This is a genomic window from Micromonospora sp. WMMA1923 (assembly GCF_049179195.1).
GTDB lineage: Bacteria > Actinomycetota > Actinomycetes > Mycobacteriales > Micromonosporaceae > Micromonospora > Micromonospora yangpuensis.
On sequence record NZ_JBMHLZ010000001.1, the window covers coordinates 3,946,345 to 4,003,559 of the forward strand.

Genomic DNA, 57,215 nt, shown 5'->3' on the forward strand with positions numbered 1-57,215 from the left:
GTCCTCGTAGCCGTGGGTGATGCGGAGCAGGGTCGACGGGTGGATGTCGAACGCGCCCAGATCGTCGCGGGCCACCCACCGGACGTCGCTTGATTCGTCGCTCGGGGTCAGAGTGCCGCCGACGGGCACGGCCCGCAGACACAGGGAGAACTGCTGCCGCACCTCGCCGTCGGAGTAGGCGATGACGTGGCCGGGGTCGGAGTAGACGCCGACCATCCCGGTGACCTCGACCCGTACGCCGGTCTCCTCCCGGGTCTCCCGGACGGCCGTCCCCGCGACCGACTCGCCGATCTCCTGGCCGCCGCCGGGAAGTGACCACAGGCCGTTGTCGGTGCGTTGGATGAGCAGCACCCGACCGCCCTCGTCTCGGACGAAGACGGAGACGGCCACGACGATGCTGTTGGCCTTCGGCGCGTTCGGATCGTGGTAGTGCTCGGTTCTCGCCATGGTCCTAGGTTGCCACCTCGCCGCCCGGCTGCGGCTTCGCGCCCAACAGGACCCGGTCGAAGCTGTCGGAGTAGGTGCCGAACAGGTCGCCGCCGTTGAGCCTGCGAAGGTGCATCACGGGCGCGTGTGGTGCCGGGAACCCGAGCACGTGCATGTTGACCAGCATCTCGTCATCGAATCGATAGATCGAGTTGTACAGCGTCGTGTCGTGGTAGAGCACCGTCACCCCGGGTGCACCCTCAAGCCGGCTGTAGTAGTGCTGAACCTGCCGGATCTTCGCGGCCATCACGCCAGGCGCACCTTCCTCGACGCTCTTACGTTCAATCGCCTCGCTGGTCGGGTCGCCGAGAAGGATCGTCACCTTGACGCCGTCAACGGCCTTTTGACGCAGGACGTCGACAAGCCTCGGGTCTTGCTCCACGAGGAAAAGACCGGCGTAGGCCAGGATGTCGATTCGCTTCTGCGCCCGCTCGATCAGTCGGCCCCACAGGTCGTACGGGACGGAGGAACGCCGGGAGTAGAGCCGAATCAGTTCGCTCTGCCCAATCTTCGATGCCTTCTCCGGGGTCACCGCGTCCGGCCACAGATAGGGCTCGTCTTCGCGCACGATCGCGGCGATTGCGTGCCTGTGACGGGGGTACGGAATCCGGTCCTGCGTGATCCACCGTTCCACCGTCTTCGGGTCGACGCCGATCTTTTCGGCCACTGCGCCGGGGGTGAGGCCGTTGCGCAGGATGGCATCGCGTAGCCGGTCGTTCGCCATTCGACCCTCCTCAAGGGACGACTAGGGACGAGTAGACGATAACCTAGACGTCCCCTAGTCGTCCAGCTCACCGGATGGGGTGTCCTCGGCTTTCCAGGAGTCTTATCCGCAGAGGCCACGAGCAAGAAGTCCACCGGGGACAAGCTCACCATCTGGCCCGAGACACAGGAGGTTCGAAAGTGAAGCTGTACGTGGACACCAAGGCGAAGCAGGTGACGGTGTCGAGGGACCCCGAGCCGAAGAACGACCAGAACGGCAACCAGCGATCCGAGAAGGGAACGGGCCGGCTCATGTGGTCCACCCAGGTCTTCGTTCTCGACGAGACCGGCGGTGAGGTCATCTCCATTACCACGGCGGGTGAGAAGCCGAGCGTGATGGTGGGACAGCTCATCGACGTCGAGCAGTTGGAGGCCATCCCGTGGGCGACCAACGGGCGTAACGGCGTCGCGTTCCGTGCGATCTCGCTGAAGCCGAAGGCTGGTTCGGCGGCAAAGTAGTCCTTCGCACATCGTGCTGTGTGAAGCCTACGGTGTCTCCTGAAGCGGCCTACGGTCCGCTCTCCTGATCCACCTTGAGTCCGGGAGCGTTACTGGCTCCTACTCTCCCGGCCTCGGCAACCCGTGGTTGCCCTCATCAAGTTGTGGCGCGGGGTCGGTACTGGCTCCTACACCTGCCGACCCCGTCTGCCCTTTCCAACCCGTCTGCCCACTGTCGTTGGGAGTGGTTGTCATGCTCATTTCCGCCATCGTGTTCGCCGTCGTCGCGGCGACCTTCTCCGCCGGCCACCAGGTGGCCGACCACGTCTTCGGCCAGTCCGACAAGCAAGCCGCCCACAAGGCCGCTCCCGGCTGGGACGGCTGGCGTCACCTGCTGGGCCACGTCCTGGCCTATCACCTCGTCGTGGCGGGCATGCTGGCCGTCGCCATCGTCGCACTCGACCTGCCCGTGACCGTCGTCGGGCTCGTCGCCGGCATCGGCTTCTCCGCCGTCTCCCACGCCATCCTCGACCGGCGCTGGCCGGTTCGGTGGCTGCTCATCCACACCGGCAGCCCGGACTTCGCCGACCGTCAGGCCCCGATCTGCGGCATGTACCTGGCGGATCAGTCCCTGCACGCGGCCTGCCTGTGGGTGTCCGCGCTGCTGGTCGCCTGCTTGTAGGCGTGAAGGTCGCTGCGCGGCCTGAGTGATTTCGAGCGCGGGGCCGGTACTGGCTCCTACACCTGCCGGCCCCGGGCTCTCCAACCCATCCAGCCCAATCGCTTGGGAGGACGTGTCATGTCCAAGTCTAGCCCTCGCCGCTCGTTCGGGCGGAAGTCAACCGGAACCGTGACAGTCATCGAGGCCAAGGTCCACCGGTCCTCGGCCCGGAACGCCCGGATGGCGTTCATCCTCGCTGCGGTCATCATCGGCATCTTGACGGCCGTGGTGGCCGCTTCCTACGTACACCCGATCATCGGGCTGTTCGTCGGCGTGGCCGTCGGCGTCCCGTGCGGCTTCCTGGCGTGGCTCCTGGTCCGTGTCTGGCCGGTGCTGCGGCTGCTGTGGTGGTGGACCCCCGAAATCGTCCTGTCCACTCTGCTGCTCGCGGGTTGGGTGCAGCTCGCCACCCACACCTCGACCCTGGTCACCCTGGCCGTCGTCGCCGTCGTCCTCGGCGTTCCGGCCGCTGTCCCCGTTTCCCGCCGCCAGGTCGTCGCCTGGGTGTGGTGCCTGATCGTGCGCCACCGGCTGCGGGTGTGCTTCGCACAGTTCATCGTCGCCAACCAGTCCGGGTCCCTCCCGCTGATCCTGTGGGCCCGACCGACGCCGGTCGGCGAGCGGGTCTGGGTCTACCTGCGACCCGGCCTGTCCCTGGCGGACCTGGAAGGCCGCCTCGACAAGATCGCCGTCACCTGCCACGCCTCGTCCGTCCTGGTCGAGCGGGCCGCCGACGGCAACGCCGCATACCTGCGGTTCGACGTCAAGCGCCGTGAGGTGCTCACGGCAACCGTCACGTCCCCGTTGGCCGACGTCATCACCTCCGACGCCCCGGCCACCGACCGGCCGACGCCGGTCGTCCCCACCGCCCTGGACCTGTCCGACGTCCAGGCCCCCACGATCGCGCTGCCCGTCCAGCAGCCCAGGAAGCCGGCCGCCACGTCGGCCAACGGCAGCAAGCCGGCCGCTACGCCGTCGCCCGAGGGCGGCGACGACCTCTCCGACTGGATCTGACCCCACCAACCCCCGGACGCGGGGAGCCCGACGGGCTCTTTCGTGTGGCTTCCCGCGCCCACCAACGCCCAAGGAGGGCACCCATGACCACGGCAACCGCCCCGACCGCCGGCATTCCGGTGGGGCCCGGCCTGTCGATGTTCGACCCGATCTTTCTCGGCATCGACGAGTTCGGCCAGCCCGTCTACGTCACCCTCGCCTACCGCAACCTCCTCGCCGGCGGTGAGCCCGGTGGAGGCAAGTCCGGCCTGCTCAACGCCATTGCCGCCCACGCGGCGCTGTCGGCGGACTCCCGGCTCGTGCTGCTGGACGGCAAGCTCGTCGAGCTGGGCCAGTGGGAAGACTGCGCCGACGCCTTCATCGGCCCCGACATCACCGCCGCTCTCGACGTCCTGCGACGCCTTCAGCAGGTGATGAACAACCGGTACGCCTGGCTGCGTGCCCACGGGCGGCGCAAGGTCACCGCCGCCGACGGTCTGTCCGTCATCACCGTCCTCGTCGACGAGATCGCCTTCTACTCCGCCACGATCGGCGGCAAGCAGGAACAGGAAGAGTTCGTCGCCCTGCTGCGGGACCTGGTCGCCCGGGGCCGGGCCGCCGGCATCCCCGTCGTCGCCGCCACCCAGCGGCCGTCCTTCGACATCATCCCCACCAGCCTGCGGGACCTGTTCGGCTACCGCGCCGCGTTCCGCTGCACCACCCCGAACAGCTCCAACATCGTCCTCGGCCACGGCTGGGCCGAGCAGGGCTACTCCGCCACCGACATCGCCCCTACCAACCAGGGCGCGGCCTACCTCATCGCCGAGGGCGGCGTCCCCCGCCGCATCAAGGTCGCCTACCTGTCCGACGCCCAGATCGCCGGCATTGCCGACTACGCGGCCTGGGTCCGGCGTCCCAGCGGGATCAGCACCCCGACCGGCTCCTCTTCTGACTGGGGGATCGCGGCATGACCACCACCCGAGAGCGCGCCGTCATTCGCATCAACAACCAGCGGGCCGCCCAGTACACCGAAATGTGGGTCATCGGCACCCCGCAGGACCTGGCCCTGATGTTCGAGGCCGCCAACCGCACCGGGCGGCTCGTCTTCGTCTCCGCGCCCATCCCGATGGGCGGCGACGACACCCGTTTCCGCCGCTACGTGCGGCTCCGCAACCAGTAGCAGTCGACAGGACCGGACCACGCCTGGCAGCAACGCCGGTCCTGCCGACCTCCACCGACGCCCGCGAAAGGACGTGGTTGCCATGAAGGCTACCCAAATCCCGCCCCACGCCGGAACGGTCACTCCCGCTGACCTGCTCCGGATGGCTGCCCTCTACCTGCGCCGGCACGGCTGGCACCAGGGCGCCTACTACGCCGACCCCGACCACCTGACCCCGCCGGCCTGCGCCGCCGGGGCGATCGGCATGGCCAGCACCGGGCACCAGGTCGAGAACTTCTTGCAGCTCGACCAGCTCGACGACGACCACCACGCCGACACCCTGGCCGCCCTCGGCGCTTTCGTCGACTACCTCGACACGCACGAGCCGATCTTCTACGTCGACGAAGACGGCTTCCTCGTCGACGAGTACGGCTGGCCCTTCTCGTGGAACGACGACCCCGCCCGCACCGCCGAGCAGGTCGTCACCGCCCTGGAGGCCGCCGCCGACGAGTGGGACTCCCTCCACACCACCGGAGGCGAGAACCGATGAGCACCGTCAAGAAGTCCTTGACGCCCCACCTCCCCCGGCCCAAGCGCCGGGAGGTCGTCGAGAACGACGAGTTCGCCGCCTTCGCCCGGCGCATCATCCGCGCCCACGGCCGCCGCGTCGCCACCGGAGACGTCGAAGCCCTCCGCGACCTGCTCGCCCTGTCCGACGCCATCGATCACGCCGTCGCCGAAGCCGTCATCGGGCTGCGGGCCTTCGGCTACTCCTGGGCCGAGATCGGCTCCCGCCTCGGCATCTCCCGCCAGGCCGCCCAACAGCGCTGGGGAGACCGGTGATGACCACCTACTACGACCCGAACGGCACCCGCTTCGGGTTCCCCACCTTCCCGTACCGGATGGCACCCGACGGGTTGGCCACCCGCCGCCAACTGCGCGCCGCCGGCCTGCGCCCCGGCGGACACGACCCCGTCGCCCAGATCCTCTGGCGTCGCGGTAAGCGCGTCGCCTACCTCTACCGCCTCGACTGCGCCAAGCCCAAGCGAGTCGCCACCCCCGCCCAGCGGGAGGCCATCGGCAAGGCACTGCGCGCCCGGCGTACCTGCGCCGTCTGCGGGCTGCTCCAGCCCTACTACATCCCCCGCCGCTACGGCTGCTGCCTCGACTGCCACGGAGGCCACTGATCATGTCCGCCAAGACTTCGGCCAGCGCCGGCCCTCGACTGGAGGGCGTCGTCCTGGTCCTCATCCTCATCGCCGTCGCCGGCTTCGCCGGGGCCGCCTCCTTCACCCACGTCAAAGACTGGACCCTCGCCAACTCCCCGACCGGCACGGGGCAGTGGTTCGGCTGGGCCAACGCCGTCATCTCCGAACTCGTCCCCATCGCCTGCCTGCTCACCATCCGCCGACGTCGCCGGGTCGGCGCTCCCATCGGCTACCCGCTGTTCCTGCTCATCGCCGCCGCCGGGCTCTCCCTCGCCGCGCAACTCGCGGTCGCCAAGCCGGGCATCTCCGGGTGGCTCCTGTCCGCCGTGCCCGCACTGGCGTTCATGGCCCTGGTGAAACTCGTCCTCGCCCCCGCCGGAGGCGACAACCACACCCCGCCGGCCGCCAAGCCGGCCGCACCCATTCACCTCCAGGTAGCCGAGCAGGTCACCACCGAACCGGCCCCACCGGCCGCCATCACCCCGACTCCCGCCCCGGTTCCCGAGCCGACCCCGGCCGCCACGTTGGAACCCGTCACCGCGCCGGCACCGGAGCCGGTCGACGTCCCCACCCACCTGCTGCCCATGGCCCGCTTCGCGGCCGTTCAGCACGAGCAGAACACCGGGTCCCCGATCACCCCGGCCGAACTCGCCGACCGGCTCGACGTCACCCCGGCCGTCGCCGGGCAGCTCCTCACCACCCTGACCGGTGGTGGTGCCCGATGACCTTCGTCATCGTCGACGTCGAACACGTCGTCCACACCTGCCCCGTCCACCCGGACGGGCACCCGTACGACATTCGGCGCACCGTCGTCGACGTCATCCCCGGTGGTCCCTGCCGGGCCCCGGTCACCGTCCGCTGCGGCGGGCAGACCGTCCAGATTCCCTGTCACCGGCACGAGCCGGCCAAGCGCCAGTGTGGCGCCTGCCGGGTCATCGTCACCGAACGCTCCATCACCACCCGCACCCCGAACGGGGCTGCGGCCTGATGGCCTCGACGCTGGACCTCACCCCCCGCGCTTCGGCCCGGGGGGTGGGCTCGAACGCCGACACCATCCCGCCCGTCTACGACTACACCGCCGCCGGGGCCGCGTTCATCCGCGCCACCCGCCCCGACTACTTCGGCTGGATCGAACACGTCCGCGCCGCCGCCGGCTGCACCCGACCGATCCGCCTCGCCGGGCAGCTCCTCACCGTCGACGCCGCCACCGGCCGTGTCGTCGACCAGCGGCACACCGACGGCATGCCCGACGCGGTCATCTACACCCCCTGCGGCAACCGCCGGGCCACCGTCTGCCCCGCCTGCGCCCACACCTACCAACGCGACGCGTACCAGCTCCTGCGCGCCGGCCTCGTCGGCGGCAAGGGCGTCCCCGACACCGTCACCCGGCACCCCGCCGTCTTCCCCACCTTCACCGCACCCTCCTTCGGGCCCGTCCACGTCCGGGCTGTCCGGAAGCACACCTGCGCCGACCGCAAGCGCTGCGACTGCCGGCCCGACCCCTGCCACGCCCGACGCGCCACCGACCCGGCCGCCGGCCGCTGCCCCCACGGCCGCCCCGCCGCCTGCTGGGCCCGCCACGAACCCGCAGACGCCGTCCTCGGCCAACCGCTGTGCCTCGACTGCTACGACCACGATCACCAGGTCGTCTGGAACCTCTACTCCGGCGAACTGTGGCACCGCACCAAGCAGGCCGCGGAACGGCACCTCGCCAAGCTCGCCCGCCGCCGCGGCATCCCCCGCGTCCAGGTCGTCACCGCCTCCGGCAACACCCGCACCGTCCCACCCGTCCGGCTGTCCCACGGCAAGGCCGCCGAGTTCCAGGCACGCGGCGCGGTCCACTTCCACGCCCTCGTACGCCTCGACGGCGTCGACCCCACCGACCCCGCCGCCGTCGTCCCGCCACCGGCCGCGTTCACCGTCGCCGACCTCGTCGACGCGCTCCGGCACGCCGCCGCACAGGTCGCCTTCGCCACCCCCGCCCACCCCGACCGGCCCGACGGCTGGCCGATCGCCTGGGGCGAGCAGCTCGACATCCGACCCATCACGCTGACCGGGCACGGCGAGGTCACCGACAGCATGGTCGCCGGCTACCTTGCCAAGTACGCCACCAAGAGCACCGAGGTAACCGGGCACCGCTCCGTCAGGCTCACCGCCGACACCATCGGCGACCATGCCGACCCCGACGGCGACCACACCGCCCGCCTCATCGACGCCTGCTGGCGACTCGGCCGCCCCACCGGCACCCCGGTCCCCCTCTCGCAGCGGCCCCGCGCCCCCCGGCCCCGACCGGGCTTCGTCGACCGCTGGGAGTGCCCCGACTGCGGCACCCACACCCGCTACGCCGCCTGCCCCGTCTGCGTCGCCCACCGTCAAGCCGCCCTTGACACCGAACCGACGCGACCGGCCAACCCCAACCCGTACGCCCGACTGCGCCGCTGGGCGCACATGCTCGGCTTCGGCGGTCACTTCCTCACCAAGGCCCGGCGCTACTCCGTCACCTTCCAGACCCTGCGCGACGCCCGCCGCGACCACCGGCAACGCGAGGACCAGGACCACGCGCACCCCGCCACCGGCGGCCAGCTCGTCGACGACCACGACGACACCACCCTGATCGTCGGCACCCTCGCCTTCGCCGGGGTCGGCTGGCACACCACCGGAGACGCCCTCCTCGCCAACTCCGCCGCCGCCATGGCCCGGGAACGACAAGCCACCGGCCGCGAAGAACTCGCCCACGAACTCAGCACCACCCCGGCCGGCACGGCACCTGCCGCCGCATGAGCCCCTCTCAGACGCACGAGAAAGGCAGACGTTGGACACCCCCACCCCGATCACTCCCCGCGTGCTGCGCGTCGAGGAAGCCGCTCGGGCGCTCGGCATCGGGCGCTCGCTGGTCTACGAACTGATCCGCTCCGGCCGGCTCCGCTCGTTCAAGGTCGGAAGTCGCCGGCTCATCCCCGCTTCGGCGATCGACGAGGCGATCACGAATCTCCTGGAGGAAGCAGCCTGATGCACCGGCAACCCAAGAAGCGCCAAGCCGCCAGCGGTCGCAACCCGAACGGCGAGGGTTCGATCTACCAGCGATCCAGCGACGGCCGCTGGGTCGGACAGGCTTACGTCCTCACCACCGAGGGCACCCGGAAGCGGAAGTTCGTCTACGGAGCCACCTGGGATGAGGCACACACCAAGCTCGTCGAGCTGAAGTCACGCTCCCAGCGGGGCATTCCCACCCCCGACCGGGCCTGGAAGATCGCCGACTACCTGCCGTACTGGCTGTCCGCGTACGTGACCGACCTCAAGCCCACCACGGCCCGTGGCTACGAGAGCGCTGTCCGGCTGCACCTGGTGCCAGCCCTCGGCACCAAGCGGCTCGACACCTTGCAGGTCCAGCACGTGAAGACGTTCATGAACGACTTCCGCGTCAAGTGCCTCTGCTGCACGGCCGGACTCGACAGGACCCGCCGGCCGGCCCGGCAGTGCTGCTCGGCTGGTCGTTGCTGCAAGCGCTATCCCAGCTCCCGACAGATCCAGTTCGTTCACGCGGTGCTACGCAACGCGCTGCAACACGCCATGCGGGAAGAGCTGGTCGCGCGCAACGTCGCCAAGCTGGTCCGTGTCCCCGCACCGCGTTACCGGGTCGGCAAGGGCCTGACCGTCGAGCAGGTCCGCAAGCTGCTCGCCGCGACCGAGGGCCACCGGTTGCACCCGCTCTACGTCGTGGCGGCCACGCTCGGGCTCCGGCGCGGGGAACTGCTCGGGCTGCGCTGGTCGGACCTGGACCTCGACGCCGGCACCGCCGCGATCGGTCAGACCGTCCAGCGGACTGCCGCCGGGCTGCACCTGCAAGACACCAAGACCGAGGAGTCGGAGAGCGTCCTTCCGCTGCCCGACTGGACCTGGCTGGTGCTGCTCGACCACCAGGAGCGCCAGCGCCGGGAACGCGCCCGGCTGGCCGAGGTGTGGCAGGAACACGGCCTTGTCTTCCCCTCCGAGGTCGGCACCCCGATGGAGCCCCGCAATTTGAACCGCCACTTCGCGGCGCTGCGGGAGCGGGCCGGTTGTCCGGACGTCCGGCTACACGACCTGCGGCACACCGTCGTGTCCCTGCTGATGGAGCTGGGCGTCCCGCCGCACGTCGTCCAGGCCATCGCCCGGCACGCGGACGTGAAACTGACCCTCAAGGTGTACTCACACGCCAACCTCGACGCCATGCGTCAGGCGCTCGGCAAGCTCGACGGGCGGCTGTCGTGACCGGCGTTGCTGTCACCGTTGCTGTCAGCCGCCGGGTTGTCGATCTTCGGAAGCGCTCCCGCGCTGGTGGTGATGGGTGGGCGCGGCAGGTTTCGAACCTGCGACCCCTCGCTTGTAAGGCGAGTGCTCTCCCACTGAGCTACGCGCCCGGTACGCCCCGTACGGCGGGCCGGTGGCTGGTCAGCTTACCTGCCGGCCACCGGCCCGGTCGAACGGGATCAGGCGGCGGTGGCCTCCGCCAGGGCCTTGCGCCAGCCCTGCTGGTCACGGGCCTCACCGGGCATGTTCATCTCGGCGAACCGGACCACGCCTGCCTTGTCGATCACGAAGGTGCCCCGGTTGGCGATCCCGGCGACCTCGTTGAAGACCTGGTACGCCTGGGCGACCGCCCCGTGCGGCCAGAAGTCGGCGAGCAGCGGGAACTGGTAGCCCTCCTTCTCGGCCCAGACCTTGTGGGTGTAGACCGAGTCGACGCTGACGGTGAGCACCTGGACATCGTCGTTGACGTACTCGTTGAGGTTGTCCCGCACCTCGCAGAGCTCACCCGAGCAGACGCCGGTGAAGGCGAGGGGGTAGAAGACGAGCAGAACGGTCCGCTTGCCCCGGAAGTCCGACAGCCGGACCTCCTGGTTGTTCTGGTCCTTCAGCACGAAGTCCGGCGCCTCGGCGCCCACCTCGATCGGCATGCCATCTCCCTGGGGGTTGTTCACGGTGAACCACGCCCGCCACCGATGGTGGCGGCCGGGGGTCCTACTTCTTGGCCTTGGCGCCGCGACGCAGCACGAGGCGGGCGCCGCTCCAGTCGCGGCCGGCGCTGATGGTCGAGGTCTGCTGCAGGCCGGCGGTCTGCGCGGACTCGGCCACCTCGCTGGGCTCGACGTGCCCGTCCCGGCCGGCCTTGGGCGTCAACAGCCACACCACGCCGTTGTCGGCCAGCGGGCCGAGGGCGTCGACGAGCAGTTCGAAGAGGTCACCGTCGCCGTCGCGATACCACACCAGTACGGCGTCGACCACCTCGTCGGTGTCCTCGTCGACCAGTTCTCCACAGCGGTCGGTAAGGACGTCGCGGAGATCCTGGTCGACGTCATCGTCGTACCCCATCTCCATGACGACCATCCCCGGTTCGATCCCGAACCGGTCCGCCAGGCTGCGTACCCCGTCGGCGGCCTGACCAGCGGTCGCGCTCACTGTCGCGTGCCTCCTCATCTCGTGCTGGGCGGCGTCGCTCATGACGCCGTCAGGGCAAGTCCACACACTTGTGCCGCCGCGCGCAAGTGGCGCACCGGGTGGAACGGAATTTACCGCGCCAGCAGCGTACGGGCACCCTGGGTGATGGCATCCTCGGACACCAACACCCGGCCAGCCGCCGGACCTAGCGGGACAAAAGAGTCAACTGCTGCTACTCTTCGCGCGGCACCCACATATCCGGCATCGACCAGGGCGGCGATCACCCCCTCACCGACCCCACCGGAGCGCCTGGTCTCGTCCACGACCAGCACCCGACCGGTCGCCGAGGCCTCCCGGATGAGATCGGCCACCGGCAGCGGAGCCAGCCACCGCAGGTCCACCACGCGGGTGCCGATCCCCTCGTCGGCCAGTGCCGACGCCGCCCGCAGCGACATCCACACTCCGTTACCGAACGTGATGATGGTGACATCCTCGGCGGAGCCGACCCCGTACACCCGGGCCCGCCCGACCGGGACGTGCCCGCCGGCCCACCGGCCCGGCTCGGCGTACTCCCCGAGCCACTCGCCGTCGCCCTCGGCGTACAGGTCGCGGGCGTGGTACAGCGCGGCCGGCTCCAGGAACACGCAGACGCTGCCGTCCACCGCCGCGCTGGCCAGGCACGTCCGCAGCATGGGCGCGGCATCGTCCGGCCGTGCCGGCACCGCGATCACCAGACCCGGCACATCCCGGAGTACGGCCACCGAGTTGTCGTCGTGCACCGGGCCACCGAGCCCGTCCGGCGTCGCCAGCCCGGCCACCCGCACCACCATCGGATTGCGAAACGCGCCGGAGGAGAGGAACTGCAGGCCGGCCGCCTCGCCCCGCAACTGGTCCTCGGCGTGGTGCAGGTACGCCAGATACCGGATCTCCGGCACCGGCAGCATCCCGGCCAGGCCGGCACCGAGGGCCAGGCCGAGGATCGAGGTCTCGTCGAGCAACGTGTCGAAGACCCGGGCCGGACCGAACCGGTCCCGCAGCCCCTCGGTCACCCCGTTCACCCCGCCCCGCGCCGCCACGTCGACCCCGAAGACCGCCGCGCCGGAATGGTCCAGCAGCCCGTCGGTGAGCGCCGCGTTGATGCTCTGCGCCAGGGTGAGCGGGCCGGCCAGCTCGGGCGGCTTGCCCCCGAACGCCTCCGCCCGGACCGCCGCCGCCGGACCGGCCGCCCGCGCCGCCGCGTCGGCCACCGCCCGGGCGACCCGGGCCGGCCGACGGGGGGCCAGCGCCGCGAGCACCTCGACCGGCTCGGCCAGCTTCGGTTCGCCGATGGCCTCCTCGGCCAGCCGACGCACCTGCCAGCCCGCCTCGTCGTACCGGGACAGCAGCTCCTCACCGGTGACGAAGCCGGCCGACACCAGCGACTGAGCGGTGGCCAGCACCGGATCGCGCTCGCCGGCCACGGTGTCGTGCTCGTTGCGGGCCTCCTGGCGGTCCCACAGCCGTACCGTGCTCAGGTGCAGCACGGCGGGCCGCCGGTGGCGTCGTACCCAGGCCTGCGCCTCGGCCGCCACCCGGTACGTCCCCACCAGGTCACCACCGTCGGCGGCGAAGTACCGGATGCCGGGGCGCGACCGCAACGCCTGCGTCACCCAGCCCTCGGGTGAACCGAGGCCGTTGTCCTCACAGACGAAGAGCACCGGGATCCGCAGCCCGGTGTGGTCACACCAACCGGCCGCGTTGAACGCCGCGGTGGCATTGGCATGGTTCACCGAGGCGTCGCCGAACGAGCAGACCACGATGGCGTCGGCCGGCCAACCCGACCGCTGCGCCCGGTCGGCGTCCTCGGCGGTGTCGGGGACGTCGAGGCGGCGCAGCCGTTCCAGGGCCAGCCCCAGCCCGACCGCCCGGGGCAGGTACGAGCCGGCCGTGCTCGTCGTCGGCACGACGGCCAGATCGGCCCGGCCGAACACCTTGTGCCGCCCCCCGGCGAGCGGCTCCCGCGCCGAGGCCACCATGCCCCGCAGGACGTCCCGCGCCGCGTCGAGGTACCCGTCCCCGATCGGCCGAGCCCGCACCGAGGCTGCCCCACCCGGCTCCCCCACCGCCGCCGCGTCGGTACCGGCGAACCCATCCACCGGACCACCACCGGCCGCCGCATGGGTGCCGGTGGCCGCATGGGTCCCGGTCGGCGCACCCGTGCCGATCGGCGCATGGGTGCCGGTCGGCGCATGCATGCCGGTGGGCGCATGGGTGCCGGTCGTCCCACCCGTGCCGGTCGGCGCATGGGTGCCGGTCGGCGCACCCTCGGGCGTACCCGGATTCTGGTCCGGCCTCGGGCCGCCGCGGGCGTCGGGACGTTGGTCGGTCCTCTGGCCACCGGGGGCGCCCGGAAGTTGGTCCGCGACCGGGTCGCCGGAGGTGGCCGTAGGTTGGTCGGTGAACGGTCCGGCCCGGTTGGTGAACGGTTGGCCGGCAGCCAGGCCTTTGCCCGAACCCGGGCCGGCAGCCAGGTCGTTGCTCGAACCCGAATCCGGGACAGCGGTCGCCGGGGGGATCGCGCCCGAGGTGGCGTGCGGGGTCGCGGTGGCGTGCGGGGTCGCGGTGGCGTGGCCGGCGGGGTCGTCCGCAGCCCGGGTGACGCGGTCGTCGTCGTCCGCAGCCCGGGTGACGCGGTCGTCCGCGGCCCGGTTGACGCGGTCGTCCGCAGCCCGGGTGACGCGGTCGTCCGCAGCCCGGGTGACGCGGTCGTCCGCAGCCGGCAGGGCGGGGGCGTTCGCGGCCGGCCGGGTGGAGGCGTTCGCGGTCGGCCGGGTGGAGGCGTTCGCGGTCGGCCGGGTGGAGGCGTTCGCGGTCGGCCGGGTGGAGGCGTTCGTGGTCTGGGCCGCGCGGACGCAGTAGAACGCGCCGGAGCGGTGGTGCAGCAGCGCGGGGTCGGTGGGGCGCAGCGCGGCGGCCACCGCGGCGTTGCCCTCGTGCCCGGCCGAGGCGATCGTGTAGAAGCCCTCCCCGAAGCCGTGCAGCCACCGGCCGGCAAGATCCAGTTGCCGGCTGACGACCTGCGCGTCGAACAGGTCGAGTGCCCAGGCTCCGGTCAGTACCGCCTCGGTCTGTCCGTCGGCGGAGGCCGGTTCGGGGACGGTCTGCCCGTCAACGGAGGCCGGATCGGGGACGGTCCGCCCGTCAACGCAGGCCGGATCCGGCGCGGGCCGCCCGTCGGCGGAGGCCGGGTCGGGGGTCGGTGGGGTTTGTCCGTTGACGGGCGCCACGTCAGGGGCAGGTGCCGGAGCGGGCCGCCGGTCGGCCGGCTCCGGATCGGTCCCGGTACCCGGTCCCGTGGCCTTTCGGAGCGGCTCACCCAGGTCACGTCGTTGCTGCGGGGCGGTGAGCGCGGCCAACGCCTCCCGGAACCGCTCGTCGAGATCTTGCGGGATGGTCACGTCGGACAGCATTACCGATACTGACCCGCCCCGCCCACTCAGACACGTTCCCCCCTACCGCTTTGGGGAGGTCTGTGGTCGCCATGGCGACCACAGACCTCCCCAAAGTGCAGCCACCCTCGTCGATGGGTGGATCAGGGGGTGAGAGGGGTCCCCTGTTCGACAAAAAGCGATAAGAGGGGGCCCTTCCTTTCACCTTGGGTTCATGGGGGGCGCGGAGGGTGGGGGGAGGTTTGAAGGGGACTTTGGGGAGGAAATGTGGCACTTTCTCGACGTACCATTCTGCTCTCCGGCGCGACGGTCGGCGCGGTCGGCGCGGTGACCGGCGGGGCGAGCACGGCTGGCGCGACCGGCACCGTGGTCCGGAATCGACGGGCGGTGGGCCGGCCGCTGCGGCAGGATCCGTTCACCCTGGGCGTCGCCTCCGGCGACCCGGCGCCGGACGGGTTCGTGCTCTGGACCCGACTCGCCCCGCAGCCGCTGGCCGAGGACGGACTCGGCGGCATGCCCGACCGGGTGGTGAGCGTGCAGTGGGAAATCGCCGCGGACGAGGCCTTCCGCCACCGGGTACGGCAGGGGGTCGTACCGGCCCGGCCGCAGTCGGCGCACAGCGTGCACGTGGAGGTGGCCGGGTTGCTGCCCGGCCGGGAGTACTTCTACCGGTTCCGCGCCGAGGGGTACCTGTCGCCGGTGGGACGCACCCGCACCGCGCCCGCGCCGTCGACCATGCCGGCCGCCCTGGCCATGGCCTTCGCGTCCTGCTCGCAGTACGAGCACGGCTGGTTCACCGCGTACCGGCGGCTGGCCGAGAGCGAACCGGAACTGGTCCTGCACCTGGGCGACTACCAGTACGAGTACGCCAAGGACACGTACACGGTGCCGGGTGGCAACCCGCGTGACCACGAGGGGCCGGAGACCCGCACGCTTGCCAACTACCGGCAGCGGCACGCCCAGTACAAGACCGACGCCGACCTGCAGGCGGCCCACGCGGTGGCCCCCTGGCTGGTGGTCTTCGACGACCACGAGGTCGACAACAACTGGGCCGACGAGATTCCCGAGGCCCCCGATCCGGACTTCCTGGCCCGGCGGGCGGCGGCCTTCCAGGCGTACTACGAGAACATGCCGCTGCGCCGGACCTCGATCCCGCGCGGCATCGACCTGCAGCTCTACCGTCGGGTGCGCTGGGGTCGGCTGGCCACCTTCCACCTGCTCGACACCCGGCAGTACCGCGACGACCAGGCGTGCGGCGACGGGTACCGGGACTGCGCGGCGGCGGCCGAGGAGAACCGGTCGATCACCGGCGCCGAGCAGGAGGCGTGGCTGCTGGACGGCTTCCGCCGAGCCGACGCCCGCTGGGACATCCTCGGCCAGCAGGTCTTCTTCGCCCAACGCGACAACAATGCCGGGCCGCTCACCGTCACCAGCATGGACGCCTGGGACGGCTACGTCGCGTCCCGGGACCGGATCACCCGGGGCTGGGTGGCCGCCGGGGTACGCAACCCGGTGGTGCTCACCGGCGACGTACACGCCCACTGGGCCAGCGACCTGAAGCTGGACTACGCCGACCCGACCTCCCGTACCGTCGGTTCGGAGCTGGTCTGCTCCTCGGTCACCTCCGGCGGCGACGGCGCCGACTCGGCCAGCGACTCCCACCCGTTCCTGCGGATCAACCCGCACCTGCGCTTCCAGAACAACCTGCGGGGGTACGTCCGCACCACGATCACCCCGGCGCAGCTGGCCGCCGACTTCGAGGTGCTGCCGTACGTCAGCCGGCCGGGCGCGCCGGTGCACACCCGTGCCTCGTTCGTCGTCGAGGACCGAGTGCCCGGCCTGCACCAGACGTACGACCGACCGGTGGACCCGTCGGCGGCGGCCCGCCGGGTCGACCCCGCCGAGGCCGCCCGCCAGACCGTCCAGTCCGAAACCCTCCGCCCCTGAGGGGTAAGGAAGGGCCCCTTGTTAACGCTTCCGGTAGAGAAGGGCACCCCTCTCACCACCGGGCCGTCGCCGGTAACAAGGGGCCCTTCCAAACGGCGCGGTCAGGCGGGGAGGAAGGAGAAGCGGACCTGGCGGGTGGGGTTGTCGCCGTTGGTGTCGACCAGGCAGATCGACTGCCAGGTGCCCAGCGCGAGCCGCCCGTCGAGCACCGGCACCGTCGCGTACGGCGGAACGAGGGCGGGCAGTACGTGGTCGCGCCCGTGCCCCCGTGACCCGTGCCGGTGCCGCCAGCGGTCGTCGGTGGGTAGCAGCTCGTCCAGGGCGGTGAGCAGGTCGTCGTCGCTGCCGGCCCCGGTCTCGATGATCGCCAGCCCGGCGGTGGCGTGCGGCACGAAGACGTGCAGGAGCCCGTCGCCCTGCCCGGCGACGAAACTCTCCGCCTCGCCCGTGATGTCCCGAACGGTGGGTCGGGAACCGGTCGATACGGTGATCACCTCACTGCGCATACGGCGCATTCTGCCGCAACCGCCGACGCCCTGCCCGGCTACGGCCGACCGGGCCGGCCCGGCCACGGACGTCTCGGCCGGTCGGCGTCAGCTACCTGACGGACGGCGCGGCCCGCCCCGCCGGGACGCTTACCAACCGCCGCCGCCGGAGTCGCCTGACGAGCCGCCGCTGTCGCCGGACCAGCCCGCGCCGCCGTCGCCGGACCAGCCCGCGCCGCCGTCGCCGGACCAGCCGCCCGGGTCACCGTGGTACGTCGGATACGTGCCGGGCGTCACGCTCGAATCGGCGTACCCGGGGCCCGGCCGGCGGTAGCCGGTGCCGGAGAGCATCCGCAGCCCGACGGCCAGCAGCACCAGCCCGATCAGCCCCGCCGCCACGAAGAGCGACAGATGCAGGTCGCCGCCGGCCAACCCGAGCACCGCCAACAGCAGGGTGAGCCCACCCACCAGCACCAGCGCGCTCGCCGCCGCCCGCCGCATCGTCATGCCGCTCACGGTAGAACCTCCCGGCAAGACCCCGTGGTACGCCCACAGCCCGCCCCCGCCCGAGTCGGTACGCCGGGCACCGCGCACGGGCATCGTTCTCCCAGAACACCGTAATCCGCCCTCATGGCGCGTCAACGGTGACAATTCACTCCGGCGCACCGGTCGAGGCGCCCTCCGTCCGGTCATCCGTCGACCCGACCGGCCGGCCCCGCCCCGTGCGGCTCCCCTCCTCTGCCGGGTGCGACGCGCCGGGACGTGCGGTGAGCAGGGCACCCCGCTCTACCGAAAGCGTTAACAGGGGGCCCTTCCTTGCAGGTGGGGTGGGGGGTGATGGGGGAAGTTACCGGTGGGTACGTGTGTCGAGGGTCGCGTCTGTGCCGGGCAGAGGTGACGCGGGGTGCCCGCAAAGGGCAGGATGGCGCTAGAGACCTGTCCCACACACAACCGAGGGAACGCCTGTGGCTACGGAACGCAAGCGCCCGGTGATCACCGCTGGTCTGCCGAGCCAGCTTCCGGACATCGACCCAGAAGAGACCGGCGAATGGGTCGAGTCGCTCGACGGGGTCATCGACGAGCGCGGAACCAAACGCGCCCGGTACGTCATGCTCAGCCTGCTGGAGCGGGCCCGTGAGCGCCATGTCGGGGTGCCGTCGCTGACGACCACCGACTACCTGAACACGATCCCGCCCGAGAGCGAACCGTGGTTCCCCGGTGACGAGCACGTCGAGCGGCGGCTGCGGGCCTACGTCCGGTGGAACGCCGCGATGCTGGTGCACCGGGCCCAGCGGCCGGAGATCGGCGTGGGCGGGCACATCTCGACCTTCGCCAGCTCGGCGTCGCTGTACGAGGTGGGCTTCAACCACTTCTTCCGGGGCAAGGAGCATCCCGGCGGCGGTGACCACATCTTCTACCAGGGGCACGCCTCGCCGGGCATGTACGCGCGGGCGTTCCTGGAGGGGCGGCTGACCGAGCACCAGCTCGACGGGTTCCGGCAGGAGCTGTCCCACCCGGGCGGCGGGCTGCCGTCGTACCCGCACCCGAGGCTGATGCCGGACTTCTGGGAGTTCCCCACGGTCTCCATGGGGCTGGGCCCGCTGAACGCCATCTACCAGGCCCGGTTCAACCGGTACCTGCAGCACCGGGGCATCAAGGACACCTCCGACCAGCACGTCTGGGCGTTCCTCGGTGACGGCGAGATGGACGAGGTGGAGTCGCTCGGCGCGATCGGCGTGGCCGCCCGCGAGGAGCTGGACAACCTCACCTTCGTGATCAACTGCAACCTGCAGCGGCTGGACGGCCCGGTCCGGGGCAACGGCAAGATCATGCAGGAGCTGGAGGCGTTCTTCCGGGGTGCCGGGTGGAACGTCATCAAGGTGGTCTGGGGCCGGGAGTGGGACCCGCTGCTCGCGGCGGACACCGACGGTGCGCTGGTCAACCTGATGAACACCACGCCCGACGGTGACTACCAGACCTACAAGGCGGAGTCCGGGGCGTACGTGCGGGAGCACTTCTTCGGTCGTGACCCGCGGACCCGCAAGATGGTCGAGGGCCTCAGCGACGACGAGATCTGGAACCTCAAGCGGGGTGGCCACGACTACCGCAAGCTCTACGCGGCCTACAAGGCGGCGATGGAGCACACCGGGCAACCGACGGTGATCCTGGCCAAGACGATCAAGGGTTGGACGCTCGGCTCGCACTTCGAGGGCCGCAACGCCACGCACCAGATGAAGAAGCTGACCCTGGACGACCTCAAGCTGTTCCGGGACCGCCTCTACCTGGACATCCCGGACTCGGCGCTGGAGGAGAACCCGTACCTCCCGCCGTACTTCCACCCGGGCGAGAAGTCCGACGAGCTGGCGTACCTGAAGGAGCGGCGGCAGCAGCTCGGCGGCTACCTCCCCTCCCGGCGGACCGCCGGCAAGGCGCTGGCCATTCCCGGCAGCGAGCGGTTCTCCGACGTCAAGCGCGGCTCGGGCAAGCAGAAGGTCGCCACCACGATGGCCTTCGTCCGGCTGCTCAAGGACATCATGAAGGACAAGGAGTTCGGCAAGCGCTGGGTGCCGATCATCCCGGACGAGGCCCGTACCTTCGGGATGGACTCGCTCTTCCCCACCCAGAAGATCTACTCGCCGCACGGCCAGCGCTACACCTCTGTCGACCGGGAGCTGTTCCTGTCGTACAAGGAGGCCACGACGGGGCAGATCCTGCACGAGGGGATCAACGAGGCAGGTTCGGTGGCCTCGTTCACCGCCGCCGGCAGCGCGTACGCCACCCACGGCGAGCCGATGATCCCGCTGTACATCTTCTACTCGATGTTCGGCTTCCAGCGCACCGGCGACGGGTTCTGGGCGGCGGCCGACCAGATGGCCCGGGGCTTCGTGCTCGGCGCCACCGCCGGGCGGACCACGCTCAACGGTGAGGGCCTGCAGCACGAGGACGGGCACTCGCTGCTGCTGGCGGCGACCAACCCGGCGGTGGTCTCCTACGACGCGGCGTTCGCCTTCGAGCTGGCGCACATCGTGGAGAACGGTCTGCACCGGATGTACGGCGAGGACCCGGAGAACATCTTCTACTACCTCACCATCTACAACGAGCCGATCCACCAGCCGGCCGAGCCCGAGGGGGTGGACGTCGAGGGCCTGCTCAAGGGGATCTACCGGTACGCCCCGGCCCCGGCCGTCGACGGACCGAAGGCGCAGATCCTGGCCTCCGGCACCGGCATGCAGTGGGCGCTCAAGGCCCAGCAGCTGCTCGCCCAGGACTGGCAGGTCGCCGCCGACGTCTGGTCGGTGACCTCCTGGACCGAGCTGCGCCGCGACGCGGTGCGGTGCGAGGAGCACAACCTGCTCAACCCCGGTGGCGAGGCGAAGGTGCCGTACCTGCAGGAGAAGCTGGCCGACGCCGAGGGGCCGAAGGTCGCGGTCAGCGACTGGATGCGCGCGGTGCCGGACCTGATCTCCCGCTGGGTGCCCGGTGACTACACCTCGCTGGGCACCGACGGGTTCGGCATGTCCGACACCCGGCACGCGCTGCGCCGGCACTTCCACGTCGACGCCGAGTCGGTGACCGTCGCCACGCTGCGGCAGCTCGCGCTGCGCGGCGCGGTGCCGGCCAACGTCCCGGCCGAGGCGGCCAAGAAGTACGCCATCGACGACGTGAACGCCGCACCGGTCGGCGAGACCGGCGGCGACAGCTAGCCAGGGGTACGCCCCGCAGGGGCCCGGCCCGGTGTGACCACACCGCGCCGGGCCCCTCGCGTGTGCGCCCACCGAGCGGGTCGCGGCCGCCGCACCGGCGACGGTCAGGGGCGCCCGCCGCACCGGCGACGGTCGGGGTCGGCGGTATGACGCGAACGGTATCGACGATCGCCTTCTCACCGAAACACTCGACATCCAGAATCCTCGATAGGGGATCAGCGTGTTCGGGGTCCCGCGACGGTAGGGAGGCCGCATGCGAGTCGTCCGGATCGGTATCGCCCTGGCGCTCGGCACCCTCGTGGTGTCGATGCTGGGTTCGGGCTCGCCCTCGGTGGCGCACGATCCCGCCACGCCCGCCGGACGGGCGTCGGCACAGGAGTTCATGGCCCAGCGCGAACCGAGCCAGCGGTTGGCCGCCGTGGCGGCGGCGACCTGCACCAACGGGCAGGCGGCCGGCTACCCGTGCCGCAACGTGGACCTGCTGTCGTTCCTGCCGCTGGCCGACATCGGCGGCAGCCAGGCCAACGACATCTGGGGGTGGCGCGACAGCACCACCGGCAAGGAGTACGCGCTGGTCGGGCGGCGCAACGGCACGTCGTTCGTGGACATCTCCACCCCCACCGCGCCGGTGTACCTGGGCAACCTGCCCGCCCACCAGAACCGCACCGCGATCTGGCGCGACATCAAGGTCTACCGCGACCACGCGTACGTGGTGGCCGACGTCTCCGGGCACGGCATGCAGGTCTTCGACCTGACCCGGCTGCGCGGGGTGACCACCCCGCAGACCTGGACGGCGAACGTGCACTACGCCGGGTTCGGCAACGCGCACAACATCGCCGTCAACGAGGAGACCGGGTACGCGTACGCGGTCGGCACGAACACCTGCAGCGGCGGACTGCACATGGTCGACATCCGGACACCGAAGTCGCCGGTGGCGGCCGGCTGCGTCAGCAACGACGGGTACACCCACGACACCCAGTGCGTGGTGTACCGGGGTCCGGACACCGCGTACACCGGGCGGGAGATCTGCGTCAGCTCCAACGAGGACACCGTGACCGTGGTCGACGTGACCAGCAAGTCCGCCCCCCGGCAGCTGTCCCGGATCGGGTACACCGGGCGGGCGTACACCCACCAGGGCTGGTTCACCGAGAACCAGCGGTACTTCCTGCTCGACGACGAGTTGGACGAGACCCGGCGCGGGGTACGCACCCAGACCTACATCTGGGACCTGGCCGACCTGGACAGCCCCCGGCACATCGGCACCTACAGCGCGCCCAGCGGGGTGCAGGCCACCGACCACAACCAGTACGTCAAGGGCAACCACAGCTACCAGGCCAACTACCGAGCCGGCCTGCGCATCCTGGACCTGCGCAACGTGGCGGCCGGGCAGGCCACCGAGGCGGGCTTCTTCGACGTCTACCCGTCCAGCGACAGCGCCTCGATGAACGGGGCGTGGAGCGTGTACCCGTACCTGCCCAGCGGTGTGGTGGTGGTCAGTGGGATCGAACAGGGGCTCTTCGTCCTGCGGCCCCGGTTGTCGTGACCGCGACCAGCGACCGGCCGGTGGTGGTGGCGCGGACCGCCACCACCGGCGAGCCGGCGGGGCGGGAGGCCGGTCGGGGCTCCCGGTACGCCGCCGCGGTGCTGGTGCTCGGGCTGACCCTGGCGGTCGGCTTCGCCGCCGGCCGGGCCGGCGGGTCCGACGGCGTCCCAGCCGGGCGGGCGGCACCGGCCGCCGCCGCGCACCTGAATCACGGTCCGGGCGGGCTGGAGGTCTCCCGGGACGGGTACACACTCGCTCTGGAGACCGCGCGCCTGACCGTCGGTCGCGCCGGTGAGCTGGTCTTCCGGATCACCGATCCGACCGGCCAGCCGGTGACCGCCTTCCAGGTCGTCCACGAGCGGACGCTGCACCTGATCGTGGTGGGCCGGGACCTGACCGGGTACCGGCACCTGCACCCGGAGATGGCACCGGACGGCACCTGGCGGACCACCCTCACCCCGGGCGCGGCCGGGCCGCTGCGGGTGATCGCCGACTTCTGGCCGGTCGGCGCGCCGGCGCAGGTCACCCTCGGCGCGGACCTGCCGGTCCCCGGTCGGTACGTGCCCCGGCCACCGCAGGAGCAGCAGGAGACCGTCGTGGTGGACGGCTACACGGTGACCCTCGACGGTGGACTGCGGCCGGGCGAGTCGAACCAGCTCCTGGTCTGGCTGGGCCGCGACGGGCAGCCGGTGAACGACCTGCAACCGCACCTGGGCGCGTACGGGCACCTGGTCGCCCTGCGCCACGGCGACCTGGCCTACCTGCACGTGCACCCGGCCGCGGCCAGCCAGCCCAGTTCGGTGGTGGCCTTCGCGGTGCAGGTGCCGGCGGCCGGCACGTACCGGCTGTTCTTCGAGTTCCGGCACCGCGACGAGGTCCGGACGGTCGGGTTCACGCTCACCGCCTGAGCGCGACCGGCCCGGTCGAGCGGGCAGCGACGGTGGGGCGACGATGGTCCGGCGTCCCTGGCGGGGACGCCGGACCATCACCATCGCGGGTGACGCCCGGGGACGGGCCCGGTCAACCGACGGCGGCCAGATCGGTGAGTCGGGCCAACGAGTCCTCCAGGTCGGCGCCGACCCGACGCAGACCGAGCCGGAGCAGGGCCGCCTTGACCGGGCCGGCCGGCCAGCGTACGACGATGAGGCGCACGATCGTGCCGCCCTCCTCCTCGTCGGCGGTGAGCTGCACGTAGATCTCGGTCCGTGCCTCGGCGCGGGCCCCCGCGCCCTTGGCGCGTTCGCGCCAGCCGATCAGGTTCGGTTCCTGGAAGGCGATCACTTCGGCCTCGTGCGCCGCGCCGCGCCCGGCCTGGACCAGTTGTCGTCGGCCGAAGCCCTCTCCGGAGAGCACCTCGGCGGCACGTACCCCCGCCAGCCAGGCCGGCAACTGCTCGGCCCGCTGGACGACGTCCCAGACCACTTCCACCGGTGCCACCACGTGCGCACTGCGTTCCACGAGGATCATTTCGTCTTTCCCCCATTGAGGACATCCGCGATATTCGGCACTCTATGCGTCAAATCGGACGTAAGTGGACGTGTTCGGAAAAGACACGCCGAAAGCCCTTGCGCAACCCATCGCGGTACGCCTATGGCGCATCCCGGGTCGTACGCCCTAGAGTGCGAACACTGTTCGCGTTCTGGTCGCGTCCCCGGAGGGTGCCCGATGACCGCGCCGATGCCCACCTTCCCCGCCGGCTTCCGCTGGGGGGTGTCCACCTCGGCGTACCAGATCGAGGGGGCCGCCACCGCCGACGGACGCGGCCGGTCCATCTGGGACACCTTCGCCCACACCCCCGGGCGGATCGCCGACGGCAGCACCGGCGACGTGGCCTGCGACCACTACCACCGGCACCGCGAGGACGTCGCGCTGCTGGCCGGGCTGGGCGTCTCGGCGTACCGGTTCTCCGTGGCCTGGCCCCGGGTGCTGCCCACCGGCTCCGGCGCGGTCGTCCCGGCCGGGCTGGACTTCTACGAACGCCTCGTCGACGACCTGCTCGCCGCCGGGATCGACCCGGTGGCCACCCTCTTCCACTGGGACCTGCCGCAGCCACTCCAGGACCGCGGCGGCTGGCTGGCCCGCGACACCGCCAGCCACTTCGCCGAGTACGCCGACGCCGTCGCCGCCCGCCTCGGCGACCGGGTGAAACTCTGGATCACGCTGAACGAGCCGTTCATCCACCTGAGCCTCGGGCACGGCACCGGCGCGCACGCCCCCGGCCAGGCCCTGCTCCTGGACGCGCTGCCGGTCGCCCACCACCAGCTGCTCGGCCACGGCCTGGCCGTCGCCGCGCTGCGCGCCCGCAGCACCGCACCGGTCGCCATCGCCAACAACTACTCCCCCGTGGTGCCCGCCGGGCGGACCGACGCCGACCGGGCCGCCGCAGCCGCGTACCACGCGCTGCACAACCGGCTCTGCACCGATCCGCTGCTCGGTCGGGGCTACCCGCCCGGCTTCGACCCGACGGAGGTGCCCACCGGCACCCCGGCCGTCGTGCGCGACGGTGACCTCGACGTGATCGCCGCGCCGCTGGACGTGCTCGGCGTGAACTACTACCACCCGAGCGCGGTACGCGCCGGCGCACCGGACGACCCGCTGCCGTTCGAGCTGGTGCCGCTGACCGGGTATCCCCGCACCGCCTTCGACTGGCCGGTGGTCCCGGACGGGCTACGTGACCTGCTCGTCGGGTTGCGCACCGAGTACGGCGACGCGCTGCCGCCGATCCAGGTAACCGAGAACGGCTGCGCGTACGACGACGTACCCGACGCCCGGGGCCGGGTCCACGACCCGGAGCGGATCGCGTACCTCAACGGCCACCTGCGGGCGGTGCACGCGGCGATCACCGCCGGCGTCGAGGTGACCGGGTACTTCGTCTGGTCGCTGTTGGACAACTGGGAGTGGGCCGAGGGTTTCACCAAACGCTTCGGGTTGACGCACGTGGACTTCGCCACCCAGCGGCGGACCCCCAAGTCGTCGTACACCTGGTTCCGCGACGTCGTCACCCGGCCCGTACCCGACCAGCCGGCGTAGCCCGGTGGCCACCATCGACCCACCGCCCGGGTCCCTGCCTGGGCCGCTGCCCGGGTCCCTGCCCGGGACGCCGCCAGGGTCGCTGCCCGCCGCGCTCGCCGAGCCGAGGGTGCCGGTCCGGCGGAGCTGGATCGCGCTGATCTTCGCGGCGAACCTCGGCGTGTGGATGGCCTTCTTCACCCCGATCCAGGTGCTGCTGCCGCAGCAGATCGAGCGGATCGCCCCGGGCGACAAGGAGGCGGTGTTCGCCGTGGTCACCGGCCTCGGCGCGCTGGCGGCGGTGCTGGCCAACCCGCTCGCCGGGGCGCTGTCGGACCGGACCCGCCTGCGGGTGGCCGGCCGGGACCTGGGCCGGCGACACGTCTGGACCGCCGGGGGCGCCGTCGGCGGCGCGCTCGCCCTGCTGCTGCTGGCCCGGCAGGACACCGTCGTCGGGGTGGCGCTCGGCTGGCTGGCCGCGCAGGTCTGCTTCAACGCCATGCTGGCCAGCCTGACCGCCGGCATCCCGGACCGGGTGCCGGTGCGCCAGCGCGGCGGCGTCTCCGGCTGGGTGGGCATCCCGCAGTCGCTCGGCCTGGTGCTCGGCGCGGTGCTGGTGACCGCCGTGGTCACCGGCAACACCGCCGGGTACGCCACGATCGCGCTGGCCGTACTGCTGCTCTCGCTGCCGTTCGCGCTGCTCACCGCCGACGACCCGCTGCCCCGTCGGCACCTGCCGGCACTGCGGGCGCGGACCCTGCTGGCCTCGATGTGGATCGACCCCCGCCGGCACCCGGACTTCGCCTGGGCCTGGCTGACCCGGTTCCTGGTCCAGCTCGGCAACGCGTTGGGCACCCTGTACCTGCTGTACTTCCTCACCGACGGGCTGCGCCACCCCGACCCTGCCGGCGGACTGCTGACGCTGATCCTGCTCTACACGCTCGGCATGATCCTCACCGCCGTGCTCTCCGGTCGGCTCTCCGACCGCTCCGGCCGGCGCAAGATCTACGTGATCACCTCCGGGCTGGTGATGGCGGTGGCCGCGCTGCTGCTGGCGGTCGCGCCGGTCTGGCCGGTGGCGATGGCCGCCGCGCTGCTGCTCGGCGCGGGCTACGGGGTCTACCTGTCGGTCGACGCCGCGTTGATCACGCAGGTCCTGCCGATGGCCACCGACCGGGGCAAGGACCTTGGCGTGATCAACATCGCGAACTCGGCGCCGCAGGTGCTCGGCCCGGCGATGTCCGCCCCGATCGTGGTCCACCTCGGTGGCTACCCCACCCTGTACGCGGTCACCGCGGCGGTCACCCTGCTCGGCAGCGCCCTGGTGGTCAAGATCCGCAGCGTGCCGTGAGGTGGGGTGTTTGGAGGGGGCCCTTCCTATACCGGAAGCGATAACAAGGGGCCCTTCCTTGCAGCTGGGGCGGCGGCCGTAGGCTGGGGTGGTGACGGTTCGTGTACGCTTCGCCCCTTCCCCGACCGGTATGTTCCATGTTGGCGGCGCCCGCTCGGCGCTGCAGAACTGGATCTACGCCCAGCAGCAGGGCGGGGTGTTCGTGCTGCGCATCGAGGACACCGACGCGGCCCGCAACAAACCCGAGTGGACCGAGGGGATCCTCGCCGCGCTGGACTGGATCGGCATCGAGCGCGAGGGCTACGAGGGCCCCTACTTCCAGTCGCACTACGCCACCGAGCACCGGGCCGCCGCGCAGCGGCTGCACACCGAGGGTCGGGCGTACTACTGCGACTGCACCCGGGAGGCCGTACAGGCCCGTAGCGGATCCCAGTACTCCGGTTACGACGGCTTCTGCCGGGACCGGGGACTGACCGCCGGCACGGGTCGGGCGCTGCGCTTCCGCACCCCGGACGAGGGTACGACCGTCGTGGTCGACCTGATCCGGGGCGAGCCGACCTTCGAGAACAAGCTGATCGAGGACTTCGTCATCGCCCGGGGTGACGGCTCACCGGTGTTCCTGTTGGCCAACGTGGTCGACGACATGACGATGGGGATCACCCATGTGATCCGGGCCGAGGAGCACCTGCCCAACACCCCCAAGCAGCAACTGCTCTGGGTCGCGCTGGGGGCGCAGCCACCGGTCTGGGCACACGTGCCGGTGGTGGTCAACGAGAAGCGCCAGAAGCTCTCCAAGCGTCGGGACAAGGTCGCCCTGGAGGCGTACCGGGACGAGGGCTACCTGGCCGCCGCGATGCGCAACTACCTGATGCTGCTGGGCTGGGCCCCCTCCAACGACCGGGAGATCGTGCCCTGGTCGGTGATCGAGGAGGAGTTCCGGCTGGACGAGGTGAACCCGTCGCCGGCCTTCTTCGACGAGAAGAAGCTGCGCGCCTTCAACGGGGAGTACATCCGGGCCCTGACGGTGGAGGAGTTCATCGCCGTCTGCGGGCCGTGGCTCACCGGCACCGCCACCATCCCGCCGCCGCCCTGGCAGCCGGCGGAGTTCGACGCCGAGGCGTTCGCCGCCGTCGCGCCGCTGGCCCAGACCCGGATCGCGGTGCTCAGCGAGATCGTGCCGAACGTCGACTTCCTCTTCCTCGCCGACCCGCTGATCGACGAGGCCGCCTGGGCCAAGGCGATGAAGGCCGGCGCCGCCGAACTGCTGGACGCCGCCATCGCCGCCTACGCGGCGGTCACCACCTGGGACGCCCCGACCCTCAAGTCGACCCTGGAGTCGGTCGGCACCGAACACGGCCTGAAGCTCGGCAAGGCGCAGGCACCGGTCCGGGTCGCGGTCACCGGCCGGACCGTCGGCCTGCCGCTCTTCGAGTCGTTGGAGGTGCTAGGTCGCGAACGCACCCTGGCCCGCCTCCGCGCCGCCCGCCTCCGCCTCCCCTGACCGTAAGGAAGGGCCCCCTGTTAACGCTTCCGGTATAGCGGGGTACCCCTTTCACGGCAGCCGTCGGGGGCCGGGCCGCCGGTCGCCGGCGCCGTGGACCGGTCGCTGGGAGCCGTGGGCCGTAGGGCCGGCCGCCGTCGCCGTGGGCGGGTCGCCGTGAGCAGTAGGGCCGTGGGCGGGTCGCCGTGGGGCGTAGGGCCGGTCGCCGTGGGGCGTAGGGCCGGTCGCCGTGGGGCGTAGGGCCGAGGACCGGTCGCCGTGAGCAGTAGGGCCGGCCGCTGGTCGTCGTGTCAGCGGCCGGCCGGGTGGTCAGCGACGGGTGGCTCGGCGGCGGAACAGCAGACCGGTGCCGAGCGCGGCCAGCAGAACCAGGCCGCCGATCACCCAGAGCCAGGGGCTGCCGGCGTCGGACTGGTTGTCGGCTGCCGGCACCGGCTCGGCCGGGGCGGGCTCGGACTCCACCGCCGACGCGGTCGGCGACGGCGCGGCGGCGGGTTCGGTTGCCGAGGGTGACCCGGTCGGGGTCGCCGGGCTGGGGGACGGCTCGGCCGGGGCACCGGTGGTCAGGGTGAACTCCACCTCGCCCTTGATCGGGTGCCCGTCGGCCGACGGCAGCTCGTACGCCACCACGTAGCGGCCGGCCGGACCGGGCTTGAACGGCACCCGTACCCGACTGCCGGAGAAGGTCGGCTCCCCCGCCACGGCGGAGGCGTCGTCCGGCCCGGTGATTGTGATCTTCGTCTTATCCGCTGGAAGTTTCGCCAGGAAACGCAGCTCGACCCGCTCGGGTGCCTCCGCCAACCGGGCCCCGTCGCGCGGGTCGCTGCCGGTGAACGAGTTGTGTGCGGCCGCCGGCGACACCGGCAACAACAGGGACAATCCGAGCACCGCGCCGAGCAACGTCACCGAGGTCCGCACCACACGTGCTGCCCTGCCCCCCATGTGCTCCTCCGTAAAGGTAAGATCCGCCCGCTGATCAAACGGCTGGTCATTGGTCGAGTCGAGATCGCAGATAGTTCCAATTAGTCTTCCAGTAGCTGCAATCGAGCGTCGTTCTGCAACCCTTGAGGTGGACATCCGGCCTGTGGGCACGGTCACCGCCGTCAACCAACGCGTGACCATGCAGCAAAGCCATCCATCGACGGGGCGAGGAGGCGGCGGTGTTCGACAGGACGAGCCGGCTGTTGAAGGTACTGACCGGAGTGCTGCTGGGAGCTAGCCTCTCCCTGGGCCTGTCCAGCGCGGCGCAGGCCGCGCCGAGCCTGTCCCACCCGGCGCAGGCCGCGCCGAAGCCGAAGCCGCCACCGGCTGGCGTGGACATCACCGGCGTCGGGATCACCGAGCCGCTGCGGCTGCGCGAGAGCGACCGGCATGCCCACGTGGTCGCCGTCATCGACCAGGTCAACTGGCTGAGCCGCGCGACCGGGCAGAGCAAGGGTCCCAAGGCTGCCGACCTCGGTCCGAAGTACACCGTCGTGGTGCTCGCCGGGGACGTTCCCAAGCAGACGTACGACCTCTACCCGCGAGCGAACGGCGGCCCCCGGATCCACCGCCCGGCCAAGCAGCCCGACGGCCGCAAGACCGGTGCCGGCTGGTTCCTCGGGCGGCTGAACATGTCGGAGACGCTGCGGATCGCCGGGGTGCCGCTGGAGCGGCAGCTCGACACGTTGACCGGTGGTATCGGTGGCGGCGAGCGGGTGATCCCGGACGACTCGCTGGACCCGAGCAAGAGCATCAACGAGAGCATGGGTGCGTTGCAGCGGTTGTTGCTGCTCAACGTGGCCGTGGTGGTGACGATCACCGCCGGGCTCGCCGGCATCGCGCTGCTCGTCCGTCGTCGCACCCGCTGAGGCGACGGTCAGCACCAGCGCTGGGGTGGCCGTTCCCGCCGGCCGCCCCGGCGGCGGGGCCGCACCGGGCCGTGCCGGTGGGCCCCGGCCCAGCCCGGCAGATCGCTGAGGCAACCCTGCTCGGCCGTCGACGCGGGGTCGGCCACGGTGGGCGGTTCGGCAACGCGCTGTCGGGGCACCGTCGGCTCCTCGTCGGCACGCTCGGGGATCGGCTCACCGGGGTACGGCGGCCCGCCGGCCGTCCGGCGGTGGTGCTTCGCCCCCGTCGACTGCTCGTGCTGGCCCGGCCGGCAGGTCTCACCCTGGGCGCAGCCGTGCTCGGCCTCCCCGTGCGCCATCGGCGGTCTCCTCACGTTCCCTCGCCGGACGGGTTGCCCCGACGTGCCCTGTCACCGTACTGGCCCGGTCCGACCCACCCACCCGGCCCCCGCCCACCCGGTCCCCCGGTAGACCGGGGACGGGGTGGGTCGAAGGGAGTAGGCGCGCGGGCCCGGCATCGTCCAGATGACGGAGGTGGGCCCCCGGCCGGTGTGGTGTGATCGGCCCCGTGCGCGCACTGCCGTGGCCCCCGCCGGCGACCCGGGGGCGGGACCTGGCGCTGGCCGGCGTCTCACTGGCCGGCGGACTGATCATGCACGGGATCGACTTCCGGGCCGACCTCGGCTGGCGGCCGGCGGTGCCGGTGGGGTGGTTCCTGGTGCCGCTGGCGGCGGTCTGCGTGGCGGTGGCGCTGCGCCGGGTGGCCACCCGCACCGGTCTGGCGTTGGGCACCGTGGCGCTCCTCGGCGACCTGGTGCTGGGCGGCTCGGTGGCCACCTCGATCATCTACACCCAGGTGCTCTACGACTCCTGCGTGTACGGCTCGGTGCGACTCTGGCGGCGGCTGCTCGGGGTGACCGTCGGGCTGACCGTCGCGGTTCCGCTGGCCGGAGTCGTGCTGTTGCGGGACTGGCGGACGCTGGGGCTGGGCGTCCTGGTGGCCCTGGTCGGGCTGCTGCCGGTGTTGACCGGGACGAGCGTGCGGCAGTACCGCGACCAGGCCGCCGTCGAACGGGAACGGGCCACCGCCGAGCGAGAGCGGGCCACCGCCGAACAGGGCCGCGCGATCGCCGAGCGGCAACGGGCCGAGCAGACCGCCCGGCTGGCCGAGCTGGACCGGCGGCAGGCGGTCAACGCCGAACGTTCCCGGATGGCCCGGGAACTGCACGACGTGGTCGCCAACCACCTCAGCGCGGTGGCCATCCACGCCACCGCGGTGTTGTCGGTGCCGGGGCTGGACCGGGCGCGCGTCGACTCCGCGTTGCGGGTCATCCGGGAGAACAGCGTGCAGGGGTTGGCCGAGATGCGGCAGATGATCGGGCTGCTCCGGGAGCCGGCCTGCGAGGCGGTGCCGCCGGCCGACCACGCGAGGGCGCCGGCCGACGAGGCGGTCCGGGCCCGGCTCAGTGAGGTGCCGGTGCTGGTGAACCGGGCCAGGGCGGCCGGTCTGACGGTGCGGGAACGGGTCACCGGAACGGCCCGACGGGTGCCGGTCGCGGTCGACCTGGCCGGGTACCGGATCGTGCAGGAGTCACTCACCAACGCGCTCAAGCACGGCGGTGGGGAGGCGGAACTGCTGGTCGCGTACCGGATGGGGTCGGTGGTGGTGACGGTGACCAACCCGGTGCGCGACGGGCCCGACGGTCTGCCCGGCGCGGGCGCCGGCCTGATCGGGATGCGGGAACGGACGGTGCTGCTGGCCGGCCGGTTCTCCGCGGCGGCCGAGGACGGGCAGTGGCGGGTACGCGCCGAACTACCGACGACGGAGGCGACGTGACCGACCCGACGGGTACGACGGTGCGGGTGGTGCTCGCCGACGACCAGCCGGCGGTCCGGGCCGGGCTGGCGTTGATCCTGGACGCCACGCCGGAGGTCGAGGTGGTCGGGGAGGCCGCCGACGGCCGGGCGGCGGTGCGGCTCTGCCGGTCGCTGCGGCCGGACGTGGCGGTGCTGGACATCCGGATGCCGGTGCTGGACGGCATCTCGGCGACCCGCCAGATCGTCGCCGAACACCTGGCCGACGTGCTGGTGCTGACCACCTTCGACCTCGACGAGTACGTCTTCGGCGCGCTCCGGGCGGGGGCAGCCGGCTTCCTGCTCAAGGACACCGACGCGGCGGGGCTGGTGGCGGCGGTGCGGACGGTGGCGCGCGGTGAGGGGACCATCGCCCCGGCGGTGACCCGCACGTTGATCGGCGCCTTCGCGGCCACCTCACCGGGCCCGTCGACGGCGGGCCGGGCGGCGGTCGACGCGCTGACCCCCCGGGAGCGGGACGTGCTGGCCTGCCTGGGGCTCGGCCTGTCCAACCAGCAGACCGCCGCCCGGCTGTCGATGGCGGAGAGCACTACCAAGACGCACGTCAGCCGGATCCTGGCCAAACTGGAGTTACGCAGCCGGGTTCAGGCGGCCATCCTGGCCCGGGAGCTGCGCCTGCCGGAGCCCGCCGGCTGAGCGACGGCCGAGCGACGGCTGCGCGACGGCCGAGCGACGGCTGCGCGACGGCCGAGCGGCGGCTGACCGGCGGCTGACTGGCGGACCCCCTGGTCGGCGCGGTGACGGCACGGGTGCAAGGGTGGTGGGATGGGCACGGATGGTCCGGAGTTGTCGGCCACGCTGCGGCGGATCGAACGGTCCGCGGGCGCGTTGGCCACCGCGAGCGTGAGCCGGATGGACGAAGCGCTGCCCTGGTTCCGGGCGCTCCCGGCCGACCAGCGCGCCTGGGTGATGCTGGTCGCCCAGGCCGGCGTCCGGTCCCTGGTGCAGTGGCTGCGCGACGGCGGTGGCACGGCGGACAGCAGCCAGGAGGTCTCCGACGAGGTCTTCGCCACCGCTCCCCAGGCGTTGGCCCGCTCGATCAGCCTCCAGCAGACCGTCGCCCTGGTGAAGGTCACCATCGACGTGGTGGAGGAACAGGTCGGGCACCTGGCCGCGCCGGGCGAGGAGCAGCAGCTACGCGAGGTGATGCTGCGCTTCAGCCGGGAGATCGCCTTCGCCGCCGCCCGGGTGTACGCCCGCGCCGCCGAGTCCCGGGGTGCCTGGGACGCCCGGCTGCAGGCGCTGCTGGTCGACGCGTTGCTCCGGGGCGACTCGCCGGACGTGCTGGCCAGCCGGGCGGCGGCGCTGGGCTGGACGGACGCGCCGCCGGTGGCGGTGGCGGTGGGCCGCTCCCCCGGCGGCGAGGTGACGGCGGTGCTGCACACGGTGTACCGGCAGGCCCGCCGGATCGGTGTCGAGGTGATCGGTGGTGTGCACGGCGACCGGTTGGTGATCGTGCTCGGTGGTGCCGCCGATCCGGTGGCGGCCACCGAGAAGCTGTCGACCGCGTTCGGGGCCGGACCGGTGGTGGTGGGTCCGGCGGTGCCGAGTCTGGACGGGGCGACGGAGTCGGCGCGGGCCGCGCTGGCCGGGTTCCGGGCCGCACCGGCGTGGCCGGGTGCGCCCCGCCCGGTGCCGGCGGCGGACCTGCTGCCGGAGCGGGCCCTGGCCGGCGACGCCGAGGCCCGTCGCCGGCTGCGCCACGACGTGTACGCGACCCTGGTGCGCGCCGGTGGCGAGCTGCTGGAGACCCTGGACGCGTTCCTGGCCGCCGGCGGGACGTTGGAGAGTGCGGCCCGCGCGTTGTTCGTGCACCCGAACACGGTCCGCTACCGGTTGCGGCGGATCGGCGACGTGACGGGCTTCTCGCCGCTGACGCCCCGGGACGCGTTCACGCTCCAGATCGCGTTGGTCGTGGGCCGGTTGGATCCGCTGCCGGTCAACCCGGCAACAAACCCGATGGGCGACAAAACGCCCCAAAAATCTGATGATCAACGCTAATATTTGTAGGATCCCTCCAAACCTTCTAGTGCGGTTTGGTGCCTGTCGACAGGGCGCGGCCGTCGAGTATCCGGAAGAGTCGTAGTCGTGCTCGCCGTACTCTCACCCGGCCAGGGTTCCCAGAAACCCGGCTTCCTGACCCCCTGGCTCGATCTCACCGGCACCGAGGCACGACTGCGCTGGTGGTCGGCGCTGGCCGGGGTCGACCTGGTCCGCCTCGGCACCACGGCGGACGCCGACGAGATCAAGGACACCGCACGCACCCAGCCACTGCTGGTCGCCGCGGCCCTGCTCGCCGCGGAACACCTGCCCATGCACGACGTGCAGGTGACCGCCGGGCACAGCGTCGGTGAGCTGGCCGCCGCGGCGCTGGCCGGCGTGCTGCCGGCCGAGGCGGCCGTCACCCTCGCCGGGGTACGCGGCCGGGAGATGGCCGCCGCCTGCGCGCTGGAGCCCACCGGGATGGCCGCGCTGCTCGGCGGCGACCCGGCCGAGGTGCTCGCCGCGATCGAGGCGACCGGGCTGCACGCGGCCAACCGCAACGGCAGCGGTCAGATCGTCGCCGCCGGTGCCGTCGCCGGGCTGGAGAAGCTCGCCGCCGACCCGCCGGCCAAGACCCGGGTCGTCCGGTTGCAGGTGGCGGGGGCGTTCCACACCCCGTACATGGCCCCGGCCGAGGAGGCCCTCGCCATGGTGGCCGCCGGCATCACCCCCGCCGACCCCGGTCGGATCCTGCTGTCCAACCTCGACGGCTCGGCGGTCAACCACGGCCGGGACATGGTGCAGCGGCTGGTCCGCCAGGTCACCGCCGGAGTCCGGTGGGACCTGTGCATGCGTACCCTGGCCGACCTCGGGGTGACCGGTGTGCTGGAGCTGCCGCCGGCCGGCACCCTCGCCGGAATGGTCAAGCGGGAGCTCAAGGGCGCCGGCGCGCCGGAGATCGTCACCCTGAACACCCCGGACGACCTGCCCGCCGCCTGGGCCCTGATCGCCCGGCACGGCAGCGCCCCCGGGCACGAGCCGACCATCGCCTTCCGGGTGGTGGTGGCCCCCGCCGCGGGCACCTTCCAGCCGGCCGAAGAGCTCACCGAGGGCACCGACCTGCGCACCGGCCAGGTCATCGGCCAGATCACCACCCGACAGGGAGCGGTCGAGGTGACCGCGCACGGCAGCGGAACGCTCACCGAATGGCTCGCCCACCACGACGATCCGGTCGCTCCCGGGCAGCCGCTCGCCCGCATCGGAGGTCAGGTATGACTGGCAGTCGGATCGTCTCGCTCGGGCACTACCAGCCGTCCCAGGTGGTGACCAACGACGAGATCGCCCAACTGGTCGAGACCAACGACGAGTGGATCCGGGACCGGGTCGGCATCGTCAGCCGGCGGATCGCCGAGAACGGTGAGACGGTGAGCGACATGGCCGCCGCCGCCGCGGCGAAGGCCCTGGCCAACTCCGGGCTGACCGCCGCCGACATCGACCTGGTCGTGGTGGCCACCTGCACCGCGATCGACCGCAGCCCGAACGTGGCCTGCCGGGTCGCCGGCAAGCTCGGCATCAACGCGCCCGGGGCGTACGACATCAACACCGCCTGCTCCGGCTTCGCGTACGCCCTCGGCACGGTCGACCACGCGATCCGCGCCGGGGCGTCCCGCAACGCGCTGGTCATCGGCGCCGAGAAGCTCTCCGACTTCGTCGACTGGACCGACCGTTCGACCTGCATCATCTTCGCCGACGGCGCGGGCGCCGCGGTGCTGACCGCCACCGCCGAGGACGAGGCCCCCGGGGTCGGCCCGGTGGTCTGGGGCTCGGTGCCGGAGAAGAGCGACGCGGTACGCATCGAGGGCTGGCGCCCGTACGTGCGGCAGGAGGGCCAGTCGGTGTTCCGCTGGGCCACCACCTCGCTGGCCCCGCTGGCCCGGCAGGCCTGTGAGCGGGCCGGGGTGGACCCGGAGGAGATCGCCGCGTTCGTGCCGCACCAGGCCAACACCCGGATCATCGACGGCATCGCCCGTCGACTCGGCATGCCCAACGCGGTCGTCGCCAAGGACATCGTCGAGTCCGGCAACACCTCGGCGGCGAGCGTGCCGCTGGCCCTGTCCAAGCTGGTGGAGCGCCGGGAGGTGCCGGCCGGCGCGCCGGTCCTGCTGTTCGGCTTCGGTGGCGGCCTGACCTACGCCGGTCAGGTAGTCCGCTGCCCCTGAGATGTGCCCCCGAGCCTCCGGCGCCCGCCGTGAGGTCCCGATGCTCACTCCGGAGCGTACGCACCGGAGCGTGCCGGTCGGCGTCGCCGACCGTGGAGTTGAACCGCTATGAGAGGAACCAACCGCAATGACCCGTGACGAGATCACCACCGGCCTCGCCGAGATCCTGGAAGAGGTGGCCGGGGTGAACCCGGACGACGTGGCCGAGGGGAAGTCCTTCACCGACGACCTGGACGTCGACTCGCTCTCCATGGTGGAGGTCGTGGTCGCCGCCGAGGAGAAGTTCGGCGTCAAGATCCCGGACAACGAGGTGCAGAACCTGAAGACCGTCGGTGACGCGGTCAGCTACATCGAGGCGCAGTCCTGACATGAGCCGTATCGACGTCGTCGTCACCGGGATCGGCGCGACCACTCCGCTGGGCGGGGACGTCGCGTCGACCTGGGACGCCATGCTCGCCGGCCGCTCCGGGGTGGGTGCCCTCACCCAGGAGTGGGCCGCCCAGCTGCCGGTCCGGATCGCCGCCAAACTCGCCGTCGACCCGTCCGAGCTGATCGACCGGGTCAAGCTGCGCCGGCTGGACCGGTCCGAGGCGATCGCGCTGATCGCCGCCCGGCAGGCCTGGGCCGACTCGGCGCTGGCCGACTCCGGGCTGGACCCGGAGCGGCTGGCGGTGAGCGTGGGTTCCGGGATAGGTGGCGCGATCACCCTGCTCGACCAGGACGACATCCTGGAGGCCTCCGGTCCCCGGCGGGTCTCCCCGCACACCGTGCCGATGCTGATGCCCAACGGCCCCGCCGCCTGGGTGGGGCTGGAGCTGGGCGCGAAGGCCGGCGTGCACTCGGTGGCCAGCGCCTGCGCCACCGGCGCCGAAGCCATCTCGCTCGGCCTGGACCTGATCCGCGCCGGTCGGGCCGACGTGGTGGTGGCCGGCGGCACCGAGGCGGTCATCCATGCGCTGCCGATCGCCGGTTTCGCCTCGATGCGGGCCATGTCGACCCGCAACGACGACCCCGAGCGGGCCTCCCGCCCGTGGGACAAGGGCCGGGACGGCTTCGTGCTCGGTGAGGGCGCCGGCGTGCTGATCCTGGAACGCGCCGACCACGCCGCCGCCCGGGGCGCCAAGGTCTACGCCCGGCTCGCCGGGGCGGGGGTCACCTCCGACGCGTACGACATCGTGCAGCCGCACGCCGAGGGCGAGGGCGCGATCCGCGCGATCAAGAAGGCGATCGCCGACGCGGACGTGGCGAAGACCGACATCATGCACGTCAACGCCCACGCCACCTCCACCCCGGTCGGGGACATGCTGGAGATCGGCGCGCTGCGGGCGGCCCTCGGCGACCACCCGGTGCTGACGGCCACCAAGTCGATGACCGGGCACCTGCTCGGCGCGGCCGGCGCGCTGGAGTCGATCGCCACCATCCTGGCCATCCGGGACTCCGTGGTGCCGCCGACGATCAACCTCGACGACCCGGACGAGAACCTCGACCTGGAGGTGGCCGCGCACAAGGCGCGGCACATGGAGATCCCCGCCGCACTGAACAACGCGTTCGGCTTCGGCGGTCACAACGTGGCTCTCGTCTTCACGCGGGCCTGAGACCACAGCCTTGGAGGCTCAAGTGACGACCACCGCCATCGCCGCTGACAGCTCGACGGTCGACCACCGGGACCCACAGGTCCGGCTGCGGGCCCTGTTCGACGCCGGCACGCTGCGCCTGCTGGCTCCGCCGGACACCTCCGGGGTGCTCTGCGCGCGCGGTGAGATCGAGGGCACGCCGGCCATCGCGTACGCCACCGACGCCACCCGGATGGGCGGCGCGATGGGCACCGAGGGGTGCCGGCACATCGTGGAGGCGATCGACACCGCCGTCCGGGAGCGGGTGCCGGTGCTCGGCCTCTGGCACTCCGGTGGCGCACGACTGGCCGAGGGCGTGGTCGCGCTCGACGCCGTCGGCCAGGTCTTCGCCGCCATGGTCCGGGCCTCCGGCCGGGTACCGCAGATCTCGGTGGTGTTCGGTCCGGCCGCCGGTGGCGCGGCCTACGGGCCGGCGCTCACCGACATCGTGGTGATGAGCGGCGGTGGACGGATCTTCGTGACCGGCCCCGAGGTGGTCCGCAGCGTCACCGGCGAGCAGGTCGACATGGAGCGCCTCGGCGGCCCCGAGGCGCACGGCCGACGCTCCGGCGTGGTGCACGTGACCTGCGCCGACGACGCGGCGGCACTTGCCGAGTCGCGCAAACTGGCCGCGCTCCTGGGCCACCAGGGCCGGCTCTCCCCCGACGACGTGGCCGGCGACCAGACCGGGCACGACCTGACGGCGAAGATGCCGGTCGAGACCAACCGGGCCTACGACGTCAAGCCGGTGGTCAAGGCGCTGCTCGACGCCCCCGGCGTGGAGCTGCACGCCAAGTGGGCGCCGAACGTGGTCACCACGCTCGGCCGGTTCGCCGGCCGGACGGTCGGCGTGATCGCCAACAACCCGCTGCGCCTCGGCGGCTGCCTCGACGCCTCCAGCGCCGAGAAGGCGGCCCGGTTCGTGCGGATGTGCGACTCGCTCGGGGTGCCGCTGATCGTGCTGGTGGACGTGCCCGGCTACCTGCCCGGCCTGGGTCAGGAGTGGGACGGCGTGGTCCGGCGCGGGGCGAAGCTGCTGCACGCCTTCTCCGAGGCGGTGGTGCCGCGGGTGACCCTGGTGACCCGCAAGGCGTACGGCGGGGCGTACATCGCGATGAACTCCCGCTCGCTCGGCGCGACCGCGGTCTTCGCCTGGCCGAACGCGGAGGTCGCGGTGATGGGGGCCAGCGCCGCGGTCAACATCCTGCACCGCAAGAAGCTCGCCGCCGCCCCCGCCGAGGAGCGCGAGGCGCTGCGCGCCCAGCTGATCGCCGAGCAGATCGAGGTGGCCGGCGGGGTGAACCGGGCGCTGGAGATCGGCGTGGTCGACGATGTGATCAAGCCGGCGGAGACCCGGCGACGGATCGCCGAGGCCCTCGCCGCCGCCCCCGCCGCCCGCGGCGCCCACGGCAACATCCCCCTCTAACGGGGGGTAAGGAAGGGCCCCCTGCTAACGCTTTCGGTATAGCAGGGGGCCCTTCTTAACGCCCGAGCCCGGGTGGGTGGCGGTGGGTCGAGGAGCAGGGCACGCATCGTCACACCCGGTCGTCGGCCGGGTGCCAGACCGCGGGCCGACCAGCGACTTCATTCCATGGTCATCGGCGTGTGATCGGCCCGAAACGACCCCTTCCTAGCTTTCGCTCATGCATACCCCCATGGCCCCCGAGCCTTCGTACGGCGATTCTCAGAACATCGACGGAACGACACTTTTCGACGATTGCGGCAGGCCTGTTCCAGCGCACCCGATCGGCCGGCGGGCGATTCTCGCCGCCGCCGGAGCCACCGCCGTCGCGCCGTTTCTCGCCGGTTCCCCGGCGACCGCCGCCGCCGGCCCGCACGCCCCGAACAGCCGCCCCGGCAAGAAGCCGGCGCGAGGACACTACCTGATCAAAGGGGCCGCGCTGGTCTCCGTCGACCCGGCGATCGGTAACCGGGCCAAGGCCGACATCGAGGTACGCGACGGCCGGATCGTCCAGGTCGGCACCAATCTCACGCCCCGCGGCGCCAAAGTGATCGACGCCTCCCGCATGATCGCCATGCCCGGATTCGTGGAAACCCACTATCACATGTGGAGTGCCCTCGGCCGCAATTTCGTCTCCACCGGTTTCGAGTACTTCGCCGCGAAATCGGCGACCGTCGCCGCGTACCGGCCGGACGACTTCTACCACAGCGTGCTGCTGGGTCTGGTGGAGTGCGCCAGCGCCGGCATCACCACGGTCAACAACTGGTCGCACAACACCCGGGGCCCGGAGTACGCCGACGCCGAGCTGCACGCCCACGCCGACGGCCTGGTCCGGGCCCGCTACTCGTACGGGCACCGGGACGGTCAGCCCGGCACCCAACCGATCGACTTCGCCGACATCGACCGGGTGACCCGTACCTGGTTCGGCACCAGGTCCCCGTTTGACGGCCTGGTCCATCTGGGAGTGAACCTGCGCGGGCCGGGACAGCTGGCGAACTTCCTGGTCGAGATGACCGAGGTGCAGAAGCGCAAACTGCCTGTCTCGGTGCACTCCGGTCAGGGACCCACCACCGCCGTACGCGCCGCCGAACTGGAGCGGATGGGCGTACTCGGGCCGGACTTCCTCCTCTGCCACGCCCTGCCGTTCGACGAGGCGGACCGGCAGGCGATGGTCCGCACCGGCGCACCGGTCAGCTTCTCGGTGCACTCCGAGTTGCGGCTCGGCACCGCCGGCGGGTTCCACGGCCAACTGCTGCGGATGCTGGCCGCCGGGATCACCGTCTCGCTGTCGTTCGACGCCAGCTCGTTGGCCCCGATCAACATGTTCGAGTCGATGAACGTGGCCTGGAACCTGGGTATCCCGTACCTGGGTACGGACACCGCCGACCTGCCGGCGGTAGTGTTCCGGCAGGCGATCGAGATGGCCACCATCAACGGCGCGAAGGCCCTCGGCCTGGAGAAGGTCACCGGGTCGATCACCCCCGGCAAGCGGGCCGACATCATCCTGATCCGGGCCGACGACCTGAACATCGCCCCCGTCGGCGACCTGGAGTCGACGGTGGTGCGCTCGGCCACCCCGGCGAACATCGACACGGTACTCATCGACGGTCGGATCGTTAAACGGAACAGGTCGGTGGTCAGCCACGACGTCGACAAGGTGGTCCGGAACGCGGCGGCAGCCGCGCACGCCGTCCGTACCCGGGCCGGTGGGATCCTCACCCCGACCACCTCGAAACCCCCCGCGTTCTGAATCCAGCCCGCCGGCTGGGGCACAATGCGACGGCGAGGTGCGCCAGCGCCCGGGAGACACACCGCGAGGAGTACGCGTGGAGGCGACCGAGATCCGCAAGTTGGCCGCCCTGGAGGACACCCACTGGTGGTACCGGGAGCGGCGGATCCTGTTGGCGCGGGCGCTGCGCCGGCTGGCCGAGGCCGGGCAGCGGCCAAGCAGGGCGCTGGACATCGGGGCGGCCGGCGGCGGGAACACCCGGGTGTTGCGGGCGCACGGGTGGCGGCCGGTGGCCCTGGAGTACAGCGTCGAGGGTGCCGGGGTGGCCCGGGAGCGAGGGCTGGACGTGATCCGCGCCGACGCCCGGCGGCTGCCGCTGCCCACGGCCAGCCTGGGCCTGGTGGTCGCCTTCGACATCCTGGAGCACGTCGACGAGGACCACCTGGCCGCCGCGGAGATCCACCGGGCCCTCCGTCCGGGCGGCACCGCGCTGATCGCCGTACCGTGTGACATGCGGCTGTGGTCGGCGCACGACGTGGCGGTGGGGCACGTCCGCCGGTACGACCGGGAGTCGTTGCGAACGACGGTGGAGCGGGCCGGGCTGGTGGTCGACGAGTTGTGGAGCTGGAACGTGCTGCTGCGGCCGGTCGCTGCCTGGCGGCGCCGCCGCTCCACCGGCAGCGACCTGGACCAACTTCACCCGGTGGTCAACCTCGGCCTGCGGACCGTCATCGCCGCCGAACGGTACCTGCCGGTGCGGTCAGCGCCCGGGGTCTCGCTGATGCTCCGGGCGCACCGCCCCGGCTGAGGTCGCCGGCGCACCACCCCCGCTGGTGTCACCGGTGCACCGGCGCGCCGAGCGGAGGGCCGCGCCAGGAGGGCCGCGCGACGGTGCCTCGGTGGGCTAACGTCCGTCGGCCGCCGACGCGGCGGCACTGCGGATCGACGAGGAACCCAGATGCATCGACGAGTGGCCGTACTGGCCGCGCTCACCCTGACCGTCATCACCGGCTGCGCCGGAGGCGAGGACGGCCCAGTCGGATCGGTGGCCCCGTCGGCCAGCGGCCAGGTCGCGGCCGGTCCGCCCTGGCACGACGAGATCGCCCCGGCGGCGGCCGGTGGCACGGTCGGTGGCCCCGGCAGCGGCTGCGAACTGCCGGTCACCTTCGACGTCGTGAAGGGACGGACCGCCAAGCCGGTCAGCGAAGACGGCCTGGGCCAGGAGCTGGCTAAGATCACCGGTGCGACCCCCCGTTGCGAGATCGACGGTCGGCCGGACAGCGCCGGTTTCCTGCGGGTGTGGACGGCGGCCCAGCCGACGGTCGAGCCCCGACCGGCGTTGGAGGCGTACCTGGCCGGGGCGGGGCAGCTGAGCAGCAAGGTCACCGACGCGCAGTACCGGACGGTGCGGGCCGGCACCTTCGACGCGGTCGAGGTGTCCTGGATCGCCACCAGCGAAAATCTCGACGAGAAGCAGCGGGAGTGGGCCCTGGCGGTGCGGGCCGGTGAGCAGACCGTGCTGCTGACCGCAAACGAGAGCATCCTCGCGGAGATCGAGGACGTCGTCCCGGGCTACCGCCTGGCCGCCCGGACCCTCGCCCCCATCACCTGACCCGGTGGCCCGCCACCACCTGACCCGGTGAAGGAAGGGCCCCTTGTTAACGGGCGGTGGTGAGCGGGGTACCCCTCTCTACCGAAAGCGTTAACAAGGGGCCCTTCCTTACACCTGGGCGGGGACGGCCTCGCGGGCCAGGGTGACCGCACCGAGCAGGGCGGCGTCGTCGGCGAACCTGGAGAGCACCAACTCCGGGCGGTGCGGCAGCACCTCGGTGAGCCGGTCGGTGAGCAAGCCCCGGATCAGCTCGCTGCCGGCCACCCCACCGACCAGCACCACCCGCTGCGGATCGAGCAGCAGGCAGCACGTGACCAGGTGTCGGGCCAGCTCGTCGAGGCGGGTCAGGAGCGCCGCACGCAGGGCACCCGGAGCCCCGGAGCGGTCGGCGAGCCCCGCCGCGCCGCCGGCGACGCCCAGTTCGGCGGCGAGGCCGTCCAGGGCCCGGCCGGAGAACTCCAGCTCCAGCATGGTTCCGGGCCAGGGTGTGCCACTGACGGCGTACCCGATCTCGCCGGCCGCGCCGTGGTGCCCGGCGAGCACGATGCCGCGCACCGTCACCGCTGCCGCGACCCCGGTGCCGAGCCCGACGACCAGGCCGGGGTCGGCGTCGCGCAGGGCACCGAGGCGCAGCTCGGCCAGGGCTGCGGCGTTCAGGTCGTTGTCGACGGCGACGGTGGCCACCCCGAGCCGGGCCCGGACCGCCTCGGCCAGCCGCAGGCGTTCCCAGCCGGGCACGTTCGGAGCCAGGTCGATGCCGTCGGGGCGGACCACCCCGGGCGAGGCGATCCCGGCGGCGTCGACCGTGCCGCCGTGCGCGGCGACCAGCTTCGCGGCGAGGGTCAGGGCCCGCTCCAGGGCCTGTGGCGCACCCTGCTCGGCGTGCGTCGGCACCCGCTCGTGGGCGAGCAGCCGGCCCTGGCCGTCGGCCACCCCGACGGCCATCTTGGTGCCGCCGAAGTCGACGCCGAGCAGCAGCCCGTGTTCCCCGCTGTCGACCGCCGCCGACCGTCCCGGCAACCGGACACTGGTCATCGGACCACTGCCCCGGCCGAGTCGGGGCCGGCCGACGCCGGCCCGACCGTCGCCGCACCAGAGCCGGCCGACGTCACACCAGAACCGGCCGAGTCGGGGCCGGCCGCCATCGCCTCGGCGGTGGCGTCGAGGGCGGTGTCGGCGGCGGCGAGCCGCTCGCGGACGGCGGCCAGCCGTCGGGACACCTGGTCGAACCGGGCGCGCACCAGGTGGACCTGGGTGCGGACCGCCTCGATGCCCGGGCCGTCGGCCTGGGCCCGGTCCAGCACCTGGGCCGGCTGGACGGCGGCGGTGATCAGGTCGGTGACGGCGTGGTCGGTCAGGGGTGCGGTAAGTCCCTCGGCGGCCTGCCGGACGGTCTCGGCGGTCCAGGTTGCCGGTTGTCCGGCGCGGACCAGCCGGCCGACCACCGAGTGCGCGGCCCGGAACGGTACGCCGTGGCGGGTGAGCGCGTCGGCGGCGGCGGTCGTGGTGGCCCCGGAGGCGACGATCTCGGCCGCGGACGGTGGCTCCAGTGGCTCGATCTCGGCGAGGAAGCCGCCGAGCAGGGCGAAGAACCGGTCGGCACGGTCGTTGCTCTCCCAGAGCCGGACCTGCACGTCGGTGGTGGCGTTGTTGGAGTCCTCCCACCAGGCCGCGCCGACGTTGTTGAGCACCGAGGCGGCGTCGGCGGCGGCCTGACCGGCGTAGGAGACCAGATGTTCCAGCACCACCGGGTTGCGCTTCTGCGGCATGATGCTGCTGCCCTGGGTGAAGTCGCCGGGGGTGGTCACCCAGCGCCAGCTCAGCCAGTCCATCAGGGTCCGGGCCAGCCGGGCGCCGGTGGCCAGGGACCGGGCGTTGTGGGTGCCCACCTGGACCAGGTGGTCGGCGCCGGCCACCGCCTCGTACGAGTTGGTGACCAGGGCGGCGAAGCCGAGCAGCTCGGCGACCCGGGCGGGGGCGATGTCCAGGTCGGTGCCGGCGAAGGCGCAGGAGCCCAGCGGCGAGGTGTTCAGCGTGTCGATCAGGTCGGCGTAGCCGAGGGCCTCACCGGCCAGCGCCTCGGCGTACCCGGTCAGGGCGTGGCCGATGGTGGTGGGCTGGGCCGGGCGGCGGTGGGTGTAGCCGGTGATCACCACGTCGGCGTACCGGTGGGCGGCGTCCAGGGCGGTGGCCCCGGTGGCGAGGACCCGGTCGAGCACCCCGATCAGCTGGTCGCGCAGGAGCATCCGGAACACCCCGGCGTCGAGGTCGTTGCGGCTGCGCGCCATCTGCACGTCCAGCTCACCGGTGGGGATGCCGCAGGCTGCCGCGAGTCGCTTCTCCACCAGGTAGTAGGTGTCCTCGAAGCTGCCGTCGAAGTCCGGCGCGGGCGCGGTGTCGGCGCGCAGCTCGGCCAACCCGCGCAGCAGCCGGGCCCCCCGGTCGGCCGGCACCAGGCCCTGCTCGGTCAGCATCACCACGTGCGCCTGGCTGGCCCGGACCATCGCCGGGAAGAGGTACCCGACGTGGTGGTCGTAGGTGGGCCGCAGGTGGTGCCGCTGGTACGTGGTCAGCGCGGGTGTGCTCATCAGAGGATCCTTACTTCCTTCCAGGCCGGGGGGCGACTCGGATCGCCGGCCCCGGCGGTGGGGTCGGCCGGTCAGTCGGTCAGGCCGAGCAGCCGTTCGGCGTTCCCGGCGAAGATCGCGCGCAGGTGGTCGTCGGGCAGCCCCAGCTCCCGGCAGATCCGCAGCTGGTCGTCGAGGTAGCGGGTGACGTAGCCACGCGGGAACCAGGACGAGTCGCTGCCGAAGACGATCCGCTGCGGCCCGATGGTCTCGTAGCAGCGGCGGAAAAGGTCCTCCAGGGTCAGCTTGTACGGCATCCAGCGCACCCACTGGTTGGACCCGGAGGTGTCGACGTGGATGTTGGGGCAGCCCCACGCGGCGAAGAGCAGCTCCTGGACGTACTGCACGCCGAAGTGCGGGACGACCACGGCCAGCTCGGGGAAGCGACGGGCCATCCGGGCCAGCTCCTCGGGGCCGCCGTACCGGCCGAAGGTGAGCCCACCGGCACTGCCGTAATGTCCGATATGGATCAGCACCGGCACGCCGAGGCGCTGGGCGGTGCCCCAGAGCGGGTCGAGGTCGGCGCCGTCCAGCGGGCCGCGCAGCAGCGGGGCGAAGAGCTTCAGCCCGCGCAGGCCCCGTTCGGTCACCGCGCGCTCCAGCTCGGCGGCGGCGTCGGGGGCGTACGGATCGTGGTGGGCGAAGCCGAGCAGCAGGTCCGAATGGCGGTCGACCACGTCGGCCACGGCGTCGTTGCCGCCGCCGGTGACGAAGACCGCCCGCCGGACGCGTACCGCCCGCAGTTCCTGCGCCCACCGATCGGCCTCGTCCTGCCAGCGCGGCGCGGGCGGCTCCGGGTCGGGAAAACCCCAGGCCTGCCGCCACGCCCGCGCCTGCGGCGCGGAGGCGGCGGTACGGACGGCCCGGTCGTGCTCCCCGCCGGGGTGCATCCCGGCGGCCTGCTCGCAGGCGTGGATCGTCTCGTCGGCGGCGATCCGGAAGTGCAGGTGGAAGTCGACGACGTCGAGCCCGCGGTCCATGGTCACGCCCCCTCCGGCCCGGCGGTCGGCAGCGGGTCGGCGGTGGGGGCGGCCGGCGACGGGGCGGCGACCCAGGCGGCGACGATCTCCCGGAGCCGGGCGCCGGCGAGCTGCCGGACCCGCCGACCGATGGCCTCGTCGGCCAGCGAGATGTGCCCGGACCAGCCCTGCCAGGGATCGGGTCGGGACTCCACCAGCACGTACGGGTGGCTCACCGGCAGCTTCGGCTTCGGCGGCAGGTCCTCGACCGCGTCGAGGCGTACCGCGTCGGGGTCGAAGCCGAGCACCCCGGAGGTCTCGTACGCGCCGCCGTGGCCGCGCGCCGGCAGGTCGCCGTAGAGGTCGGTGGTCTCCGCCGGGGTGACCAGCTGGAACCAGTTGACCAGCAGCAGGCTGGCGGTGCGCCGGCCGGAGACCCACTCCATCGCAGCCCGGACGGTGGACATGTTGGCGTCGTGACCGTTGACGATCAGCAGTCGGGAGAAGCCGGTGGCGACGATGCCCTCGATCACGTCGGCCAGGTAGCCGACCGCGATCTCCGGGCGGATCGCCACGGTGCCGGGCCACGGTCGGGTCTGTCCGGGGCAGGCCGCGTACGGCACGGCCGGGAAGAGCACCCCGCGCGGCCCGGCGCCGTCGCCGGCGCTCTCGGCCGCAGAACCGTCGCCGGCGCTCTCGGCCGCAGAACCGTTGCCGGCACTCTCGGCCGCAGAACCGCTGCCGGCACTCTCGGCCGCGAAGCCCTCGGCGAGGATGAGGTCGGTGCCGAGCGGCAGGTGCGGGCCGTGCCACTCGACCGCGCCGACCGGCAGCACCGCGAAGTCCGCCGCGGCGGCGACCGCCGCGAGTTCACCGCCGGGCACCCGGCTGACCGGAACCAGCCCACCGGCCCCGCCGAGGACACCACCGGCCGGGCCGGCCGGGCCGGGAGTTCCGCCGGCCGCACCGGGAGCACCGCCGGCCGGGCCGGCCGCACCGGCCGCACCGGGGGCACCGCCGGCCGGGCCGGCCGCGCCGGCCGCACCGGGGGCACCGCCGGCCGGGCCGGACCTCTGAGCAGGGTTCACGCCGTCCACTTCGCCGCCTCCCGGGTGGCCTGCCGGCCGGACTGCAGCCGGCCGGAGACCACCATCACCACGAAGATCAGCACCACCTGGAGCATGCCGTACGCCGCGGCGGTGCCGACCTCGAACGAGTACATCCGGTTGTTGATCTCGACCGAGATCGGTGCGGTCTGCGAGGTGTAGATCAGCACCGAGGCGACGAACTCGCCGACGCCGTTGACGAAGGCGAGCAGCGCGCCGGCGGCCACCCCGGGGATCATCAGCCGCAGGGTCACCGTGCCGAACGCCCGCGCCCAGGAGGCACCCAGGTTGCGGGCCGCCTCCTCCAACGAGGGGTCGATCTGGGCAAGCGTCGCCGAGCTGGACCGGAACACCAGCGGCAGGAACCGCACGAAGTACGCCAGCGGCATGATCCAGAAGGTGCCGATCAGCACCTGACCGAAGCTGAACGCGTTGCCGGTGCTGAACGCCGAGATCAGGTTGATCGCGACCACCGTGCCGGGCAGCGCCCAGGCCAGCATGACCGCCACGTCCAGTAGGGCCCGGCCGCGGAAGTCCAGCCGGCGCACCGCGTACGCGATCAGCACGCCGACCACGACGCAGCCGACGGTGGCGATCAGGCTCATCTGCAACGAGTTGAGGATGGGCTGGAACGCGTCCGGGTCGGAGAAGATCGTGACGAAGTTCTGCCAGGTGTACGCGGACGGGATCACCTCGGTCGTCCAGGAGCCGTCCTCGGAGAACGCCACCAGGCCGATGGTCGCCACCGGGGCCAGCAGGACCATGGTGGCCAGGATCGAGGCGGCCAGGGCGAGCCACTTGCCGAACGGGTTGGTGATCTCCCGACGGTGCGCGGCGACCCCCTTGGACTGGGAGCGGTAGCTGCGCCGCCCCTCGTACCAGCGCATGCCCAGCAGGAACAGCACCGAGACCACCGCGAGCACCGAGGCGTAGGTCGAGGCCATCGGCAGGTCGCCGTTGGTCCGGTTGATGTAGATCTGCATGGTCATCGTCCGGTCCACCCCGAACAACAACGGCGCGGTGTACGACGCCAGCGAGGTCATGAAGACCAGCAGCGAGGCGGAGACCAGGGCCGGGGTGAGCATCGGCAGCAGCACCGTCCGCCAGACCCGGACCCGACCGGCGCCGAGGTTGTAGGCGGCCTCCTCCACCGAGGGGTCCATCCCGGCCAGCGCGGCCGAGGCGGCCAGGTAGAAGAACGGGTACATGGTGAAGGTGTGCACCACCAGCACCCCGGCGATGCCGCTGAACGGCAGCACCGGACTCTCGGTGCCGAGCAGTTGCTGCAGGCCACGCGGGAGGATGCCGGTCTCGCTGTAGAGCAGCTGGAAGGAGATCGCCCCGATCAGCGGCGGCAGCGCCGCCGGCACCAGGATGATCGCCTCGATCAGCCGGCGGCCGGGAAACTGGAAACGCTTGAGCAGGAAGGCCATCGCCACGCCGACGATGCCGCAGAGCAGCACGCTGGCCGCGGAGATGACCAGCGAGGTGAACAGCGCGGAGCGGGCCACCCCCTCGCCGCTGAGGAACCTGCCGTAGTTGGCCACCCCGTCCACCCCGACGCTCTCCGCGAAGGTGGCGAACATCGGCTGCACGACGTACCCGAAGAGGATCAGGGCCAGCGGGAAGACCAGCAGGTACGGGAACCAGCGCGAGTAGCTGCCGCCGGAGAACCGGTCGGCCAGCCGCGGCCGGCGCGACCCGCCGTCCGGGGTGGGGTCCTCGGTGACCGGTGGGATGTTGGCGGCGGTGGGGACAGCGGTCACGGCCGCACCACCCACATCCGCTCCCGGGTCAGTCGCAGCCCGACCTGGTCGTCGACGGCGATCCCGGCCGGTACGTCGATCGCGGCCACCTGCACCGCCTCGCCGGCGACGTCGACGATCAGGTTGGTGGCCATCCCGGTGAACTCGACCTCGCGGACCAGGCCGGGCAGCGCGCCCGGCTCGCTGGTCGAGGTCAGGCCGATGTGCTCGGGGCGGACCGAGACCAGGGCGGTGTCCCCTTCGCGCAGGCCGTGCCCGGCGGGTGCGGCGACCGCGGTCTCGCTGCCCTCGGGCAGTCCGACGGTGACGCTTTCCGCCGCGGCGGCGACCACCGGCAGGCTCAACACGTTGCTGCGGCCGATGAACCGGGCCACGAAGCTGGTCGCCGGCCGGTGGTAGATCTCCTGCGGGGCGCCGATCTGCTGCACCCGGCCGGACTCCATCACCGCGATCCGGTCGGACATCGCCATCGCCTCGGCCTGGTCGTGGGTGACGTAGATGCCGGTGGTGCCGGCCTCCTTCTGGATCCGGCGGATCTCGGTCCGGGTCTCCTCGCGCAGCTTGGCGTCGAGGTTGGACAGCGGCTCGTCCAGCAGCAGCGTCTTGGGCCGGATGACCAGCGCCCGGGCCAGCGCGACCCGCTGCTGCTGACCGCCGGAGAGCTCGTCGATGCGCCGGCCGCCGTACCCGGCCAGGTGCACCTGACCGAGGGCCTCCTCCACCCGGCGCTTCGCCTCGGCCCGGCCGACCTTGCGGATCTTCAGGCCGTACGCGACGTTCTGCCCGACCGACATGTGCGGGAAGAGCGCGTAGTTCTGGAACACCATGCCGGTGTCCCGCTTGTTCGGCGGGCGGCGGGAGACGTCCTCCTGGCCGAACCGGATCCGGCCGGAGGTGGGAAAGTAGAACCCGGCCACCATCCGCAGCGTGGTGGTCTTACCGCAACCACTCGGGCCGAGCAGGGTGAAGAACTCCCCGGCGGCGATGGTGATGTCGACGTCGTCCACGGCTGCGGTGTCGCCGCCGCGCGCGAAGCGCTTGCTGACCGACTCCAGCGTGACATCGATCATGATGTCCTCCTTCAGATGCGCGGGCGGGGTGAAAGGAAGGGCCCCTTCTTAACGCTTCCGGTCGAGAAGGGTCCCCTTCTCACAGCTCCCGCCGCCGCAACGGCGGGCAACGGGTGCAGCGGCGGGCAGTGCCACCGACTTGGGCCACCGGGCGGCACGGGCAGCGCCACCGGCAACGCCGCACCACAACGGCAGCGCGGGAGCGCCGTGCCGCAGCGCCGGAGCGCCGTGCCGCAGCGCCGGAGCGCCGTGCCGCAGCGCCGGAGCGCCGTGCCGCAGCGCGGGAGCGCCGTGCCGCAGCGGAGGTGCAGCGCCGGGCCGGGACCGGAGTACGCCGGCCCGGCACGCGTCCGCGGTCAGCCCTGGTTCTTGATCTGGCTGTTCCAGTGGTTGATCCACTCGGTCTCGTTCTTGCCGATCACGTCCCAGTCGACGTCCATCGGCTTGAGGTTCAGCTCGGCCAGCCACTGCGGCTGGTCGGCGATCTCCACGGCCGGGATCTGGAAGTAGTCCTTGGCCAGGTCGGCGCGGAGCGAGTCCTCGAAGAGGAACTCCAGGAACTTCTGTGCGCCCTCGGTGTTGCCGCCCTTGACCGCGCCCAGCCCGTCGACCAGCACCGGGGCGCCGGAGGTCGGCATCACGAAGCCGAACGGCATGTTGGATTGGTTGGCCTGCAGCAGCACGTCCTGGAGGTTCCAGGCGCTCAGCACGCCCTGCTCACGGGAGAGCTTCAGGTAGAGGTCGGCCGGGTTGGCCGCGTACGAGCCGGTGTTGGCGTCGAGCCGCTTGAGCCAGTCGTACCCGGGCTGAGGGTTGCTGCCGTCGGGCGAGAGCCGCTGGATCATCGAGGCGTAGATCGAGCGCATGGTGCCGGAGGCGGCCACGTCCCGGATGATGATCTTGTCTTTCCACTGCGGGTCGAGCAGGTCGTCCCAGTCCTTCGGGGCCTGCTCCGGGGTGAGCGCCTTGTTGTTGTACATGATCACCTCGGGCAGCAGGATCTCCCCGAACCAGCGGCCCTCGGCGTCCTTGTACTGGGCGTCCATCTTGTCGGCGAAGGACGGCTGCCAGGACTCCAGCAGCTCCTCGGCGGCACCGGCGGAGAGCCCCTGCTGGGTGCCGCCCCACCAGACGTCGGCCTGCGGGTTGGCCTTCTCGGCCCGGACCCGCTCCAGGATCTCCTGGGCGCCGATGTTGAGGATCTCCACCTTGCCCTGGTACTCGGGGTACTTGGCGGTGAACTTCTCCACCACGAAGTCGGAGACCTTCTTGTCCCGCGCGGTGTAGATGGTCAGCTTCTCGACGTCCGAGCCGCCGGCGGAGTCCGAACCGCCACCGCCGCAGGCGGTGCCGGCGGCGAGGACGGTGGCCAGGGCTCCGGCGAGCAGAAGACGACGTCTCATGGGTACCTCCGAGGGGAAAGGGATGGTTCAGGGGCTGGGAAGCAGGGTGGGCAGGCCGCTCGCGGCGGCCGCCAGGGCGTAGCTGACCGCGCCGTGCAGGACGGCCCGGTCGCCGAGCACCGCCCGGCGTACCTCGGTGGTGGCCGGCGCGGCGGCGGACACCAGGTGTTGGAGCCGCTCCACGGCGGCGTCGTCGAGTTGGGCGGCGGCCCCGCTGAGCAGGACCCGACCCGGGTCGATCACGCAGACACAGGAGACGATCAGCCGGGACCAGGCCCGCAACAACTCGTCCAGGTACGCCCCGGCGCGCTCGTCGGTGCGGGCCAGCTCGACCAGGGCGGCCACCGGGGTGTCCGGCCGGCGGCCGGGGGCCAGCGCGACTACCCGTTCGGCGATGGCGTTCTCCGACCAGCGGGCCTCGAACGGGCCGATGCCGTCGTGTCCCCGGTCGGTGGCGTCCAGCGGCAGGAAGCCGACCTCTCCGGCGGCCCCGCCGGCACCGCGGCGTACCTGGCCGTCGAGGACCAGCCCGGCGCCGATGCCGTCGGCGACGTGCAGCAGCAGCAGGTCGGCCACGTCGCTGCCGGCCCCGGCGGCGTGTTCGCCGGCGGCCATCAGGTTGACGTCGTTGTCCACCACGACCGGTACGCCGAGGTGCCGCTGCACCGACTCCCCTATCGGTCGCCCCTCCACCAGGCCGACCGAGGGGGCCAGCCGGACCGCGCCGCCGGAGGAGACGCCGGGGGCGGCGATGGCCACCCCGCGCAGCGCCGGCAGCCCGTCACCGGCCAGTTCGGGTACGGACCGGCAGATGGTGTCGACGATGTCCCCGGTCAACCGGACCGCCCGGTGGGCGACCACGTTGCCGTCGCTGTCGGCGATCTCGCAGCTGATCCGGGCCGGCTCCAGGGCGACGGCGGCGACCAGCTCGGCGCGGGGGTTGAACTCCAGCATGGCGCGCGGGCGACCGGCCCGGGAGGTGCCGGGGCCCCGCTCGATCAGGTAACCCTCGGCGATCAGCTCGCGGACCAGCGGGGTGAGCGTGGCGGGGCTCAACCCGGTGAGCTCGGTCAGCTCGGCGCGGGAGAGCAGCCGGACCTGGCGGGCGGTGGAGATCACGGAAAGCCGCTTGATCTCCTTCGCCCGCTCCCGGCTCACCGGGCTCGTTGGTGGTGTCACCACGTCCGTCACACTTCCTTTCTACGGCGAACGAACTATTAGGTCAAGTAACGAATGCGTCTCAGCCCACTACCAACCCGACCAGGAGCAGGAAAAACAGCCAGCAGGGCAAGAGGAGGCGGCGAGGAGCTTTCGCCCTTCAACCGGCGAAATGACCGGCTTTTATTCCTTCCGCAAACAAAGAAATACCGTCCAGGGCATTGACGGACGGCCTCGACCATCCCTAGCGTCACCGGGCGAAGGCCTTCCAGTGTGTACGGACTCCCGTACCGCTGCGCACCCGGCCGGACGCCAGCCATGGCGTACCCGGCCGTCCCTCGTCAGCGAACCGACCACCGACGCCGCGACGGCACGCACCCGGCGTGACCGTCCACGGTGGCTGCTGCTCGGACCTCGCCGCCCGGAAGGATCCGCATGCGTTCATCCCGACGGCCCGGGTGCTGGCCGCCTTCGAGGCCGCCAACGGCAGTGGTGCCCTGGCCCAGCAGGTGATCGTGCGCCGCTGACCCGGCACCGGGCGGGACGGTGGTGGCCGGCGGGATCAGCCACCACCGTCCCACCCGGCCGGTCCACGCCGCCCCGCCGGCCGGCGGACAGCCGCACCCGGCCGCACCGTCAGCGCAGCCGGTAGCCGGCCCACCGTCAGCGCAGCCGGTAGACGGCCATCCGGTCGGTGTCGTACCGCAGGTCGGCAAGCTCCGCCAGGACCGGCGACTCCGGCTCGACCTGCCGGTCCACCACCAGCCAGCGCACCCCGTAGCGGTCGCGCAGCTCGGCCAGGCCGGCGGCGGTGGGCGCGGTGAACGCGGCGTCGTTGGCGCGCAACCGGGCCTCGTCCCAGAACGGGGCGTACGGGCCACCGTCGCGGCCCACCATCCGGGGCGCGAACGCCCACCCCTCCACCAGCACCGAACGCTGGGCGTACCCGCTGAGCCAGAACGACCGGGCGTCACACCAGCCGTTCACCACCGTCCAGCAGTGCACGTTGGTGGCGAGCACGTCGGCCGGGTCGCTGGCCGCGTACACCCAGCGGGCCGCCGCCACCCGGGAGGCCGGCATCGGCACCACCGCGTACGCCCCGCCGTTGGGGAAGGTCCGCGCCGCCCGCGCGTCCAGCACCAGGCCGGGTGCGCCGGCCACCAGCACCCCGGTCAGCAGCACCGCGCCACCGGCGCCGGCCAGGGCCGGCCAGCGGCCGACCAGCGCCGGCCAGTAGAGCGCCACCAGGATCGCCAGCAGCGTCAGCACCCCCGCCCAGATCAGCAGCGGCAGCACCGCGGCGTACCCCGGCTCCGGTGCGGCAGTGGCCGGGAAGCGCAACTGGTACGCGGTGAGCAGCACCGCGAAGCCGACCGCCGCGCCGGCCAGCCGGCGGCGGCCCCGCGCCGACAGCGCGGCCCGGTCCAGCACCTCCGCCCAGCCCCACGCCGACAGGATCACCCCGAAGGCGAACCCGGCCCGCAGGAAGTACTGGTTGCTGCTGCCCGGATGCCCGACCAGCAGGTACGCCGCCGGGCCGGCGACCGCCCCGCCGAGCAGGAAGACCTGCACCGGCTCCGGCCGCCACCGACGCAGCCGCAGCAGGGCCAGCGCACCGGCCAGCCGGAGTTGGAGGTTGAGCAGGAAGGCGAGGCAGACCGCCACCCAGACCAGTCCGGTCACCAGCACCGGCCGGTCCGCCGTCGGCTCGACGTACCCGCGCAGCCCGGAGAGCGGGTCGACGGTGACGCCGTGGCTCTCGAAGGCGAAGAGCACGGCGGTGGCGAAGAGCTGCGCGGCCAGGGTCAACCCGACGGCGGCGAGCACCGCGCGGGGCAGCCGCCGCCGGCCCACCGTCAGCACCACCGCGGCCAGGCCCAGCGCGGCCAGCACCACCGGCACCGAGCTGGCCTTCGCCCCGGTGCTGGCGGCCAGGAACCCGGCGGCCAACACCCACGCCCCACCGCCCAGCGGCGGCACGGTCACCCGCCGGGCCCGCCCGACGATCTCGCCGAACACGGCGAGCAACGGCACCAACAACACCCAGCTGTACGTCATCGACGGGCTGCCCCAGACGATGAAGGTGGTCTGGGTGCCGAAGAGCTGCCGCAGCCCGTTCTCGAAGCCGAACTCGCCGACGGTGAACATCAGCGCCGCAGCCGCCGCACCGGCGTACGGCCGGCCGGTGATCCGCCACCCGACGACCGCGACCAGCACGACGGCCAGCGCGCAGAGCGCCGGCACCCCGAGCCGGAAGAAGACCGTCGGCAGGTCGACCCCGCTGACCAGGCTGCTCGCCGCGAGATGGGCGAAGCCGAACCAGTGGTAGTGCAGCGGCTCCCCGGCCACCTGCGGCACCTGCAACGGCACCTGGTGGGTGGCCGCGCCGGCCAGCGACAGCTGGAACGCCAGGTCGATGTACTGCGCCTGCCCCTCCTCGGTGGGCAGCACCGGGTTGACCCGCAGGAACGACTCGACCAGGTAGAGGGTGAAGCCGACCACCACCCCGGTCACCGACCAGGCCCAGCCCGTCGGCACCGGCCGGTAGCCGGTGGGTCGCCAGTGCCGACGCAGCGCCGGCACGGCCGCGAACGGCACGACCACCGCCAACGGCCAGAGCCACAACCACCCGGGTACGCCGACGGCGGCGAACACCGCCCAGCCGGCCAGCTCCAGCACCAGCCCGACGGCGGCCCCCATGGCCAGGTCCTCGACCAGGGTGTGCGGGTGGCGGCGCAGCGCCCGGTACACCAACGTGCCGGGCAGTAGGACGGCCAGCAGCGCGTACCCGCTCCAGCGGGCCAGGTCCGCCGCGGGCGTACCGGTCAGCAGCAGGCACGTCGCGACGAACCCGACGCCGACGACGGCCGGTGCCCAGCGCGGCACGACCCGGCGAAGGGCGGTCCGGGCCCGGTCACCGGTGGTGTCGGCTCCGGTGACCGGCCCGGGGGCGAGGGTGCTCACCGTAGGCTGTCGACCAGCTCGACCCGGCCCGGACCGGTCGGGTCGGCGGGTTCGGCGGTGTCGGTGGCCACCAGGTACGGCGGGCGGGCCTGCACGGCGGTGTAGATCCGCGCGACGTACTCCCCGAGCAGCCCCAGGCAGAGCAGCTGCACCGCGCCGAGGAAGAGCACCGCGACGTAGAGCGAGGGCCAACCGGTGACCGTGGCCCCGGCGGCCCAGGCCAGCACGGCCACCACCACCAGCGTCCCGCAGATCGCCACCCCGGCCAGCCCCAGCCAGGTGGCCAGGCGCAACGGGGCGGCGGAGAAGCTGGTGACACTCTCCGCGGCCAACCCGAGCATCCGCGACAGCGGGTACTTGGTCCGCCCGGCGACCCGTTCGGCCCGCTGGTAGCTGACCTCCCCGCTGGGGAACCCGAGCCAGGGCACCACCAGGCGCAGCACCGGGTTGCGTTCGGGCAGCTCCCGCAGCTCGTTCACCACCGCCCGGCTGAGCAGCCGGAAGTCGCCGGCCTGGGCCGGCACCTGCTTGCCGACCAGCCGCCGCATCAGCCGGTAGTAACCGGCCGCCGTCCACCGCTTGAACGCCGTGTCGCGGCTGCGGTCGGCGCGTACCCCGTGCACCACGTCGAGACCGTCCACCCTGGCCCGGCGCAGCATCTCCGGGATCACCTCGGGCGGGTCCTGCAGGTCGGCGTCGATGCTTACCACGTACGCCCCACGAGCCCGGAACACCCCGGCGAGCAGGGCCGCCTGGTGGCCGCTGTTGCGACGCAGGCGCAGCACCCGCAGCTGCGGCCAGCCCGCCCGCAGCCCGGCCAGCCGGCCGCCGGTGCCGTCGGTGCTGCCGTCGTCGACCGCCAGCACCTCGTACGGCTCGGCGAGGTCGTCGAGGACGGCGCGCAGCCGGCGGGCGAGCAGCGGCAACGCGCTCTCCTCGTTGAACACCGGGATCACCACGGAGAGAGTCGGCCCCGGTCCGGTCACGGCGCTGGCCCCCGTTCGGCTGGCTGTCGGACAGCCGAACGCTACCAGTCGCCCGGCCCGTCGCCGGCGCGCCGAGCCGGTCGGGCAGGTCGGTCGACGCAGGTGACGGCGGGTGCCGGACCGGTCGGTTCCGGGCGCGCCGGTGCGGCTCGACGCGGGTCAGCCGGTGCAGGTGGTGGCGGGTAGGCCGGTGACCGGCACGGGTGCCCGCCCGGTCGGCTCGGCCTTGCCGGCCAGCACCTGCGCCAGACCCGTCATGGACGCCCGGCTCGACGAGTAGGTGGCCAGCAGGGTCGGCGACGTCGCCTTCGACAGCAGGTACGGGGTGTCCATGGCGACCGTGACCGCCGCGTCGGCGCTCAGGTCACCGGTGCCGTCGCCGTACCCGACCAGGTGCACCACCTTGCCGCCGCTGGGCACCACCTGCGCCCCCGCCTTGGTCAGCGCCTCGGTGAGCACCCGACGGGTGCCGTCGCGCCCGCCGGAGGAGGTGATGGTCAGCTTGCCGGCCACCGGCGCCGGACGGCACGGCCCCCGCAGCACGGTGACCGCCGCCCCGGCCAGCCGCTCGGCCGCCGCCCGGTGCTCCGGGGCGTTCAGCGTGTCCAGCTGCGGGGTGGGCCCGTCGGCCAGCCGGAACTTCAGGGTCAGCACCCGGGTGACCGCCTCGACCAGCCGGGCCCGCTCCAGGGTGCCGTCGC

54 protein-coding genes and 1 tRNA gene (2 of these 55 only partly in view) are annotated in these 57,215 nt (G+C 72.4%); 33 read left to right on the forward strand and 22 right to left on the reverse strand.

Annotation, left to right across the window (positions count from 1 at the left end):
* Both ACN28G_RS17675 and ACN28G_RS17680 read right to left on the reverse strand, forming a co-directional pair.
* Window positions 1–447, reverse strand: the 5' portion of a protein-coding gene (locus ACN28G_RS17675) for an NUDIX hydrolase (protein ID WP_421479770.1). 24 nt of this gene lie to the left of the window's left edge; the window shows 447 of its 471 coding nt (coding positions 1–447); the start codon lies at window positions 445–447; its stop codon lies off the left edge, out of view.
* 4 nt (window positions 448–451) lie between these two features.
* Complete coding sequence (locus ACN28G_RS17680) at window positions 452–1,210, reverse strand: XRE family transcriptional regulator (protein ID WP_421479772.1); 759 nt, start codon at window positions 1,208–1,210, stop codon at window positions 452–454.
* 179 nt (window positions 1,211–1,389) lie between these two features.
* Here ACN28G_RS17680 and ACN28G_RS17685 point away from each other — a divergent pair, with 179 nt between their 5' ends.
* The 13 genes from ACN28G_RS17685 to ACN28G_RS17745 all read left to right on the forward strand — a co-directional run bounded on the left by ACN28G_RS17685 (window position 1,390) and on the right by ACN28G_RS17745 (window position 10,018).
* Complete coding sequence (locus tag ACN28G_RS17685) at window positions 1,390–1,707, forward strand: hypothetical protein (RefSeq protein WP_088998260.1); 318 nt, start codon at window positions 1,390–1,392, stop codon at window positions 1,705–1,707.
* A gap of 232 nt (window positions 1,708–1,939) precedes the next feature.
* Entirely contained in the window at window positions 1,940–2,368 is a 429-nt protein-coding gene (locus ACN28G_RS17690; RefSeq protein ID WP_421479774.1) for a DUF3307 domain-containing protein, read from the forward strand.
* 117 nt (window positions 2,369–2,485) lie between these two features.
* Window positions 2,486–3,421: a hypothetical protein gene (locus ACN28G_RS17695; RefSeq protein WP_421479775.1), complete on the forward strand. Its 936-nt coding sequence runs from the start codon at window positions 2,486–2,488 to the stop codon at window positions 3,419–3,421.
* An 83-nt stretch (window positions 3,422–3,504) separates the two neighbouring features.
* A complete protein-coding gene (locus ACN28G_RS17700) occupies window positions 3,505–4,371 on the forward strand; it encodes an FtsK/SpoIIIE domain-containing protein (RefSeq protein WP_377589516.1) in 867 nt (288 codons plus the stop codon).
* Entirely contained in the window at window positions 4,368–4,580 is a 213-nt protein-coding gene (locus ACN28G_RS17705) for a hypothetical protein (RefSeq protein WP_421479776.1), read from the forward strand. The genes ACN28G_RS17700 and ACN28G_RS17705 overlap by 4 nt, the downstream gene beginning before the upstream one ends.
* 82 nt (window positions 4,581–4,662) lie before the next feature.
* Complete coding sequence (locus tag ACN28G_RS17710) at window positions 4,663–5,109, forward strand: DUF6197 family protein (protein ID WP_421479778.1); 447 nt, start codon at window positions 4,663–4,665, stop codon at window positions 5,107–5,109.
* Entirely contained in the window at window positions 5,106–5,402 is a 297-nt protein-coding gene (locus tag ACN28G_RS17715) for a hypothetical protein (RefSeq protein WP_421479779.1), read from the forward strand. The genes ACN28G_RS17710 and ACN28G_RS17715 overlap by 4 nt, the downstream gene beginning before the upstream one ends.
* Window positions 5,402–5,746 carry an RRQRL motif-containing zinc-binding protein gene (locus ACN28G_RS17720; RefSeq protein ID WP_421479781.1) on the forward strand — a complete coding sequence of 115 codons (345 nt, stop codon included), beginning with the start codon at window positions 5,402–5,404 and terminating at the stop codon, window positions 5,744–5,746. Before ACN28G_RS17715 ends, ACN28G_RS17720 begins: the two co-directional genes overlap by 1 nt.
* 2 nt (window positions 5,747–5,748) lie before the next feature.
* Window positions 5,749–6,492 carry a hypothetical protein gene (locus tag ACN28G_RS17725; protein WP_421479783.1) on the forward strand — a complete coding sequence of 248 codons (744 nt, stop codon included), beginning with the start codon at window positions 5,749–5,751 and terminating at the stop codon, window positions 6,490–6,492.
* On the forward strand, window positions 6,489–6,755 hold the full coding sequence (locus ACN28G_RS17730) for a hypothetical protein (protein ID WP_353899847.1): 267 nt from the start codon (window positions 6,489–6,491) through the stop codon (window positions 6,753–6,755). Before ACN28G_RS17725 ends, ACN28G_RS17730 begins: the two co-directional genes overlap by 4 nt.
* Entirely contained in the window at window positions 6,755–8,548 is a 1,794-nt protein-coding gene (locus ACN28G_RS17735) for a replication initiator (protein WP_421479785.1), read from the forward strand. Before ACN28G_RS17730 ends, ACN28G_RS17735 begins: the two co-directional genes overlap by 1 nt.
* Window positions 8,549–8,609: 61 nt before the next feature.
* Window positions 8,610–8,777 (forward strand): excisionase family DNA-binding protein, encoded by a 168-nt coding sequence (locus tag ACN28G_RS17740; RefSeq protein ID WP_421479787.1) that lies wholly within the window; start codon window positions 8,610–8,612, stop codon window positions 8,775–8,777.
* Window positions 8,777–10,018 carry a tyrosine-type recombinase/integrase gene (locus ACN28G_RS17745; RefSeq protein WP_421479788.1) on the forward strand — a complete coding sequence of 414 codons (1,242 nt, stop codon included), beginning with the start codon at window positions 8,777–8,779 and terminating at the stop codon, window positions 10,016–10,018. Before ACN28G_RS17740 ends, ACN28G_RS17745 begins: the two co-directional genes overlap by 1 nt.
* A 77-nt stretch (window positions 10,019–10,095) precedes the next feature.
* Here ACN28G_RS17745 and ACN28G_RS17750 read toward each other — a convergent pair.
* From ACN28G_RS17750 to ACN28G_RS17765, 4 genes are all read right to left on the reverse strand, one after another.
* Window positions 10,096–10,167, reverse strand: a tRNA-Val gene (locus tag ACN28G_RS17750).
* Window positions 10,168–10,236: 69 nt separating this feature from the next.
* Window positions 10,237–10,704 carry a peroxiredoxin gene (locus ACN28G_RS17755; protein WP_091441646.1) on the reverse strand — a complete coding sequence of 156 codons (468 nt, stop codon included), beginning with the start codon at window positions 10,702–10,704 and terminating at the stop codon, window positions 10,237–10,239.
* 64 nt (window positions 10,705–10,768) lie between these two features.
* Window positions 10,769–11,206, reverse strand: a complete 438-nt coding sequence (locus tag ACN28G_RS17760) for a DUF3052 domain-containing protein (RefSeq protein WP_091441648.1) — start codon at window positions 11,204–11,206, stop codon at window positions 10,769–10,771.
* A gap of 110 nt (window positions 11,207–11,316) precedes the next feature.
* Entirely contained in the window at window positions 11,317–14,622 is a 3,306-nt protein-coding gene (locus ACN28G_RS17765) for a transketolase C-terminal domain-containing protein (protein WP_421479791.1), read from the reverse strand.
* Window positions 14,623–14,880: 258 nt separating this feature from the next.
* Between ACN28G_RS17765 and ACN28G_RS17770 the strand changes: the two genes are divergently transcribed.
* Window positions 14,881–16,560, forward strand: a complete 1,680-nt coding sequence (locus ACN28G_RS17770) for an alkaline phosphatase D family protein (protein WP_421479792.1) — start codon at window positions 14,881–14,883, stop codon at window positions 16,558–16,560.
* 101 nt (window positions 16,561–16,661) lie between these two features.
* Here the strand turns inward: ACN28G_RS17770 and ACN28G_RS17775 are convergent, their stop codons facing one another.
* Together ACN28G_RS17775 and ACN28G_RS17780 are read right to left on the reverse strand one after the other, a co-directional pair.
* Window positions 16,662–17,066: a secondary thiamine-phosphate synthase enzyme YjbQ gene (locus ACN28G_RS17775; protein ID WP_175440615.1), complete on the reverse strand. Its 405-nt coding sequence runs from the start codon at window positions 17,064–17,066 to the stop codon at window positions 16,662–16,664.
* A gap of 129 nt (window positions 17,067–17,195) precedes the next feature.
* A complete protein-coding gene (locus tag ACN28G_RS17780; RefSeq protein WP_421479794.1) occupies window positions 17,196–17,552 on the reverse strand; it encodes a hypothetical protein in 357 nt (118 codons plus the stop codon).
* A 458-nt stretch (window positions 17,553–18,010) separates the two neighbouring features.
* On the opposite strand from ACN28G_RS17780, the gene aceE reads away from it, so the two are divergent.
* The 3 genes from aceE (at window position 18,011) to ACN28G_RS17795 (ending at window position 23,200) form a co-directional block, all read left to right on the forward strand.
* A complete protein-coding gene (gene aceE, locus ACN28G_RS17785) occupies window positions 18,011–20,749 on the forward strand; it encodes a pyruvate dehydrogenase (acetyl-transferring), homodimeric type (RefSeq protein ID WP_091441658.1) in 2,739 nt (912 codons plus the stop codon).
* Window positions 20,750–21,002: 253 nt separating this feature from the next.
* Complete coding sequence (locus ACN28G_RS17790) at window positions 21,003–22,292, forward strand: choice-of-anchor B family protein (RefSeq protein WP_421479796.1); 1,290 nt, start codon at window positions 21,003–21,005, stop codon at window positions 22,290–22,292.
* On the forward strand, window positions 22,289–23,200 hold the full coding sequence (locus tag ACN28G_RS17795) for a hypothetical protein (protein ID WP_421479798.1): 912 nt from the start codon (window positions 22,289–22,291) through the stop codon (window positions 23,198–23,200). The genes ACN28G_RS17790 and ACN28G_RS17795 overlap by 4 nt, the downstream gene beginning before the upstream one ends.
* 112 nt (window positions 23,201–23,312) lie before the next feature.
* Here ACN28G_RS17795 and ACN28G_RS17800 read toward each other — a convergent pair whose 3' ends face one another.
* Window positions 23,313–23,759 (reverse strand): SRPBCC family protein, encoded by a 447-nt coding sequence (locus tag ACN28G_RS17800; RefSeq protein WP_091441662.1) that lies wholly within the window; start codon window positions 23,757–23,759, stop codon window positions 23,313–23,315.
* 198 nt (window positions 23,760–23,957) lie between these two features.
* On the opposite strand from ACN28G_RS17800, the gene ACN28G_RS17805 reads away from it, so the two are divergent.
* The 3 genes from ACN28G_RS17805 to gltX all read left to right on the forward strand — a co-directional run bounded on the left by ACN28G_RS17805 (window position 23,958) and on the right by gltX (window position 28,153).
* The gene (locus ACN28G_RS17805) at window positions 23,958–25,322 is read left to right on the forward strand and encodes a GH1 family beta-glucosidase (RefSeq protein ID WP_421479800.1); all 1,365 of its coding nucleotides are present in this window, start codon (window positions 23,958–23,960) and stop codon (window positions 25,320–25,322) included.
* 58 nt (window positions 25,323–25,380) lie between these two features.
* Window positions 25,381–26,652: an MFS transporter gene (locus tag ACN28G_RS17810; RefSeq protein ID WP_421480930.1), complete on the forward strand. Its 1,272-nt coding sequence runs from the start codon at window positions 25,381–25,383 to the stop codon at window positions 26,650–26,652.
* A gap of 91 nt (window positions 26,653–26,743) precedes the next feature.
* A complete protein-coding gene (gene gltX / locus ACN28G_RS17815; RefSeq protein ID WP_091446940.1) occupies window positions 26,744–28,153 on the forward strand; it encodes a glutamate--tRNA ligase in 1,410 nt (469 codons plus the stop codon).
* Between the two features lie 309 nt (window positions 28,154–28,462).
* On the opposite strand, the gene ACN28G_RS17820 is transcribed toward gltX, so the two are convergent.
* A complete protein-coding gene (locus ACN28G_RS17820; RefSeq protein ID WP_229688226.1) occupies window positions 28,463–29,071 on the reverse strand; it encodes a copper resistance CopC family protein in 609 nt (202 codons plus the stop codon).
* A gap of 242 nt (window positions 29,072–29,313) precedes the next feature.
* Between ACN28G_RS17820 and ACN28G_RS17825 the strand changes: the two genes are divergently transcribed.
* Entirely contained in the window at window positions 29,314–30,003 is a 690-nt protein-coding gene (locus tag ACN28G_RS17825) for a hypothetical protein (protein WP_091441670.1), read from the forward strand.
* A gap of 8 nt (window positions 30,004–30,011) precedes the next feature.
* On the opposite strand, the gene ACN28G_RS17830 is transcribed toward ACN28G_RS17825, so the two are convergent.
* Window positions 30,012–30,341, reverse strand: coding sequence for a hypothetical protein (locus ACN28G_RS17830; RefSeq protein WP_421479802.1), 330 nt, complete (start codon window positions 30,339–30,341; stop codon window positions 30,012–30,014).
* A gap of 209 nt (window positions 30,342–30,550) precedes the next feature.
* Here ACN28G_RS17830 and ACN28G_RS17835 point away from each other — a divergent pair, with 209 nt between their 5' ends.
* From ACN28G_RS17835 to ACN28G_RS17885, 11 genes are all read left to right on the forward strand, one after another.
* A complete protein-coding gene (locus ACN28G_RS17835) occupies window positions 30,551–31,819 on the forward strand; it encodes a sensor histidine kinase (protein WP_421479804.1) in 1,269 nt (422 codons plus the stop codon).
* Window positions 31,816–32,493 (forward strand): response regulator, encoded by a 678-nt coding sequence (locus tag ACN28G_RS17840; RefSeq protein ID WP_421479806.1) that lies wholly within the window; start codon window positions 31,816–31,818, stop codon window positions 32,491–32,493. The genes ACN28G_RS17835 and ACN28G_RS17840 overlap by 4 nt, the downstream gene beginning before the upstream one ends.
* 129 nt (window positions 32,494–32,622) lie before the next feature.
* Window positions 32,623–33,858, forward strand: coding sequence for a PucR family transcriptional regulator (locus ACN28G_RS17845; protein WP_421479808.1), 1,236 nt, complete (start codon window positions 32,623–32,625; stop codon window positions 33,856–33,858).
* Window positions 33,859–33,945: 87 nt separating this feature from the next.
* Window positions 33,946–35,115 carry an acyltransferase domain-containing protein gene (locus ACN28G_RS17850; protein WP_421479810.1) on the forward strand — a complete coding sequence of 390 codons (1,170 nt, stop codon included), beginning with the start codon at window positions 33,946–33,948 and terminating at the stop codon, window positions 35,113–35,115.
* The gene (locus tag ACN28G_RS17855) at window positions 35,112–36,059 is read left to right on the forward strand and encodes a beta-ketoacyl-ACP synthase III (protein WP_091441685.1); all 948 of its coding nucleotides are present in this window, start codon (window positions 35,112–35,114) and stop codon (window positions 36,057–36,059) included. Before ACN28G_RS17850 ends, ACN28G_RS17855 begins: the two co-directional genes overlap by 4 nt.
* Window positions 36,060–36,186: 127 nt before the next feature.
* Complete coding sequence (locus ACN28G_RS17860) at window positions 36,187–36,426, forward strand: acyl carrier protein (protein ID WP_053653162.1); 240 nt, start codon at window positions 36,187–36,189, stop codon at window positions 36,424–36,426.
* Between the two features lies 1 nt (window position 36,427).
* On the forward strand, window positions 36,428–37,654 hold the full coding sequence (gene fabF / locus ACN28G_RS17865; protein WP_091441687.1) for a beta-ketoacyl-ACP synthase II: 1,227 nt from the start codon (window positions 36,428–36,430) through the stop codon (window positions 37,652–37,654).
* A gap of 22 nt (window positions 37,655–37,676) precedes the next feature.
* The gene (locus ACN28G_RS17870) at window positions 37,677–39,098 is read left to right on the forward strand and encodes an acyl-CoA carboxylase subunit beta (RefSeq protein WP_091441690.1); all 1,422 of its coding nucleotides are present in this window, start codon (window positions 37,677–37,679) and stop codon (window positions 39,096–39,098) included.
* Window positions 39,099–39,315: 217 nt separating this feature from the next.
* Window positions 39,316–40,884, forward strand: coding sequence for an amidohydrolase family protein (locus ACN28G_RS17875; RefSeq protein ID WP_421479813.1), 1,569 nt, complete (start codon window positions 39,316–39,318; stop codon window positions 40,882–40,884).
* A 76-nt stretch (window positions 40,885–40,960) separates the two neighbouring features.
* Entirely contained in the window at window positions 40,961–41,671 is a 711-nt protein-coding gene (locus ACN28G_RS17880) for a class I SAM-dependent methyltransferase (RefSeq protein ID WP_091441695.1), read from the forward strand.
* A gap of 150 nt (window positions 41,672–41,821) precedes the next feature.
* Complete coding sequence (locus ACN28G_RS17885; protein WP_139135736.1) at window positions 41,822–42,475, forward strand: lipoprotein; 654 nt, start codon at window positions 41,822–41,824, stop codon at window positions 42,473–42,475.
* A 108-nt stretch (window positions 42,476–42,583) separates the two neighbouring features.
* On the opposite strand, the gene ACN28G_RS17890 is transcribed toward ACN28G_RS17885, so the two are convergent.
* The 8 genes from ACN28G_RS17890 to ACN28G_RS17925 form a co-directional block, all read right to left on the reverse strand.
* Window positions 42,584–43,510: an ROK family protein gene (locus ACN28G_RS17890; RefSeq protein WP_421479816.1), complete on the reverse strand. Its 927-nt coding sequence runs from the start codon at window positions 43,508–43,510 to the stop codon at window positions 42,584–42,586.
* Window positions 43,507–45,063, reverse strand: a complete 1,557-nt coding sequence (locus ACN28G_RS17895) for an argininosuccinate lyase (protein ID WP_421479817.1) — start codon at window positions 45,061–45,063, stop codon at window positions 43,507–43,509. The genes ACN28G_RS17890 and ACN28G_RS17895 overlap by 4 nt, the downstream gene beginning before the upstream one ends.
* A 71-nt stretch (window positions 45,064–45,134) precedes the next feature.
* Window positions 45,135–46,082, reverse strand: a complete 948-nt coding sequence (locus ACN28G_RS17900; RefSeq protein ID WP_421480931.1) for an amidohydrolase family protein — start codon at window positions 46,080–46,082, stop codon at window positions 45,135–45,137.
* A gap of 2 nt (window positions 46,083–46,084) precedes the next feature.
* Complete coding sequence (locus ACN28G_RS17905) at window positions 46,085–47,149, reverse strand: creatininase family protein (protein ID WP_421479819.1); 1,065 nt, start codon at window positions 47,147–47,149, stop codon at window positions 46,085–46,087.
* Window positions 47,146–48,933, reverse strand: coding sequence for an ABC transporter permease (locus tag ACN28G_RS17910; protein ID WP_421479821.1), 1,788 nt, complete (start codon window positions 48,931–48,933; stop codon window positions 47,146–47,148). Before ACN28G_RS17910 ends, ACN28G_RS17905 begins: the two co-directional genes overlap by 4 nt.
* Window positions 48,930–50,003, reverse strand: a complete 1,074-nt coding sequence (locus ACN28G_RS17915) for an ABC transporter ATP-binding protein (RefSeq protein WP_421479823.1) — start codon at window positions 50,001–50,003, stop codon at window positions 48,930–48,932. Before ACN28G_RS17915 ends, ACN28G_RS17910 begins: the two co-directional genes overlap by 4 nt.
* Before the next feature lie 356 nt (window positions 50,004–50,359).
* Window positions 50,360–51,406, reverse strand: coding sequence for an extracellular solute-binding protein (locus tag ACN28G_RS17920; protein ID WP_091441710.1), 1,047 nt, complete (start codon window positions 51,404–51,406; stop codon window positions 50,360–50,362).
* A gap of 27 nt (window positions 51,407–51,433) precedes the next feature.
* Entirely contained in the window at window positions 51,434–52,597 is a 1,164-nt protein-coding gene (locus tag ACN28G_RS17925; RefSeq protein WP_091441713.1) for an ROK family protein, read from the reverse strand.
* A 350-nt stretch (window positions 52,598–52,947) separates the two neighbouring features.
* Here ACN28G_RS17925 and ACN28G_RS17930 point away from each other — a divergent pair, with 350 nt between their 5' ends.
* Window positions 52,948–53,091 carry a hypothetical protein gene (locus ACN28G_RS17930; protein WP_421479825.1) on the forward strand — a complete coding sequence of 48 codons (144 nt, stop codon included), beginning with the start codon at window positions 52,948–52,950 and terminating at the stop codon, window positions 53,089–53,091.
* A 136-nt stretch (window positions 53,092–53,227) separates the two neighbouring features.
* On the opposite strand, the gene ACN28G_RS17935 is transcribed toward ACN28G_RS17930, so the two are convergent.
* From ACN28G_RS17935 to ACN28G_RS17945, 3 genes are all read right to left on the reverse strand, one after another.
* Entirely contained in the window at window positions 53,228–55,528 is a 2,301-nt protein-coding gene (locus tag ACN28G_RS17935) for a hypothetical protein (RefSeq protein ID WP_421479826.1), read from the reverse strand.
* Window positions 55,525–56,514 carry a glycosyltransferase family 2 protein gene (locus ACN28G_RS17940; protein WP_373868319.1) on the reverse strand — a complete coding sequence of 330 codons (990 nt, stop codon included), beginning with the start codon at window positions 56,512–56,514 and terminating at the stop codon, window positions 55,525–55,527. The genes ACN28G_RS17935 and ACN28G_RS17940 overlap by 4 nt, the downstream gene beginning before the upstream one ends.
* A 159-nt stretch (window positions 56,515–56,673) precedes the next feature.
* On the reverse strand, window positions 56,674–57,215 hold the 3' portion of the coding sequence (locus tag ACN28G_RS17945) for a glycoside hydrolase family 3 protein (RefSeq protein ID WP_373868326.1). 1,165 nt of this gene lie beyond the right edge of the window; the window shows 542 of its 1,707 coding nt (coding positions 1,166–1,707); its start codon lies off the right edge, out of view; the stop codon is at window positions 56,674–56,676.

Bases quoted from the DNA above. Each gene is read 5' to 3' on its own strand.
- ACN28G_RS17680 (WP_421479772.1), bottom strand. From the start codon at position 1,210: ATGGCGAACGACCGGCTACGCGATGCCATCCTGCGCAACGGCCTCACC.
- ACN28G_RS17690 (WP_421479774.1), top strand. From the start codon at position 1,940: ATGCTCATTTCCGCCATCGTGTTCGCCGTCGTCGCGGCGACCTTCTCC.
- ACN28G_RS17695 (WP_421479775.1), top strand. From the start codon at position 2,486: ATGTCCAAGTCTAGCCCTCGCCGCTCGTTCGGGCGGAAGTCAACCGGA.
- ACN28G_RS17700 (WP_377589516.1), top strand. From the start codon at position 3,505: ATGACCACGGCAACCGCCCCGACCGCCGGCATTCCGGTGGGGCCCGGC.
- ACN28G_RS17705 (WP_421479776.1), top strand. From the start codon at position 4,368: ATGACCACCACCCGAGAGCGCGCCGTCATTCGCATCAACAACCAGCGG.
- ACN28G_RS17710 (WP_421479778.1), top strand. From the start codon at position 4,663: ATGAAGGCTACCCAAATCCCGCCCCACGCCGGAACGGTCACTCCCGCT.
- ACN28G_RS17715 (WP_421479779.1), top strand. From the start codon at position 5,106: ATGAGCACCGTCAAGAAGTCCTTGACGCCCCACCTCCCCCGGCCCAAG.
- ACN28G_RS17720 (WP_421479781.1), top strand. From the start codon at position 5,402: ATGACCACCTACTACGACCCGAACGGCACCCGCTTCGGGTTCCCCACC.
- ACN28G_RS17725 (WP_421479783.1), top strand. From the start codon at position 5,749: ATGTCCGCCAAGACTTCGGCCAGCGCCGGCCCTCGACTGGAGGGCGTC.
- ACN28G_RS17730 (WP_353899847.1), top strand. From the start codon at position 6,489: ATGACCTTCGTCATCGTCGACGTCGAACACGTCGTCCACACCTGCCCC.
- ACN28G_RS17735 (WP_421479785.1), top strand. From the start codon at position 6,755: ATGGCCTCGACGCTGGACCTCACCCCCCGCGCTTCGGCCCGGGGGGTG.
- ACN28G_RS17745 (WP_421479788.1), top strand. From the start codon at position 8,777: ATGCACCGGCAACCCAAGAAGCGCCAAGCCGCCAGCGGTCGCAACCCG.
- ACN28G_RS17755 (WP_091441646.1), bottom strand. From the start codon at position 10,704: ATGCCGATCGAGGTGGGCGCCGAGGCGCCGGACTTCGTGCTGAAGGAC.
- ACN28G_RS17775 (WP_175440615.1), bottom strand. From the start codon at position 17,066: ATGCGCAGTGAGGTGATCACCGTATCGACCGGTTCCCGACCCACCGTT.
- ACN28G_RS17780 (WP_421479794.1), bottom strand. From the start codon at position 17,552: ATGACGATGCGGCGGGCGGCGGCGAGCGCGCTGGTGCTGGTGGGTGGG.
- ACN28G_RS17790 (WP_421479796.1), top strand. From the start codon at position 21,003: ATGCGAGTCGTCCGGATCGGTATCGCCCTGGCGCTCGGCACCCTCGTG.
- ACN28G_RS17800 (WP_091441662.1), bottom strand. From the start codon at position 23,759: ATGATCCTCGTGGAACGCAGTGCGCACGTGGTGGCACCGGTGGAAGTG.
- ACN28G_RS17805 (WP_421479800.1), top strand. From the start codon at position 23,958: ATGACCGCGCCGATGCCCACCTTCCCCGCCGGCTTCCGCTGGGGGGTG.
- ACN28G_RS17830 (WP_421479802.1), bottom strand. From the start codon at position 30,341: ATGGCGCACGGGGAGGCCGAGCACGGCTGCGCCCAGGGTGAGACCTGC.
- ACN28G_RS17845 (WP_421479808.1), top strand. From the start codon at position 32,623: ATGGGCACGGATGGTCCGGAGTTGTCGGCCACGCTGCGGCGGATCGAA.
- ACN28G_RS17855 (WP_091441685.1), top strand. From the start codon at position 35,112: ATGACTGGCAGTCGGATCGTCTCGCTCGGGCACTACCAGCCGTCCCAG.
- ACN28G_RS17860 (WP_053653162.1), top strand. From the start codon at position 36,187: ATGACCCGTGACGAGATCACCACCGGCCTCGCCGAGATCCTGGAAGAG.
- fabF (WP_091441687.1), top strand. From the start codon at position 36,428: ATGAGCCGTATCGACGTCGTCGTCACCGGGATCGGCGCGACCACTCCG.
- ACN28G_RS17875 (WP_421479813.1), top strand. From the start codon at position 39,316: ATGCATACCCCCATGGCCCCCGAGCCTTCGTACGGCGATTCTCAGAAC.
- ACN28G_RS17885 (WP_139135736.1), top strand. From the start codon at position 41,822: ATGCATCGACGAGTGGCCGTACTGGCCGCGCTCACCCTGACCGTCATC.
- ACN28G_RS17890 (WP_421479816.1), bottom strand. From the start codon at position 43,510: ATGACCAGTGTCCGGTTGCCGGGACGGTCGGCGGCGGTCGACAGCGGG.
- ACN28G_RS17895 (WP_421479817.1), bottom strand. From the start codon at position 45,063: ATGAGCACACCCGCGCTGACCACGTACCAGCGGCACCACCTGCGGCCC.
- ACN28G_RS17900 (WP_421480931.1), bottom strand. From the start codon at position 46,082: ATGGACCGCGGGCTCGACGTCGTCGACTTCCACCTGCACTTCCGGATC.
- ACN28G_RS17915 (WP_421479823.1), bottom strand. From the start codon at position 50,003: ATGATCGATGTCACGCTGGAGTCGGTCAGCAAGCGCTTCGCGCGCGGC.
- ACN28G_RS17920 (WP_091441710.1), bottom strand. From the start codon at position 51,406: ATGAGACGTCGTCTTCTGCTCGCCGGAGCCCTGGCCACCGTCCTCGCC.